The organism is Pseudoalteromonas sp. SG43-3 (assembly GCF_014164385.1).
In the GTDB taxonomy this organism is placed as follows: Bacteria; Pseudomonadota; Gammaproteobacteria; order Enterobacterales; family Alteromonadaceae; genus Pseudoalteromonas; species Pseudoalteromonas distincta.
This window is the reverse complement of record NZ_JACJFC010000012.1, coordinates 1-57,671: the sequence shown is the minus strand read 5'-3', so window position 1 is coordinate 57,671 and position 57,671 is coordinate 1. Positions and strand designations below refer to the sequence as shown.

Annotated in this window: 48 protein-coding genes and 1 riboswitch (1 of these 49 running past the window's edge); of the genes, 23 read left to right on the top strand and 25 right to left on the bottom strand. The window is 40.5% G+C overall.

The window, feature by feature from the left end; translation table 11 throughout:
• The 3 genes from H5157_RS12555 to H5157_RS12545 form a co-directional block, all read right to left on the bottom strand.
• Positions 1 to 2,120, bottom strand: partial view of a TonB-dependent receptor gene (locus tag H5157_RS12555; RefSeq protein WP_182724796.1) — the 5' portion only. 628 nt of this gene lie to the left of the window's left edge; 2,120 of the gene's 2,748 nt are visible here — the first part of the coding sequence; its start codon is at positions 2,118 to 2,120; its stop codon lies beyond the left edge, outside the window.
• Positions 2,121 to 2,307: 187 nt separating this feature from the next.
• Positions 2,308 to 3,282, bottom strand: coding sequence for an aldose epimerase family protein (locus H5157_RS12550; protein ID WP_182724795.1), 975 nt, complete (start codon positions 3,280 to 3,282; stop codon positions 2,308 to 2,310).
• 363 nt (positions 3,283 to 3,645) lie between these two features.
• Positions 3,646 to 4,044: a thioesterase family protein gene (locus tag H5157_RS12545; RefSeq protein ID WP_002958811.1), complete on the bottom strand. Its 399-nt coding sequence runs from the start codon at positions 4,042 to 4,044 to the stop codon at positions 3,646 to 3,648.
• Between the two features lie 33 nt (positions 4,045 to 4,077).
• Between H5157_RS12545 and H5157_RS12540 the strand changes: the two genes are divergently transcribed.
• On the top strand, positions 4,078 to 4,782 hold the full coding sequence (locus tag H5157_RS12540; RefSeq protein ID WP_182720176.1) for a 2OG-Fe(II) oxygenase: 705 nt from the start codon (positions 4,078 to 4,080) through the stop codon (positions 4,780 to 4,782).
• 20 nt (positions 4,783 to 4,802) lie between these two features.
• Here H5157_RS12540 and H5157_RS12535 read toward each other — a convergent pair whose 3' ends face one another.
• The 6 genes from H5157_RS12535 to H5157_RS12510 form a co-directional block, all read right to left on the bottom strand.
• Positions 4,803 to 6,038 carry a cysteine desulfurase-like protein gene (locus H5157_RS12535; protein ID WP_182724794.1) on the bottom strand — a complete coding sequence of 412 codons (1,236 nt, stop codon included), beginning with the start codon at positions 6,036 to 6,038 and terminating at the stop codon, positions 4,803 to 4,805.
• 11 nt (positions 6,039 to 6,049) lie between these two features.
• On the bottom strand, positions 6,050 to 6,682 hold the full coding sequence (locus H5157_RS12530) for a 2OG-Fe dioxygenase family protein (RefSeq protein ID WP_002958808.1): 633 nt from the start codon (positions 6,680 to 6,682) through the stop codon (positions 6,050 to 6,052).
• A 200-nt stretch (positions 6,683 to 6,882) separates the two neighbouring features.
• Complete coding sequence (gene acnB / locus H5157_RS12525) at positions 6,883 to 9,480, bottom strand: bifunctional aconitate hydratase 2/2-methylisocitrate dehydratase (RefSeq protein ID WP_039488618.1); 2,598 nt, start codon at positions 9,478 to 9,480, stop codon at positions 6,883 to 6,885.
• A 292-nt stretch (positions 9,481 to 9,772) separates the two neighbouring features.
• Positions 9,773 to 10,834 (bottom strand): OmpA family protein, encoded by a 1,062-nt coding sequence (locus tag H5157_RS12520; protein ID WP_154903746.1) that lies wholly within the window; start codon positions 10,832 to 10,834, stop codon positions 9,773 to 9,775.
• 390 nt (positions 10,835 to 11,224) lie between these two features.
• The gene (locus H5157_RS12515) at positions 11,225 to 12,634 is read right to left on the bottom strand and encodes a YdiU family protein (RefSeq protein ID WP_182724793.1); all 1,410 of its coding nucleotides are present in this window, start codon (positions 12,632 to 12,634) and stop codon (positions 11,225 to 11,227) included.
• An 8-nt stretch (positions 12,635 to 12,642) separates the two neighbouring features.
• Positions 12,643 to 13,341, bottom strand: a complete 699-nt coding sequence (locus tag H5157_RS12510; RefSeq protein ID WP_182712468.1) for a DNA-3-methyladenine glycosylase I — start codon at positions 13,339 to 13,341, stop codon at positions 12,643 to 12,645.
• Between the two features lie 191 nt (positions 13,342 to 13,532).
• Positions 13,533 to 13,733, top strand: a riboswitch (Lysine riboswitch).
• A gap of 190 nt (positions 13,734 to 13,923) precedes the next feature.
• Between H5157_RS12510 and dapA the strand changes: the two genes are divergently transcribed.
• The 5 genes from dapA to H5157_RS12485 all read left to right on the top strand — a co-directional run bounded on the left by dapA (position 13,924) and on the right by H5157_RS12485 (position 19,312).
• Entirely contained in the window at positions 13,924 to 14,808 is an 885-nt protein-coding gene (dapA, locus tag H5157_RS12505) for a 4-hydroxy-tetrahydrodipicolinate synthase (protein ID WP_002958800.1), read from the top strand.
• Between the two features lie 15 nt (positions 14,809 to 14,823).
• Complete coding sequence (locus tag H5157_RS12500) at positions 14,824 to 15,564, top strand: 2,3,4,5-tetrahydropyridine-2,6-dicarboxylate N-succinyltransferase (RefSeq protein ID WP_002958799.1); 741 nt, start codon at positions 14,824 to 14,826, stop codon at positions 15,562 to 15,564.
• The gene (locus H5157_RS12495; protein WP_182724792.1) at positions 15,564 to 16,769 is read left to right on the top strand and encodes a PLP-dependent decarboxylase; all 1,206 of its coding nucleotides are present in this window, start codon (positions 15,564 to 15,566) and stop codon (positions 16,767 to 16,769) included. The genes H5157_RS12500 and H5157_RS12495 overlap by 1 nt, the downstream gene beginning before the upstream one ends.
• A gap of 5 nt (positions 16,770 to 16,774) precedes the next feature.
• Positions 16,775 to 17,896, top strand: a complete 1,122-nt coding sequence (locus H5157_RS12490) for a succinylglutamate desuccinylase/aspartoacylase family protein (RefSeq protein WP_165723667.1) — start codon at positions 16,775 to 16,777, stop codon at positions 17,894 to 17,896.
• Between the two features lie 378 nt (positions 17,897 to 18,274).
• Positions 18,275 to 19,312, top strand: a complete 1,038-nt coding sequence (locus H5157_RS12485; RefSeq protein ID WP_024597211.1) for a phospholipase A — start codon at positions 18,275 to 18,277, stop codon at positions 19,310 to 19,312.
• Positions 19,313 to 19,384: 72 nt separating this feature from the next.
• Here the strand turns inward: H5157_RS12485 and H5157_RS12480 are convergent, their stop codons facing one another.
• Positions 19,385 to 20,278, bottom strand: a complete 894-nt coding sequence (locus tag H5157_RS12480; protein ID WP_182724791.1) for a bifunctional GNAT family N-acetyltransferase/hotdog fold thioesterase — start codon at positions 20,276 to 20,278, stop codon at positions 19,385 to 19,387.
• A gap of 246 nt (positions 20,279 to 20,524) precedes the next feature.
• Here H5157_RS12480 and H5157_RS12475 point away from each other — a divergent pair, with 246 nt between their 5' ends.
• Positions 20,525 to 21,238 (top strand): spermidine synthase, encoded by a 714-nt coding sequence (locus H5157_RS12475; protein ID WP_024597210.1) that lies wholly within the window; start codon positions 20,525 to 20,527, stop codon positions 21,236 to 21,238.
• Here the strand turns inward: H5157_RS12475 and dtd are convergent.
• Together dtd and H5157_RS12465 are read right to left on the bottom strand one after the other, a co-directional pair.
• Positions 21,227 to 21,664: a D-aminoacyl-tRNA deacylase gene (gene dtd, locus H5157_RS12470; protein WP_182724790.1), complete on the bottom strand. Its 438-nt coding sequence runs from the start codon at positions 21,662 to 21,664 to the stop codon at positions 21,227 to 21,229. The two genes, H5157_RS12475 and dtd, sit on opposite strands and share 12 nt — an antisense overlap.
• Entirely contained in the window at positions 21,665 to 22,570 is a 906-nt protein-coding gene (locus tag H5157_RS12465) for a virulence factor BrkB family protein (RefSeq protein ID WP_002961130.1), read from the bottom strand.
• Between the two features lie 87 nt (positions 22,571 to 22,657).
• On the opposite strand from H5157_RS12465, the gene H5157_RS12460 reads away from it, so the two are divergent.
• From H5157_RS12460 to H5157_RS12450, 3 genes are all read left to right on the top strand, one after another.
• Positions 22,658 to 23,314 (top strand): DUF2959 domain-containing protein, encoded by a 657-nt coding sequence (locus tag H5157_RS12460; RefSeq protein ID WP_002961128.1) that lies wholly within the window; start codon positions 22,658 to 22,660, stop codon positions 23,312 to 23,314.
• Between the two features lie 74 nt (positions 23,315 to 23,388).
• The gene (locus H5157_RS12455) at positions 23,389 to 24,468 is read left to right on the top strand and encodes an MBL fold metallo-hydrolase (RefSeq protein ID WP_182724789.1); all 1,080 of its coding nucleotides are present in this window, start codon (positions 23,389 to 23,391) and stop codon (positions 24,466 to 24,468) included.
• A 67-nt stretch (positions 24,469 to 24,535) separates the two neighbouring features.
• Positions 24,536 to 25,264 (top strand): CBM9 family sugar-binding protein, encoded by a 729-nt coding sequence (locus H5157_RS12450; protein ID WP_182696282.1) that lies wholly within the window; start codon positions 24,536 to 24,538, stop codon positions 25,262 to 25,264.
• A gap of 353 nt (positions 25,265 to 25,617) precedes the next feature.
• On the opposite strand, the gene typA is transcribed toward H5157_RS12450, so the two are convergent.
• Positions 25,618 to 27,441 (bottom strand): translational GTPase TypA, encoded by a 1,824-nt coding sequence (gene typA / locus H5157_RS12445; protein WP_002961123.1) that lies wholly within the window; start codon positions 27,439 to 27,441, stop codon positions 25,618 to 25,620.
• A 507-nt stretch (positions 27,442 to 27,948) separates the two neighbouring features.
• On the opposite strand from typA, the gene glnA reads away from it, so the two are divergent.
• From glnA to H5157_RS12420, 5 genes are all read left to right on the top strand, one after another.
• Positions 27,949 to 29,355 (top strand): glutamate--ammonia ligase, encoded by a 1,407-nt coding sequence (gene glnA / locus H5157_RS12440; RefSeq protein ID WP_002961121.1) that lies wholly within the window; start codon positions 27,949 to 27,951, stop codon positions 29,353 to 29,355.
• A gap of 113 nt (positions 29,356 to 29,468) precedes the next feature.
• Positions 29,469 to 29,990, top strand: coding sequence for a DUF4124 domain-containing protein (locus tag H5157_RS12435; RefSeq protein ID WP_182671859.1), 522 nt, complete (start codon positions 29,469 to 29,471; stop codon positions 29,988 to 29,990).
• Positions 29,991 to 30,072: 82 nt separating this feature from the next.
• Positions 30,073 to 31,143: a nitrogen regulation protein NR(II) gene (gene glnL, locus H5157_RS12430; RefSeq protein WP_182724788.1), complete on the top strand. Its 1,071-nt coding sequence runs from the start codon at positions 30,073 to 30,075 to the stop codon at positions 31,141 to 31,143.
• A gap of 14 nt (positions 31,144 to 31,157) precedes the next feature.
• Complete coding sequence (ntrC, locus tag H5157_RS12425; protein WP_182696281.1) at positions 31,158 to 32,543, top strand: nitrogen regulation protein NR(I); 1,386 nt, start codon at positions 31,158 to 31,160, stop codon at positions 32,541 to 32,543.
• A gap of 29 nt (positions 32,544 to 32,572) precedes the next feature.
• Positions 32,573 to 33,031 (top strand): cyclic nucleotide-binding domain-containing protein, encoded by a 459-nt coding sequence (locus tag H5157_RS12420; RefSeq protein ID WP_010554789.1) that lies wholly within the window; start codon positions 32,573 to 32,575, stop codon positions 33,029 to 33,031.
• A 9-nt stretch (positions 33,032 to 33,040) separates the two neighbouring features.
• Here the strand turns inward: H5157_RS12420 and H5157_RS12415 are convergent, their stop codons facing one another.
• Positions 33,041 to 33,703: a hypothetical protein gene (locus tag H5157_RS12415; protein ID WP_182724787.1), complete on the bottom strand. Its 663-nt coding sequence runs from the start codon at positions 33,701 to 33,703 to the stop codon at positions 33,041 to 33,043.
• Positions 33,704 to 33,759: 56 nt separating this feature from the next.
• Positions 33,760 to 34,047 (bottom strand): hypothetical protein, encoded by a 288-nt coding sequence (locus H5157_RS12410; protein ID WP_165728334.1) that lies wholly within the window; start codon positions 34,045 to 34,047, stop codon positions 33,760 to 33,762.
• Positions 34,048 to 34,303: 256 nt separating this feature from the next.
• Between H5157_RS12410 and H5157_RS12405 the strand changes: the two genes are divergently transcribed.
• The 4 genes from H5157_RS12405 to H5157_RS12390 all read left to right on the top strand — a co-directional run bounded on the left by H5157_RS12405 (position 34,304) and on the right by H5157_RS12390 (position 38,826).
• On the top strand, positions 34,304 to 34,687 hold the full coding sequence (locus tag H5157_RS12405; RefSeq protein ID WP_182724786.1) for an RNA-binding S4 domain-containing protein: 384 nt from the start codon (positions 34,304 to 34,306) through the stop codon (positions 34,685 to 34,687).
• Positions 34,688 to 34,789: 102 nt separating this feature from the next.
• A complete protein-coding gene (locus tag H5157_RS12400) occupies positions 34,790 to 35,218 on the top strand; it encodes a hypothetical protein (RefSeq protein WP_182724785.1) in 429 nt (142 codons plus the stop codon).
• A gap of 205 nt (positions 35,219 to 35,423) precedes the next feature.
• Positions 35,424 to 38,168, top strand: coding sequence for an aconitate hydratase AcnA (gene acnA / locus H5157_RS12395; RefSeq protein WP_182724784.1), 2,745 nt, complete (start codon positions 35,424 to 35,426; stop codon positions 38,166 to 38,168).
• Between the two features lie 403 nt (positions 38,169 to 38,571).
• Entirely contained in the window at positions 38,572 to 38,826 is a 255-nt protein-coding gene (locus H5157_RS12390) for a hypothetical protein (protein ID WP_182724783.1), read from the top strand.
• Here H5157_RS12390 and H5157_RS12385 read toward each other — a convergent pair whose 3' ends face one another.
• The 4 genes from H5157_RS12385 to H5157_RS12370 all read right to left on the bottom strand — a co-directional run bounded on the left by H5157_RS12385 (position 38,827) and on the right by H5157_RS12370 (position 43,878).
• On the bottom strand, positions 38,827 to 39,375 hold the full coding sequence (locus H5157_RS12385; RefSeq protein WP_182724782.1) for a DUF4124 domain-containing protein: 549 nt from the start codon (positions 39,373 to 39,375) through the stop codon (positions 38,827 to 38,829).
• 145 nt (positions 39,376 to 39,520) lie between these two features.
• A complete protein-coding gene (locus H5157_RS12380; RefSeq protein ID WP_002961106.1) occupies positions 39,521 to 40,261 on the bottom strand; it encodes a phosphoadenylyl-sulfate reductase in 741 nt (246 codons plus the stop codon).
• A 43-nt stretch (positions 40,262 to 40,304) separates the two neighbouring features.
• On the bottom strand, positions 40,305 to 42,002 hold the full coding sequence (gene cysI / locus H5157_RS12375) for an assimilatory sulfite reductase (NADPH) hemoprotein subunit (protein WP_182696275.1): 1,698 nt from the start codon (positions 42,000 to 42,002) through the stop codon (positions 40,305 to 40,307).
• 61 nt (positions 42,003 to 42,063) lie between these two features.
• Positions 42,064 to 43,878: an assimilatory sulfite reductase (NADPH) flavoprotein subunit gene (locus H5157_RS12370; RefSeq protein WP_182724781.1), complete on the bottom strand. Its 1,815-nt coding sequence runs from the start codon at positions 43,876 to 43,878 to the stop codon at positions 42,064 to 42,066.
• A 303-nt stretch (positions 43,879 to 44,181) separates the two neighbouring features.
• Here H5157_RS12370 and H5157_RS12365 point away from each other — a divergent pair, with 303 nt between their 5' ends.
• Together H5157_RS12365 and H5157_RS12360 are read left to right on the top strand one after the other, a co-directional pair.
• The gene (locus H5157_RS12365) at positions 44,182 to 45,807 is read left to right on the top strand and encodes an endonuclease (RefSeq protein WP_182724780.1); all 1,626 of its coding nucleotides are present in this window, start codon (positions 44,182 to 44,184) and stop codon (positions 45,805 to 45,807) included.
• A gap of 421 nt (positions 45,808 to 46,228) precedes the next feature.
• The gene (locus H5157_RS12360) at positions 46,229 to 47,728 is read left to right on the top strand and encodes a DUF3360 family protein (protein WP_182724779.1); all 1,500 of its coding nucleotides are present in this window, start codon (positions 46,229 to 46,231) and stop codon (positions 47,726 to 47,728) included.
• Positions 47,729 to 47,821: 93 nt separating this feature from the next.
• On the opposite strand, the gene leuD is transcribed toward H5157_RS12360, so the two are convergent.
• From leuD to fabR, 5 genes are all read right to left on the bottom strand, one after another.
• Complete coding sequence (leuD, locus tag H5157_RS12355; protein WP_002961095.1) at positions 47,822 to 48,421, bottom strand: 3-isopropylmalate dehydratase small subunit; 600 nt, start codon at positions 48,419 to 48,421, stop codon at positions 47,822 to 47,824.
• Positions 48,421 to 49,821 (bottom strand): 3-isopropylmalate dehydratase large subunit, encoded by a 1,401-nt coding sequence (gene leuC / locus H5157_RS12350; protein ID WP_182682468.1) that lies wholly within the window; start codon positions 49,819 to 49,821, stop codon positions 48,421 to 48,423. Before leuC ends, leuD begins: the two co-directional genes overlap by 1 nt.
• A 60-nt stretch (positions 49,822 to 49,881) precedes the next feature.
• Positions 49,882 to 50,958, bottom strand: coding sequence for a 3-isopropylmalate dehydrogenase (gene leuB, locus H5157_RS12345; RefSeq protein ID WP_182724778.1), 1,077 nt, complete (start codon positions 50,956 to 50,958; stop codon positions 49,882 to 49,884).
• Positions 50,955 to 52,508 (bottom strand): 2-isopropylmalate synthase, encoded by a 1,554-nt coding sequence (gene leuA / locus H5157_RS12340; RefSeq protein ID WP_008171909.1) that lies wholly within the window; start codon positions 52,506 to 52,508, stop codon positions 50,955 to 50,957. Before leuA ends, leuB begins: the two co-directional genes overlap by 4 nt.
• 405 nt (positions 52,509 to 52,913) lie before the next feature.
• Positions 52,914 to 53,537, bottom strand: a complete 624-nt coding sequence (gene fabR, locus H5157_RS12335; protein WP_002961087.1) for an HTH-type transcriptional repressor FabR — start codon at positions 53,535 to 53,537, stop codon at positions 52,914 to 52,916.
• Positions 53,538 to 53,663: 126 nt separating this feature from the next.
• Here fabR and H5157_RS12330 point away from each other — a divergent pair, with 126 nt between their 5' ends.
• Both H5157_RS12330 and sthA read left to right on the top strand, forming a co-directional pair.
• Positions 53,664 to 54,797 carry a fatty acid desaturase gene (locus H5157_RS12330; protein ID WP_182724777.1) on the top strand — a complete coding sequence of 378 codons (1,134 nt, stop codon included), beginning with the start codon at positions 53,664 to 53,666 and terminating at the stop codon, positions 54,795 to 54,797.
• Positions 54,798 to 54,810: 13 nt separating this feature from the next.
• Entirely contained in the window at positions 54,811 to 56,241 is a 1,431-nt protein-coding gene (gene sthA / locus H5157_RS12325; RefSeq protein WP_007378904.1) for a Si-specific NAD(P)(+) transhydrogenase, read from the top strand.
• Between the two features lie 95 nt (positions 56,242 to 56,336).
• Here sthA and hemE read toward each other — a convergent pair whose 3' ends face one another.
• On the bottom strand, positions 56,337 to 57,401 hold the full coding sequence (hemE, locus tag H5157_RS12320) for a uroporphyrinogen decarboxylase (protein ID WP_154903731.1): 1,065 nt from the start codon (positions 57,399 to 57,401) through the stop codon (positions 56,337 to 56,339).
• Between the last annotated feature and the right edge of the window lie 270 nt (positions 57,402 to 57,671).

Genomic DNA, 57,671 nt, shown 5'->3' with positions numbered 1-57,671 from the left:
AAGCTAAATAAGTTAGCATCGTTGTAGTACCACTCGTAAGAGATATCCCAGTTTTCTGATTGGAATGGTTTAAGTGCTGGATTGCCACCACTTGCCGTTAAGTTTTGACGACGTGGTTCGTTAAAGTTTGTCGCAGGAGATAACTGAGACATAGTTGGACGAGTAATACTATCGTACGCGGCAAAACGTAAAATCATATTATCTTGTAGCTCAAGCTTAACGTTGAAAGACGGTAGTAAGTTTGAGTAGCTAGTACCTTGTTCAATATTAGTCGCAGGGCCAAATACGTTAGCAAACAATGTCGCATCTGAAGTTGGAACTACATCGCTAATAAAGCTTTGTATTGCAGCAACTTCAATATCAGTTTCTGAGTAACGAGCACCCATATTAACGGTTACTGGCATATCAGCTAAATCAAAACCAAGCGTAAAGTCCATGTATAAACTAGTGATGTCTTCGTTAATTGTGTAACGGTTATTTTGTAGCGTTGGCTCTACTGGGAAACCTTGATCGGCTAAGTAATCAAGCATTTTATCGCCATCGTAGCTATAAAATGTATCGATCAAACCAGGGAAGTAATTACTCGCTGTGTATGCTTCAAAATCAATTTCATCAAGCGGTGCTTGTGTACCGTAACCACAAAATTGACATTGGCTACCAAATACTTGGAAGCTTGATTTTTCACGCTCTTGGCGATAAGCACCAAAGTTAATACGCTCTACTGGGCCTTTATCTGGCACGTATTCAAAATCGGCTTTTACTTCAGTGATTTCATCTTCATCAGTAAATTGATTACCAATTTCGTTGTAGTGAAGACGCGCTAGGCTTGGATCTGGCAATGAACCATTTTCAAAGCCATCATGCTGTACGGTAGGAATGCTGCCTGTACCGTCAAAAGTATAGCTGTTAATAATACCCACTACGTTAAAACGATCATTACCTGCACGGTCGTTTTCAGCTGTTGAGCGAGATACATCAAATTTTGCTTTTAGTGACTCGTTTACTTGCCAGTCAACATTAATACCAAATGCTTTATTAGTTACGTCACGTGAGTTACGTGTATGTGATACAAAGTCGCTTGCAGGGTCGCCACTTGGTGCGCCTAAGCCAACTTCTTGAGAGAAAGTTAAAAGCGTACCCGTTTCAGCATCAATTGTTGCGCTGCCTACACGGTCTGGTTCGAACCAAGATGCTAAATCACGCACTGACGAATCAACTTCAAATTTTGAAATTATTCCATCAACCGTAATCGTAACATCGTCAGATGGTGCATATTGAAGTACTAAACTTGCGTTTGTACGTTCACGGTCTTGCTCATCAACTACTTGGTCCCAGTTACGTGGAATGTAGGCATTTTCAAACAATACACCATCAGTTGGGTTAGATATTGTTTGGCCACCGCGCCAACCTGCCGTTAAAATTTGGTTATTTTGAAGTTTACGTTGTTGATTAGTGATGGCAAAAAGCACACCTAGCTTGTCATCGTTAAACGTATTACTTATTAAGAATGATGTTGATGGAGATACTTCTTCAGAAAGGCTTTCGTACATACCTTTAACTGAACCTAAAATATGTAAACCACCAAAATCAAAAGGGCGTGCTGTAGTTACGTTAACCGTACCACCAATGCCGCCTTCTTGAAGCGTTGCAGTATTACTTTTATAAATATCAGCACCGGTGATTTGATCTGCTGCTAATACATCAAAATTAAATTCACGACCTGCACTGTCTGTCGCAATTTGACGACCATTAACAAGTACAGTATTAAATTGTGGACCAAAACCACGAATAGTTACCGCTTGGCCTTCACCACCACTACGGTCAATTGCTACACCTGTAATACGTTGCAGAGACTCTGCTACGTTTAAATCAGGAAATTTACCAAGATCTTCTGCTTTAATCCCGTCTGTAACAACATTAGATGCTTTTTTATCTAACATTGATGAACGTAAGCTGCTGCGGATACCCGTTACTGCGATAACTTCAACATCTTCATTTACTACTGTAGGCGTATTGCCTTCAGCGCCTTGAGCTGCAACGCTTCCGCTTGCCAATATACCAGTGATAGCAATACTGAGCGCGGTTTTCTTGTTGAACGATAACTTATTGTTAATTACCATTTTTTAAAAACTCCTGATTGTGTGTAGTCGTTGTGTCGTTGTGGTAGTGCGTATAGTTTCAAATACTATTTATATTATAAATACTTTAAACCGGCAAAAAGTGCAACCTTTTCCTTAATTATGGATAGCATTCAATTACCGTATATTTTCTTTTGGTTTTCTTTTAATTAACATTAAAGAACTGTATTCACTCAGAAAAAGAGTAAATAATAACCTGTTCGTATTTCTCTGCTGGCAATAAATTAGCCTTTGGAAAATTTTCACGATTTGGCGCATCTGGCCAATTTTGCGCTTCAAAACACAAAGCTTGCCGTGCTTTAAAAGGCGAACCAACAAAGTTTGCGGTATAAAGCTGCATGCCTGGCTGCGTACTTTTAAGGGTTAAACTAACGTTCGTGTGTGGCGAAGTTAATGTAGCCATCGTCTTTAAACTGCTGTCATCATTAAAAATATAGCAGTGATCAAAGCCATTTCCAGCTTCTAGCTGAGGATGAACGGCGCTTAAGGCCTCACCAACTTGAGCTGGCTTAGTAAAGTCAAAGCAGGTACCGCAAACTAAAGCGGCTTCATTAAGTGGAATACTAGTTGTATCAATAGGAAGGTAACGATCGGTATTAATTTGAACAAGATGCTCATTAATTGATGAGCTGCCATCAAGATTAAAGTAGCAATGGTTAGTAAAGTTAACGAGCGTTTCTTTATTGGTTAGCGCTTTAAAGTGCAGAGTAAGCTCGCCGTTTTTAGCGCTAATAGTTTGCCAAACCTGCAACTCACCGGGGAAACCTTGTTCGCCGTCGGGCGAGCAATAATAAAGCTCAACTTCACTTTCAGTTTGTTTGGTTACTTGCCAAAGTACTTTATTAAAACCTTTAACACCGCCATGTAGGCTATTAGGACCGTTATTTGCCTCTAATTGATACTGCGTACCAGATAAGCTAAAACGCCCCTTTGCAATACGATTAGCGTATCGACCTACTGTAGCGCCTAAGTAAAATGGGTTTTCAAGATAGTATTGAGGGTCATCGACGCTAAGCGTCATTTCTTGTTTTTTAAATTTAATGCTTTTTATTATTGCGCCAAACGGTAAAATTTCAGCTGTTAAATTCTCACCATCACTGAGCTGAATAACTTGTAAAGGCTGGTTACTGGCAATAGATGTCACACGCATACTCCAATCAAATTACCGAATTAACATTTCCTGTTATAACGGCGCAACAATATATAATATAAATAGTATATAATTGGAGCCTGCAACTCAATCTAAATACGTTAAAATTTCTCGACAAAAATTTATACCTCTTCACTTAATTAAGTGATCTATTTTGAGGAAAGAAAATCGTGTTGATAACAAGGCAAAAATTTCGTTATTTAGTTGTTCTATATCAGAAATTTTTAACGCAGTTATCGTCAGATTTAATCCCTCAAATTGATTAAGTATTATTGAGGATAGGTATTCCAGCTGCCATTATTTATTTACACTAATCCAGCTCAGCATGAGCTTATATAAAATATAAGCTTTGTAAGGTTAACTCCCTTGGTAAATATGCTCGTTAAGCGCCGCTTTTTCGTCAATGCTAAGCGCTTGCTTTGATTTAGCAATAAAATCGTACCTCACCATCACAGCTTTTCCTATTGCGCAGCATTTATCGTGTTGCCATGCTTCTTGCCTAAGTGTAAAAGAGCTAGTGCCTATATGCTCTACAGAGGTTTTTACGGTCACTTCGTGGCCATAAAATAATTCGCCCACAAACGACACTTCAACTTTGGCGATAATCAATTTCCAATCATGTGGATTTAAGTCCGGTGTAAAAAACTTAAAAATAGGTCCACGCGCGACTTCAAACCATACAGGGAGTACGGTATTGTTGATGTGTCCGAGTGCATCTGTTTCGCTAAAGCGCGGCATCACTTTTTCAATAAACATAAAAATCCAATAATAATTATATAAAGGTAAACCATGACGGACTTTATACGCGTTATTAATAACGCATTAAGCGATGAGTTTTGCGATGAATTTATTTCCACATTCGCGCAAAGCCCGCATGTAAGACAAGGGGTAACATCGGGCGGTGTCGACTTAAAGAAAAAAGACAGCCACGACCTACACTTAAATAATCACCCCGAATATGCACAACAATTAAAACATATACAACAAACGACTGCACAGCATGTTTTTAAGTATGTTGAAGAGCATATTTTTATGATGATTGGGGCATTTGGCTTAAAGGTTTATCATCCAAAAACAGGCGAAGTAGTCGATTTAACCCAAGAGAATTTTGAAGAAGTGGGTAAACCGCAATTACCCGTTTTAGTTCAGCAAATTTTTAGACTCGGTAACATTCAAGCGCAAAAATACGAAGTAAACAAAGGTGGCTACCCTTACTGGCACAGTGAAGTTTATCCGCAGCTACAGCACAATGAAGCTTTGCATCGCGTGTTGTTATTTATGTTTTACTTAAACGATGTAGAAGAAGGTGGTGAAACAGAGTTTTATTATCAAAACCGTAAAATCGCTCCTCAAAAAGGCACTATGGTAATAGCACCTGGCTACTTTACACATACTCATAGAGGCAATAAGCCAGTATCAAACGATAAGTATATTTTAACCTCGTGGGTATTGTTTAACCGTGCAGAACAAATATATGGTGCGCCTAAGAGTTAGCGCACCAAAATCAGTATTATTTAACCAAGCAGTTCATCAAATAAATTAAACAACTGATCTAGCTCTTCAATGGTGTTGTAGTGCATACAACCAATGCGCACTACGCCGCCTTTATCAAGCACATCTAATTGCTTGCACAACCCTTGCGCGTAAAAATTACCATCCCACACGCAAATATGCTGCTTACCTAGAAATTCTGAAACGGCGCGTGGCTCAAGCCCTTCAAAAATTAAAGCAAAAGTAGGTGTACGCTCATTAAGGCGATCAAAATCATCAATACCAAATGACTTAATACGTGGATAATTAACCAAGCGCGTTAAAAAGTGTTCGCTAAGCGCCATTTCGTGCTGCTTAGTTTTAGCAAAAGCAACGCTTAACTTTTCGCGGCGTGAATGGCTATCGTCAAGCTCGCTAATCGCCGCAATGTAATCAACAGCTGCGATAAAACCAGCCATTGCTTCAAAGCTTTGCGTGCCGGTTTCCCAGCGACCTGGTGCTACGTCTTTAGCTGGCTCAACCTTGTAAGGCGTAAACCCGTCTAAATGTTCTTTTTTACCGTAAACCATACCTAAATGCGGGCCAAAAAACTTATACGCAGAGCACGCTAAGAAGTCGCAATCAAGTGCTTGCACGTCAACAAGTTCGTGCGGTGCATAATGTACGGCATCAACATAAACAAGTGCACCTACAGCGTGAGCAAGCTCAACAATACGTTTAATATTATTAATTGAACCTGTGGTATTTGAAGCGTAAGTGACCGCTACAAGCTTAGTGTTGCTGTTTAATAAGCTTTCAAATTGCGCCATATCTAAGCTGCAATCAGCTTCGTTAATTAAAGCCGTATTAACTTTAACGTCTTTATCTTCTGCAGCTTGTTGCCACGACGATACATTCGAGAAGTGATCGGCATTGGTTACAATTATTTCATCGCCAGCCTGCCAGTCGCGTGAAATTGCACGGCTAAAACTAAACGTAAGGCTGGTCATGTTTGGACCAAACACAATTTGTTGTGAGCTAGGTGCATTAAGTAAGTCAGCGGCGGCTTGGCGCGCATTCGCCATCAACTCAACCGTTTTATCACTTGAAAAAAACGCGCCACCTAAGTTCGAATTATAATGACCTAAATAAGCTGTCATCGCAGTAAGCACCGATGTTGGTACCTGCGAGCCACCTGGTCCGTCTAAAAATATTGGCGATTTACCATCAACGTTCTGCATTAATGCTGGAAACTGCTCACGTAATTGCGTTATGTTCATGCTTAACTTCCTTAAGACGTTAATACAAAACAATCCAGGTAACCTGGTTTGCTAGCATCAATTTTGTTCATAGGTGTTGCGTTATGCCACACTTGACGGTCGTTTATTAATGCAAACATGCCGTCTTTTATTTCCATTTTAAAACAAGGCTCAGCTTGCTTGTTTTCGTATACAAGCAGTTCGCCACCTTCTAAGTTCTCGTGAGAAACACCGCATATACATACATGGTCAAAACCATCTTGATGCACGCCTTCTGGCGCTGCAGGTGTATCGCTATCAATGGCAAGCATGCGGAACTGATGAATTTCAATATCACGCTGCTCATCAATACCGGTAAGTTGGCGAAACTCATTTACAATGCTTTTCATGCCCTCTGACTCAAGTAAACTTTGCTCTAAATTTTCGTAAGTACGCTCTACATTGCCTTGAAAAGTATTAATTGAATCATCTTGAACAAATGCTTTGGCTTGCTGTAGCTTTATTTCACCATTTTGCATTTTTACTACTGAATAACGACGTTTACGAAAGGCACCATCTGCATAAAGGTTTGCAGGAAGGTTATCAAAAGAAGGTTTAACCAAATCAATATTTGCTTGGTTAACAAAACGTAGTTGCAATAAATTCTGGTTGTTTAATGCTGTCATAAAATCTCGCCTAAAATAATGAGAATATTGATAAGGATTTTAATGCATTTTGATAGGAATTTTTGCGCGATTAATTACTTTAAAAGCAATTTAAGACTAGAGTTAATACAATAATATAAAAAAAGAAGCATGAACTATCTAATATTTGTTTTAGCCAATAAAAAACCCGCCGAAGCGGGTTTTTAAACAAACTCTAAAAGTTATACAGCTTGTTGAATAATCACGTTGTCTGCTTTTTTAGTGTAAGCAGGCATACGGTGGAAGTTTAAGTAACGGTAAGTATCTGCAGCCGTTGCATTAATCTTCGCTGCGTATTCTTGGTACTCAGCTGGAGTAGGTAGTTTACCTAAAATAGCCGCTACTGCAGCAAGTTCTGCTGAAGCTAAGAATACGTTCGCGCCATTACCTAAACGGTTAGGGAAGTTACGTGTAGAGGTAGACACAACCGTTGCTTTGTCTGCAACGCGTGCTTGGTTACCCATACATAGTGAACAACCTGGAGTTTCGATACGTGCACCTACACGACCAAAGATACCGTAGTAACCTTCGTCTGTAAGCTGATCTTTATCCATCTTAGTTGGCGGGGCAACCCAAAGCTGAGTTGGGATACGACCTTTAAAGCCATCTAGTAACTTACCTGCTGCGCGGAAGTGACCGATGTTAGTCATACAAGAACCGATGAATACTTCGTCGATTTTCTCGCCAGTAACATCAGATAATAAACGTGCATCATCTGGGTCATTTGGAGCACAAAGGATTGGCTCTTTAATGTCTGCTAAATCGATTTCAAGTACATGTTTGTACTCTGCATCAGCGTCAGCTTCCATTAGTTCTGGGTTAGCTAACCAATCTTGCATTGCAGTAATACGACGCTCAATAGTACGTACATCGCCGTAACCTTCAGAGATCATCCATTTAAGCATAACAATGTTTGATTCTAGGTATTCTGCGATAGACTCTTTAGAAAGTTTAACCGCACAACCTGCTGCAGAACGCTCTGCAGATGCATCTGATAGTTCAAACGCTTGCTCAACAGTTAGGTGTTCAACGCCTTCAATTTCTAGTACACGACCAGAGAATTCGTTAATTTTACCTTTTTTCTCAACTGTTAATAAACCTTCTTTAATACCGAAGTAAGGGATTGCATGTACAAGGTCACGTAAAGTGATACCTGGTTGCATTTCACCTTTAAAGCGAACCAAAATTGACTCAGGCATATCAAGAGGCATAACACCTGTAGCTGCTGCGAATGCTACTGCACCCGAACCTGCTGGGAATGAAATACCTAATGGGAAACGTGTATGTGAATCACCACCAGTACCTACAGTATCTGGTAATAACATACGGTTTAACCATGAGTGAATTACACCATCACCTGGGCGAAGTGACACACCGCCACGGTTCATGATGAAATCAGGAAGCGTATGGTGAGTGTTTACATCGATTGGTTTAGGGTAAGCCGACGTATGACAGAAAGACTGCATTGTTAAATCTGCAGAAAAACCTAAACATGCTAAGTCTTTAAGTTCGTCACGTGTCATAGGACCTGTTGTATCTTGCGAGCCAACAGTTGTCATTTTAGGTTCACAGTATTGGCCTGGGCGAATACCTGGAACGTTACACGCTTTACCAACCATTTTTTGCGCTAGTGTGAAGCCTTTTTCAGACACTTCTGTCACTGTTGGTACTTTAAATACATCAGTTGGACCTAGGCCAAGTGATGTACGTGCTTTATCAGTTAAACCACGACCAATGATAAGTGGTATACGACCACCAGCACGAACTTCATCTAAAATTACATCAGATTTAAGTTCAAAAGTTGAGATTACTTTGTCAGTACCGTGGCTCTTAACAACACCTTCGTACGGGTAAATATCGATTTGCTCACCCATGTTAAGCTCATCAACATTTAATTCGATTGGTAATGCACCTGAATCTTCCATTGTATTGAAGAAGATTGGAGCAATTTTATTACCTAGACATACACCGCCAACACGCTTGTTTGGTACGAATGGGATATCATCGCCCATGAACCAAAGTACAGAGTTAGTTGCAGACTTACGAGAAGAACCAGTACCAACAACATCACCTACATATGCAAGTGGTAAGCCTTTAGTTTTTAATTCTTCAAGCTGAGAGATTGGACCTACTTCGCCTGGCTTGTCTGGTGTAATTCCATCACGTTCAATTTTTAGCATTGCTAAAGCATGAAGTGGGATATCTGGACGAGACCATGCATCTGGTGCTGGTGATAAGTCATCAGTATTTGTCTCGCCAGTTACTTTAAATACAGTAACTGAGATCTTTTCAGCAACAGCTGGCTTATTAGTAAACCATTCTGCATTTGCCCAAGACTCAATAATTTGCTTAGCGAATGTATTACCCGCTTTTGCTTTTTCTTCAACATCGTAGAACGCATCAAACATAAGTAATGTATTTGAAAGGCCTTTAACTACGATTGGTGCAAGTGTTTCGTCATCAAGTAGGTCAATCATTGGCGCGATATTGTAACCGCCCAGCATTGTACCTAATAATTCTGCCGCTTTTTCTTTAGAAACAAGTGGAGAATTAGCTTCACCTTTAGCTACAGCTGCTAAAAATCCCGCTTTGATATAAGCAGCATCATCAACACCAGCTGGTATACGCTGAATGAACAAATCTAAAATGAATTCTTCTTCACCTGCAGGTGGGTTTTTTATTAATTCAATAAGATCAGCAGTTTGCTGAGCATCTAATGGCGCTGGTACGATACCTAACGCGGCACGTTCTTCTACGTGTTTACGATATTCTTGTAGCACAATATTGCCCTCTTGGTGACGTGAAAGTATCCGGTAGCGCTTTGGGCGCAAATAAGTTACCCAATACTTATAGTATTCTAACGCGTAATTATAAAGCTTTTATGGATAGATGAAAATCCATCCAGTTGCGCAACTGATTATACCGATTATAAATACTATGAATAGTGGTTGTAGTAAAAACTATTTTCATGAATACTTATTAAGTAAGAATCATTACCATTAACTAATATTAATTTATTACAGGCATAAAAAAACCCAGCACTTGGCTGGGTTTTTATTACAAACTATTTAATTAACGTAAAACTTTAACGTTTTTGATAGTTTTGATATGCGCTTCTACACGACGGTTTTCTGCGTTTGCAGCTTTAGTGTTTGCATCATTTTTAAGACGCTCTTCACCTAAACCAACTGTAGTAATACGGTCTTCAGCAATACCATCAGCAACAAGTTGCTTAGCTACAGCATCAGCACGTTTTTTAGATAACCATTTGTTGTAAGTTGCTTTACCTACAGCAGAAGTGTGACCTTCTAATAGTACTGTTGTATCTGGGTACTCTTTTAAGAATGCAGATACTTTTTCAATATCATTTAAGTATTGAGTAGATACTGCAGAAGCATTGTTAGGGAAAGTCACTAATAAGCTTACTGTTACTTCTTTATCTTCATATAAAGTACAACCAGTACCATCCACAGCATCAGTCATAGGTGTGTTAGCACACTTATCATCTGCATCAGGAATGTTATCGTTATCGCTGTCTACAGGAGCTACAGCTACTTCAACTACTTTAGGCTCTGGAGCTGGTTTTACTGGCTCTACAGGAGCAGAGTTTTGGCCAAATAAGTAGTTAATACCAATTTTAGCACCAACATCTGTGTAACCACGGTCAAGACCTTGGTATACAGCTGTTTCAGCATTTACAAATAAGCCATCTGTAATGAAATGTTGGTAACCAACACCTGCATTTAAGAATGTGTTGTCATCAACTACGTCAATTTCTTTAATACCGAAAAGACCATAGAAAGGACCGCCGTCTAAATGGTAAAGAGCATCAATACCGTAACGCTCGCCATCAATATTGTTACGGTTGCCAGCAACTTTATCAAAAGCATTAAAATCCATGTCTGCATATTCAAGACGTGCGCTCCAGTAATCACTGAAACGGTAACCAGCTTCAACACCCCAGCCAGTTGATTCGTTTACGTCAAGACCAGCTTGGTCACGCATGTTTTTCCAAGATGCGTCATAGTAGTCGCCAAATGCGCCAATGTAGAAACCTTCTTCTTTATCAGCAGCGAATGTAGATGCGCTAGTTGCAGCCAACGCGATTGCAATTGTAAGTGATTTTAATTTCATTGTTTTCTTCCCATTTGAACAATTTTAAATTGTAGCTAATCGATACTAGCTCAATCAGTTTTATATAGACTAACTGAGCCTTTGTTAATCAATACTTAACGAAAAATAAAGTTTATTACTTTTTTCTATGCCTTGTCGCAACACACATCCACTTACTATAGGCGAAATTAAAACTTTATTGAAAAATAAATGTAGTAGTTTTTTGTAAATTAGTACTTAGCAAGGAATGTAAGAGCAATTAAATTAAATGCACTTATAAATGCAAAGAAATATTGCTTGGTTTTAATTGTGCGCATAATACCACCAGAATTAGCATTCCCCTAGGTATATGCGCATGTTTGATTAAAAAATGACTCTTTTTAATCATGTGGTTATATTTAAAGTTAAGTATTAAGTACCACAAAAAGTCTGGTAGTCATTATCATTCGTCGGTGGAGAGCAAAACTCTGATAACTCTTCACAGTTAGAATATGGATTGCTGGCTATTTTTATAAAGCGCTGTAGCAACTCGCTGGATCCTGTAGCGTTATATTGTGCAATTATTTCTTCGATCACATGATTACGCGGTATTACACGAGGATTTACCGCTCTCATTACTTCATAACTATTATCGTCAGTTAAACTTACCCACTTAGCTCTCCATTCAATTAGCGACTCAGGTACGCTTTTTTCTCCTTTTAAGGATTCAGTAAGCGCATCAAAGGTATTGGTGTAGTCGAGCTGATTATCTTTTAATAGCGTTAACAGCTCTGCTATTAACTCGCCACTACTATCGCTAGATTCAGTTAAACCCAGTTTTTGTGCCCACATAGCCGTAAACTCAGCATTAAACTGCTCAGCAAAACTATTAATAAATGGCGTCATTAATAAAACTGCTTGCTCGTCATCATCGCTAATAAGCGGTATTAAACTCTCAGCTAAGCGTGCGCAGTTCCAGTTAGCTATATTAGGTTGATTACCGAATGCATAGCGGCCTTGTTTGTCTATAGAGCTAAATACGGTATCAAAATCAAAGCTATTCATCATGGCACACGGGCCGTAATCAATAGTCTCTCCGCTAACTAGCGTATTATCTGTATTCATTACTCCGTGAATAAAGCCAACACGCATCCAGCTCACAACTAGCTTAACTTGGTTTTTAATCACAGCGCCTAAAAATGCTAAGTATCGCTGCGAACCTGTATCGGTTATTTCTGGGTAGTGTCGCTCTATAGCTAAATCGGCTAAATTTTTAAGCCCTTCAACATCGCCTTGCGTCGCTAAATATTGAAACGAGCCAACACGAATATGACTCGTTGCTACACGCGTAACGATAGCCCCTGCTTGTGGCGGATTACGATAAACCGTTTCACCACTACCAACAACCGCTAAGCAGCGTGTGGTTTTAACTCCCAGTGCATGCATTGCTTCGCTCATTACGTATTCACGAATAGCAGGACCAAGAGCACAACGTCCATCCCCACCTCTTGAGTAAGGAGTAGCACCAGAGCCTTTTAATTGAATATCCCATAACTGGTTTTCATCATCACTAATAGCGCCCAGTAAGTGCGCTCGTCCATCGCCTAAGCGTGGTGAAAAATGTCCAAATTGGTGCCCAGAGTAACCAAGTGCTACTGCAGGAATCGCCTGTTTTTCGTTACCGCTAAAAGTGCTGGCACGTAAATCAGCCGCAACGTTAATATTAAACTCTTTTGCTAAACTCTCGTTCCACAGCAATAACTGAGGAGAGGCGACACTTGCAGGGAAATCTTCTATCGCGAAGTTTTCTGCAACATCTGTGTATCTTGGCACTAATTTCATTGTAATTCCTATTGTTGCTGACTTATACCAACACGGTTGTCACCTACGCCATAAGCAACAATTAAGCTTAACTCTTGCATACTTAAGCCACTTTGCTCTTGCATTTCGTTAAAAAAAGCTTGGGCTGCATTTAGTGACTTTTTAGTTTGTAAGCCGCCGTCTATAATTTTATGGGCACGCAAATAATTCTCTACATCGCGTGATAGTAAAAATGTATCTTTACCAAGTGCTCGCAGCGCATAAGGCCCTGTATTTCCGCCTAAACGCGAACCATGCTTTTTTAAATATGCCCACAAACCAATAATATCGTCTGTCGGCCAATTAGCGATAAACTGGCTAAAACTGCCATGTTCCCCTGCTATTTCGTGGATCATGTAAGCATTTTCGGTAATTGTTTTTACTTTTTTATAGTTACGAACAATGCGCTCATCCGTTGCTTTTTGCTCCAGCATATCGGGTGGCATCATTAATAACTTATCAACGCTAAAATCCCAAAAAACCTCTCTAAAGCCCGGCCACTTATTATTTATGACTGACCAATAAAAGCCGCTTTGAAATACTTTTCGAGTAAATTCTTCAAGCCAATCGTCGTCACTTAACGTGCTTAGTTGTTTTTTAGATAGCGGTTTTGCAAGTAATAACTTAAGCATTTTTTCAGAGCCTTTTCGCTCTACCGCTCGCTTATAAATATCGCTAAATTTTTCCATACTAATTAAATACCTCACTACTTATATTGCTAGTGTACGAGAAAAGCACCTAATACGTAACCACCCCTCTTTTCGATGAATTAATCTGTATTTAGTCGCTTGACACCTAGACGGCTAAAATGCTTTAATCGCCGTAATTACCCTATTTAAATTGCACAGGTTTGTAAGTTTTACTCTACAAACAGGTGCAAAGGGCTAGAAGAGGTGCGTTATTCAGGTAGCGTATGTTAGGAGCGCAAACTCCAGCAAGCATACGTGAGGGGAATTAACGCCGAGAAGTAACCACTTTTGCGAGGTGTTTATTTCGGGCGACTAGGTTGAACCCTAGCGACTGTCACCAATAGCTGCTTATAAAAAGCAGCTTGTTAGTTTGGTGGAGAGCTTCTGGTCTTAAATATTAAGGCCGTGCGCCCTATTATTTTAAGCCCATTCGCTCTTCGAATTATTAGTTCGAACGACGTTAATGCGGCTCCTTCCATAAAGCTTTTTGACTCTTCGAATAATACCAATTGCATTAAATTAGTTATCGCTTAAATGATCACGTTTTTAATAAAGTTGGTACAAATTATAAGTTCGTGAGAGATGATCAACAACTTCAATTTAAACGACTACTCACTGTGGACCGCGCTCGTAACGCCATTTGATCAACACGGCGATGTTGACTACAACACGTTAACTAAGTTGGTTAGCGATCAAGAAGCGGCACATAACGGTATTTTGCTACTTGGCAGTACGGGCGAAGGTTTAGCACTAACGCTAAAAGAGCAACAAGCCATTGTTGAGCACGTATGCCAGCTAAAACCAACAGTACCACTCATGGTAGCTGTGGGCGGTAGTAACTTAAAGCAACAAATTGAGTGGGTTAACTACTGTAATACACTCCCAATTCATAGCTTTTTACTTGGCTCACCGCTTTACGCAAAGCCTGGCGCTATAGGTCAAACTCATTGGTTTGAAAGCCTACTAAATGCAAGCGCTCATCCATGTATGCTTTATAACGTACCCGGTCGAAGCGCTGTTAGCATCCCAGCGGCAACAATTCAAAACTTACAAAACAATAAAAATTTATGGGCGTTAAAAGAAGCGAGCGGCAGTATTGCTCAGTTTGAAGCTTACCGCCAAGCGGCGCCTAATTTAGCTATTTTTAGTGGCGACGATGCGCTAATGCCTTATTTTGCTCAAGCTGGCGCAAAAGGTTTGGTGTCGGTAGCTGCAAACGCATGGCCTGAACAAACTCACGAGTTTGTTAAGCGCAGTTTAAGTGGTCAACACCCTAATTTATTTGCCCAGTGGTCAAGCGCTATTAATAGCCTATTTGCTGTCGCAAACCCTATTCCCGTAAAGGTACTGATGCATTTGCAAGGCCGCTTAAGCAGCCCGCAACTTCGTCCACCTTTAACACATCTTGAGTTAACTCAAACCGATTGCATTACAACTGCAAACAACACCATTTTATCTTGGCATTAAATACAGGTTTTTATAATGAGCTGGTTAGAACTATTAAATAATTTAGAATCGGGCGCAGTACGCGCTGCATCACAAAACGAAAGCGGCCAATGGCAAGCTAACGTAGAAGTAAAGCAAGGCATTTTAGAAGCCTTCAAAAATGGCACTAATACTGAATTTGCAGGCGGCTTTGTTGATAAACATAACCTAGCTCCGCAAGAATTTAGTACTGATGATGGCGTCCGTATGGTACCAGGTGGCTCAAGTGTTCGCCGTGGTGCTTATGTTGCTAAAGGCACGATTATTATGCCACCAGCGTATGTAAACATTGGCGCATATATCGACGAAGGCACAATGGTAGATAGCCACGCATTGGTGGGTTCTTGTGCACAAGTAGGTAAAAACGTACATTTAAGTGCTGCAGTTCAGCTTGGTGGTGTACTTGAGCCAATTGGTGCAAGCCCAGTAGTGGTTGAAGATGACGCATTTATTGGTGCAGGCTGTATTATTGTTGAAGGCGTAGTCATTAAAAAAGGCGCAGTACTTGCCCCTGGCGTGCGTTTATCAGCAACTATTCCAGTATACGACTGCGTAAACGAGCGCCAACTAGATAAAGGCGAGCCAATCCCAGAGTACGCGATTGTAATACCGGGCTCTCGCCCTGCATCAAACGAATGGGCGCGCGAGCAAGGCCTAAGCATGTCGTGTGCGTTAATAGTTAAGTACCGCGACGAGAAAAGCGATGCATCGTTATTGCTTGAAGAGGTTTTACGATAATGAGCTTTTTGAGCACGCCTATCAAAACCGCTGTAAATACTATTACACAACAACTTGATACACCTTTTTTTGTTTACGACCTAGATCAACTAAACACGCATCTTGCGCGTTTAGTTGCGCAAACCGATGTAAAGCTGTGGTACGCGGTAAAAGCAAACCCACTGTCTAAAATTATTCAAAGCTTAGACAGTGCTGGCTTTAATTTTGACGTAGCAAGTAAAGGTGAGCTTGAGCAAGTACTAGCACAAGGTATTAGCTCGCAGCGCGTGCTCAACACAGGGCCTGCAAAAAGCCCTAAACAAATAAAACACTTTATTGAGCGCGGCGTGCGTATATTCGTAGCAGAAAGCCTCAATCAAGTACGTTGGTTAAACCAACAAGCGCAACTACAAAACACGCAGTTACAAGTATTACTGCGTGTACAATTACGCTGGCCTGAAGGTGAAAAAAACCCACTGGGCGGCGACAGCCTTACGCCGTTTGGTTTGGGTCGTAATGAGTGGCAAGCACTCAATGTAGCTGACTACCCTGCGCTTAAATTTGACGGCCTGCATATTTTTCAGTGGGGCAACATGCTTAGCACTCAAAAACTAAGCGACTTGTGGTCACAAATGATTGCACCTCTTAGCCAACTTGCCAGCGATTTAAATATTAGCCTTAAAATTCTCGATTTAGGCGGCGGTTTAGGTATTCCTTATACACAAAACGAAGCAACACTTGATTGGGATGACTTAATTGCTGCGCTCGCTAAAATTAAAAATGATGCGGGTGTAGAAGAGCTATGGATGGAACTTGGTCGCTATGCCGTTGGCGAATGCGGTCATTACGCAAACCCAGTAGTAGAGCGCAAACAAAACTACAATCAAGAACAAGTAATTTTAAGCGGCGGTATAAATCACTTATTACGCCCTGCTGTTACCAGCCAGGACTTTCCTGCTGCATTACTGCGTGAATCCAGTGCTAAAACTCAAGCAGTCACTTTATATGGCCCACTTTGTACAGCGCTTGATTGCTTGGGTGAACATAACTTACCAAGCGATTTAAATGAGCACGACTGGCTAGTGTTTAGCCAATGCGGTGCTTACGGCTTTACCGAAAGTATGCCGTATTTTTTATGCCATGAGCTAGCTGCTGAGTACACCTTGCAAAACGGTACACTTACCTGTGTTCGCCAAGCCGAAAATGCCAGCCATTATTTAAGGTAACAAGTATGAGTAATACAACACACATTAGCCAAGAGAACATTGTAGTAGGGGAAGTTGCAAACGGCTTACCACTTACAATTCCTGTGTATCGTTTAAAAGGTGATGGCACAGGGCCAAGTGTTTACATTCAGGCCAATATGCATGGCGCTGAAGTGCAAGGTAACGCAGTTATTTTTCAGCTGCTTGAGCAATTAAAACACCTTAACCTTAGTGGCGATATTACCCTTGTACCTTATGCAAATCCGATTGGCTGTAATCAAAAATCTGGCGAGTTTACCCTTGGCAGGTTCGATCCGATTACGGGCACTAATTGGAATCGCATGTATCACTACAATAAAAATTTAGTGGCACAGTTTGCACAAAATCATACTCAGTATGACGACGCTACATTAAAAAGTAACTTCAAACAGGCACTTATTGACGAAGTAGACAGCAAACTTAACGGCCCTGCTTATTTACTCAATACGGGTAAACGCATTGCGCTTAACTTACAAAAGCTCGCTCATCAGGCTGATATAGTACTCGATTTACACACAGGCCCTATTTCAAGCAAGCATCTGTACTGCCCAACCTATGCAACCGACAGCGCACGTTACTTTAATATTGAACATGTATTGCTTATTCCTAGTGATTTTGACGGCGCTATGGATGAAGCTAACTTTTGCCCATGGTGGCATTTAAGTGATGCACTTAGCGGACAAGGTCGCGAATTATCAATACCTGTAGAAGCATTTACTGTAGAGCTAGGCAGCCAAGAAAAAATAGACTTAAAAGAAGCATTAAACGATGCAAACAGCATTTTAAGTTACTTAAATCACAAAGGCGTATTACAAAACGCACCGCATACGCCAGCTAATATGACTCGTTATGCATGTAATTTAGATGACTACTTTGCTTATTACGCCCCTATTGGCGGCATGGTTGAATACTTAGCCCCACTTGGCGGGCACATTAAAGCTGGTGAGCCTATTGCCAATATTTTACGCATGGAGCGCTACTTAAGTGAGCAACCATTGCAAACACTTACTCTTGATTGCGATGCAATTGCTATTTTGCACTTTGCCTCAGCGAGTGTTAATCAAGGTACCGAGCTTTATAAGTTTTTTACTAACATATTTGAGCTTTAGCTCACCCTTCTCATTGCGTGAGAGTAATACCAATTGCATTAAATTAGTGATCTATTATAGCGATAAGGAAATAGCTTAATAACAAGGCTAAAATTATGGTACATAGTTGTTCTATATAAATAATTTTTAACGTAGTTAGTGAGTTATTTAATACGCTAGAATGATCATGTTTTTAATAAAATTGGTATAAATTAACTAAAATAGTTAATTTGCATTAGAAAAGCGGCTTAGGCCGCTTTTCTTTTGATCTATATTTACTCTGTATACGTATAAACCTTGTTATAAATACAAATTCAGTAAAAGTTCACCGTTACATATGTAAAAAGACGTTATAATTAAATTAACGCATACAACAACCCAAACTCACAAGGAATTACAATGAGCTGGCGCCACTGGATAACTCTTTCTGCTTTAATTAGTACCGCTACCTTCGCACAAGAAGAAGAAGTTGCTACAAACGAGCAAGACAACGACATCGAGCTTGTAAAACAGTGTATTTTAAATGAGGTAATTGGCGGAGATGGTAAACAGACATTAGACGACCTTCGTAAAAAGTGTTCAGCTCTTGAAGAAAATAAACAACTTACCGCGCTTGATAAACGCCAAGCCCGTGAAGAAGTAGGTAAAAAAAATAGAAATGTAATTACGCCACATAAGCGTAACTATATTTTACCGCTTTCGTACGTATCACACCCAAACGATCGCCCTTTTGATGGTTTTGATGCACTAACAGATGATAGCGACGGCGAACCGCTCGACAATCTAGAAGCCAAATATCAGCTATCGATAAAAGTGCCTCTTTACGATGATTTTTCGGATAAAGACCAAGCCATATTTTTTGGCTTTACACTGCAATCATATTGGCAGATTTATAACTCAGAAATTTCGTCTCCATTTCGTGAAACAAACTACGAACCAGAGATATTTTGGATAAATTACCTCGACCCAGAAAACGTATTATGGGGCGACGAAATGGCAATCGCATTAGGTATTTCGCACCAATCAAACGGTCGAAGCCAACCAAACTCGCGTTCGTGGAACCGTATTTACGCAGACTTTATTTGGGAAAATAGAGGCTTTGTTTTTAGCTTTAAACCTTGGTACCGAATAGCTGAGGACGAAAAAGAAGATATTTTAGAAGCCAATGGCGACGACAACCCAGACATATACAAATACATGGGTTACTTTGAATTTAGCGGCGCGTATCGTTTTCATGACCATGAATTTAGCTTTATGACGCGTAACAATTTAAATTCAGATAATCGTGGTGCAATTCAGCTCGACTGGTCATTTCCGTTATGGGGTCGCGTTCGTGGTTATGCACAATACTTTAACGGTTATGGCGAAAGCTTAATTGATTACAATGCGGATGTAGAACGTATTGGTGTCGGTATATTATTAACCGATTTGCTGTAATACTTCCTTAAGTTTTACGCACAAAAAAGCCAAGTATTGCTTGGCTTTTTTGTGTTTTGAACAGCTAAACAGTTATTTTTTTACTACAAACTGCCCTTCAAATTCTGCAACCACGTTATCACCATCGTAAATAGTTACTGGCACTACGTAACATGCTTTACCATCGGTTTCTAAATCGCTTAACTTGCCCTTACAGGTTTGTATATCAACACAACCACGTGGGTCGGTAGTAAGTGGTTTTAAGTACTTAATGTTAGCATCGGCTAATACAATATTACCTTCAAGCCCAGCTTCTTTAAGTGCTAAGTACGTAGCGCCCCAACCTGTTAGCGTGGCCAAGCTATAAATAGAACCTGCAAACATAGTGTTATGTAGGTTTAAGTTAGCGTCTAGGTCGGCGCTGGTTGTAAATTGCCAATCGGTATAGCTTTCTACCTTAATACCCATCGCGTCACTAATTGGAATAGACTCACGCCACGTATTTTGTAGTACTTGCGTCCAATTAGGGTGACGAAACCAACCTGGCTCAGACGGTTTTTGCTTTACCATTTTAAAGTGTTGAACATCGCCATACGCTAAGTGCGCTTTTTCTTTTAATTCGTAACCGTGGCGTTTATAAAATTCAAGCGCTCGTTCGCGTGCAAACAATACAAGCTCGCCTGCGTTTTGAACCCATGCAATTTTTTCAAGCTCGTGCAGTAAGCGACTACCAATATGCTGGTTACGATTACCCTCTGCAACCGCCATATAGCGCACTTGTGCTTGCTCATGATTGTTAAAGTGCAAACGTGCTACACCTAGCACTTCGCCTTCTTTATTTTTTATAAAGCGGTGCTCAGAGTCTTGTTCCATATCGTCTTGTTCAGAGCCACGTGGCTCCCCCCAAGGCGCGCGTAATACCTGCCAACGCAATTGGTAATACGCTTGCCAATCTTCGCTACTTTGTGGGGTGCTTACCTGAAACATACATACTCCTGTTGTTATATAAGCCGTAAATAAAAGTCAAAAAAGGCTACGGCGCTATACTAATAGTATTGATTATCTACCAAACTAAAAAGCTTAAATAATTAAGTCCGTTGGTATTATTTATGGCAAATACCATACTCCATCTTAAAAAAACTGCAAATACGACTTTGGTGATGGCTGTAAAATAACGTAAAAAATAATGGCAAAGGCCATTGCGCTTTAACGTTGCTAGTTTATGCTGAGAATATGATGGAAAAAATCAATTATATAAATTCACTGACGGGTTTGCTGGGCGATCAATTTATTGAAAATAGCCACAGCATTGGTCAGTTAATCTATTGGCATAAATGCAGTGGCGATCACATTCAAGTACGTGAGCACGAGCCGTTACGCTGGTTACTGATTAACGACACTCTTCAATCTGTTATTGATTTAAATAACCCGGATTTATTACTTTTTCCACATTTATTATGCCTAGGTAAGCATTGGCAGGCTCTTAAGCCGCCACAAAAAGTGTTAGAACTCGGCCTCGGCGGCGGAGCAATTCGTAATTATTTACAATACAAATACCCTAAAGCACAAATAACATCGGTTGAAAAAAACGCCGATATTATTGATTGCTATACCCAATTTTTTTCGTCAAATAAAAATGAGCAACTGCTTTGCGCCGATGCGCAACAGATTTTAAAAAGTGCGCAAAATATTGATTGGATTATTTTAGATTTGTTTAGCCAGATAGATGCACCTCGATTTTTATTTGAAGAGGCATTTTATAAAAAAATTTACTCGGCTTTAAATAACAACGGTGTGCTATTTATTAACTTTTTATCGCAGCATGAGTCGCAATTAAAGCAACTTCAGCAGCTATTACTCGATGTATTTGGTTGTAATGTTAGCCCGCAAAAAATTACGGGCTATGTAAATCATATTGTCGTGGTAACCAAAAACTTAAACAGATAAGTTAAACGTAACGGGCCCATCGTTACACAAGCTTACTTGCATATCGGCACCAAACTCACCGGTGGCTATTGTAAGCCCCAACTCTTTAGCTTGAGCAACAAAGTACTCGTAAAGCTCATTAGCTTGGCTTGGCGTTGCCGCAGATGAAAAGCTAGGGCGCATACCCTTTTTAGTATCAGCCGCTAGCGTAAATTGCGAAACCACCAGTAACTCACCTTTAATATCTTTAAGGCTTAAGTTCATTTTGTCGTTTTCGTCAGTAAAAATACGATAATTACTTACCTTGTGTAAAAGCTTATCGGCCGTTAGCGTATCGTCGTGTTTTTCAACGCCCAGCAACAACAATATACCTTGGCTAATTTCACCTACTACTTGGTTGTTAATTTCTACTTTGGCATGCTTTACGCGTTGTATTAAACCTTGCATTTAAACTGTGTCCTTTACTGCTGGTTCATCATCTTCTAGTTCAAGTTCTGGTGTTTCTGGAATATCATTAGGGCTAATACACGCAGTAAATTCAGCGCCAAGCAAAACAACGACCCACGATAAATACACCCATACAAACAAAATAGGAATGGTTGCTACTGCGCCGTAAATAACTTCGTACGAAGGAAAATGGCTAATATAAAGTGCAAACCCTTTTTTAGTCAGCTCAAATAAAAGTGCTGCAAAAAAAGCGCCAGGTATTGCCGCTCTGAACGATACACGCGTATTAGGCACTAAGGTGTAGAGCATAATAAAGCCCACCATCGAAATCCCATACGGCAATAACTTTAACAAAAACCCGCTAAACCCAGGAATACCCTGATCAGCAAACGATACCAAAGATACAATATAAGAGGTAACACCAATACTCGCTCCGAGTAATACAGGCCCTAAGCTCAAAACCATCCAGTACACAGCAAATGAGATCATCATTGGGCGTTTTTTCTTAATTCGCCAAATTCGATTTAGTGTGGCATCTACATTACGTATTAACAGCAAGGCTATTGCAGCTAAAAAGCCAATACCTACCGCCGTCATTTGATTAGCGTTACCGGCAAAGGAGCTAATATGCTCTCTAATAACATCGGTAGAGGTAGGGACAAAGTTGGTAAACAAAAAGCTCTCAATTTCCATGCGAGTAGATTCAAAGCCCGGAAAAGCTGAAAATATAGCAACACCCACCGCAATTAATGGCACTAAAGAAAGAAGGGTTACGTAAGCAAGGTAACCTGCATTAACCGTTATCTGATCGTCTATACAACGATTAAAATACTGCATCCACCAACCAGGCTGCTGGCGTATAAAGGACTTAACTTGCTGTTTGTAATGTGAGAGCTTATCATTCATACAATTGACTTGTGCTTATATAGTTTTGATTATAATAACAATCAGCGCCATAATTTACAGCACTAACGCTCGTAAACAGGAATTCAAATGAAAAAACAAACATTACTCAGTGTTTCAATGCTTGTAGTAACACTTACTTTAACTGGCTGCCAATCAGCTTATTATTCTGCGATGGAAAAAGTGGGTGTTCACAAACGCGATATTCTTATTGACCGCGTAGAAGAAACCAAAGACTCGCAACAAGAGTCACAAGAAGAATTTAAATCGGCACTAGAGCGCTTAACGACTCTAATCGATTTTAATGGTGGCGAACTACAAGACACTTATAATCAGTTAAATGACGATTACGAGTCGAGCTTAAATGCCGCTAACGAAGTGTCAACTAACATCAATAAAGTAGAAGACGTGGCAGAAGCGCTATTTGATGAGTGGAGCGATGAGTTAGAGCAATACAAAAGCGCGTCACTTAAGCGTGAAAGCAGCAAAAAGCTAACCGCGACTAAGCGTCAATTTGATCAGCTATTACGCTCAATGCGCAGCGCAGAGAGTAAAATGGAGCCAGTATTAACCTCGCTTCATGATAACGTTTTATACTTAAAGCATAACTTAAATGCACAAGCGGTATCGGCTATTAAAGGTGAATTCACTAACCTTAAGCGCGATATTCAATTGTTGATGAACGACATGAACAAATCGATTGCCGATTCAAATAAATTTATTGAACAAATGAACAGCGCTGGCTAATCATTTGTTACTTTAAAAAGCCTGCTTAGCTGCAGGCTTTTTTATGTTAAAGGGAATACTAAAAGGGATTTACAATGAAACGCTTTTTAATCGCAACAATGCTCTTATGTATATTAACGGCCTGCGGTGCACCTAATAATATTAATCGTATTACCAGCTCTGACTCAGTTGTTGCTATTAATGATAAGAACGGCCGTTATAAAAATTTATACACAGGTGAAAAAACATATCCCACTACCTGTACTGAAAACTGCTACCCAGCTCACCCAGACTTACTATGCAAAACCGGCAGCGAAAACTGCCAGTACCAAGGCCAGCAAACTAAACCACAACTTAGCACTGGCTATACTGTGCGCTGGCTTGGCCACGCTAGTTTTGTAATTAACACACCAAATGGTCAAAGTGTGCTGTTTGATCCGGTAAAAAATCAGTTTGATTCTCCAGTCGCACTTGGCTTTAAACTCAGCGGTGGCACTTATCGTAAAGCAGGCGCTTGGCCTAGTGAGCAAGAACTGGAAAATATTGATGCGGTAATGTATTCGCATATTCATTATGATCATTTTAATAAAGCCGACATACAAAGCATTGGCAATAAACCTCGCTATTTAACACCACTCGGTATGGCCGACAACTTCCCTACCGGCGGTTTTAATATTAGCGAAATGCCGTGGTACTCAACAACCAACATTGACGACTTAGTTATTAACGCCGTGCCAGCTCATCATTTTAGCGCTCGCGTATTAGTGCCCTTTATTTACGAAGATAACAATAAAGACTTATGGAATGGCTGGCTGCTCGAACAAAACGGTAGCACCTTATTTTTTGCAGGCGATACAGGCTACTCAAAACATTTTAAAGACATACAGCAAAAATACGGCGATATCGATATTTGCTTAATGCCAATCGCTTCTTACTACAGTAAAGAAAGTGGTAAATTTTATCGTTACGTTCACACCACACCAGAAGACGCGCTCAACGCAGCACAAGAGCTTAACTGCAAAGTAATGATACCGTGGGGATACGGTAACTCAAGTTGGAAAATGGGCGACCACAGCAGTCATTCAGCCTTACTTCGCTTATTGCATATGTACAATAAAATGGATTCAAAAGTGCCGCTGTATATTTTAAACGAAGGCGAAAGTATTTCACTGTAACTATTCACTTAGCTGTTTTAAGATTGTTATTACATTAAGACGAATCGACAATAAAATTGAGAGATTAATGAAAAAATTAGCACTCGCCTTAAGCTTTTTATTAAGCACGCCAGCAATGGCTATTGATGTTGAACATACCTCAACTCCAATTACTATTGATGGCGTATCAGAAAGCGCATGGGATAAAGCCGCTTGGCACGACATGCCTTATTTAATGGATGGCACACTGCCAACAAACGATGCCGACTTTAAAGGGCGTTATCGTTTATTGTGGGATCAAAACTATTTATACCTACAAGCCGATATTGTGGATGATGTTTTAATAGATACACACGCAGATCCAACCTATAAATATTGGGATGACGATGCGCTTGAAGTATTTATTGATAGCGATGCATCGGGTGGTAATCATCAATTTAATCACACCGCATTGGCGTACCATATTGGCCTTGATAACCAAGCTGCCGATTACGGACCTGATAAAAAAGCCCATTTGTATACCGACCACCTAGTTAGTAACTGGAAGCGCAACACCACCGCGCCCTTTAACATCACCTGGGAAGTAGCGATAAAGCTCTACCCTAATAATTATAAAGAAGGGGCTAAAAACACCCCACTTACACTTAGCGAAAAGCAAGTAATCGGGTTTATGTTAGCGTATTGCGATAACGATGGCAGTGACGTGCGCGAGCACTTTATGGGCTCACACGAAGTACAACCAGTAAATGGCGACAGAAATCGTGGTTTTATAGATGCCGACGTATTTGGCAAAATAACCCTACTTCCTAAAAAGTAAGTTACTACCAATAAAATAATTGAACATGTATGTTGGGTTGAGCGAAGTGAGACCCAACGACCCCCCCACCAAAAAACACAGATACTTTGCATTATCGGCTGTTTCAGCTCTCTCTCTTTCTTCTCCTTGTGCAAAAGATCTTTAAGTAAATTATTCACAAAGAGGTTAAGAGGCGCTGCGCTTTTAGAGGTAAATATATTATGGAAATTTCATCTCAAAACAGTAGTCATATAATTTTTAACTAAATACTTTCAACTGACGACTATAGCTAACAGCTCTTATTTTCATCCACAAAAAAGCCGCTGTATTTTGCAATACAGCGGCTTTTAAAATCATTATTCTAAATTAATAGATTATGACTTAGGTGCACGACCCGCACGTTTACGTTCGTTTTCTGTAAGGTGTTTCTTACGGATACGAATGTTTAGTGGAGTAACTTCAACTAGCTCGTCATCATCGATGAACTCAAGCGCTTGCTCAAGTGAGTAGTTAAGGTGCGGAGAAAGCGTTTGCGCTTCATCAGTACCAGATGCACGTACGTTAGTTAACTGCTTACCTTTAAGGGCGTTAACTGTAAGGTCGTTATCACGGTTATGAATACCGATAACCATACCTTCGTATACTTCAACACCGTGACCGATAAATAAACGGCCGCGCTCTTGTAAGTTAAATAATGCGTTAGTAAGTGCTTTACCAGTTGCGTTTGCAATCATTACGCCGTTCTTACGAACGCCGATAGCGCCACCTTTATGAGGACCATAATGATCGAACGTATGGTACATAAGACCAGAACCCGAAGTAAGCGTCATGAAATCAGTTTGGAAACCAATTAAACCACGGCTTGGGATCATGAAGTCTAAACGCATACGGCCTTTGCCATCTGGAGTCATGTTAGTAAGTTCACCTTTACGTAGGCCAACTTGTTCCATAACAGAACCTTGATGCTCTTCTTGACAGTCAATAGTCACTGTTTCAAACGGTTCTTCTAGAACGCCATCTACAGTACGTAAGATAACTTCTGGACGAGAAACTGAAAGCTCGTAACCTTCACGACGCATGTTTTCGATTAAGATACCTAGGTGTAATTCACCACGACCAGAAACACGGAAGCTATCTGGGCTTGCAGTATCTTCAACGCGAAGTGCTACGTTGTGTACTAATTCTTTGTCTAAACGCTCACGGATATTACGTGACGTTACAAACTTACCTTCTTTACCACAGAAAGGTGAGTTATTTACAGAGAATGTCATTGTTACAGTTGGCTCATCAACACTTAGTGGTGGTAATGCTTCAACGTTTCCTGGGAAACAAACTGTATCAGAAATCTTAAGCTCACCAATACCTGTTACAGTTACGATGTTACCAGCGTAAGCTCTATCAGTTTCGATACGCTCAAGACCTAGGTAGCTTTGTACTGCACCAATTTTACCATTACGTGTAGTGCCATCAGCACTGATAATAGTAACTTGTTGGTTAGGAGCAACAGAACCACGTTTAATACGACCAATACCAACTACACCAACATAAGAGTTGTAATCTAGTTGAGAAATTTGCATTTGGAAGTCACCTTCAGGATCTGCATCCGGTGGTGATACTTCTTCAACGATCATCTTGAACATAGGTTCCATGTTGTCTGATGGTTCGTCTAAATCTAGTGTTGCCCAACCGTTGATTGCTGAAGCGTAGATTACTTTAAAGTCTAACTGTTCGTCAGTCGCGCCAAGGTTGTCGAATAAATCAAAGATTTGATCCATAACCCAATCTGGACGAGCGCCTGGCTTATCAATTTTATTGATAACGACGATTGGCTTTAAGCCTTGCGCGAATGCTTTTTGCGTAACGAAACGCGTTTGCGGCATTGGACCTTCTTGAGCATCAACAAGTAATAATACTGAGTCAGCCATCGAAAGTACGCGTTCAACTTCACCACCGAAATCGGCGTGTCCCGGGGTATCTACGATATTGATATGGTAGTCATTCCAAGAAATGGCTGTGTTTTTAGCCAAAATGGTAATACCACGTTCTTTCTCAATGTCGTTTGAGTCCATCACGCGCTCTTCGTTACCGCCGCGTGTTTCTAATGTACCTGATTGCTCAAGTAGTTTGTCAACCAGTGTTGTTTTACCATGGTCAACGTGCGCGATAATCGCTATATTTCTTAACTGTTCGATGCTCATATATTTACTCAGAGAAATTAAATTCTCATTGATCCTGCAAGATCTACGCACTCATCCACGCTTTCGCGAGATGTCCCAGCATAGGATTTAAAAGGGCGCATATTATCCCTCATTAATGACATGGATGAAAGTTTATCCAATATAAATTTCAAAACTTTCTCAATACTTTTACTAAGTATCTGTTTTATATATGACAATTATATGAATTAAATTTCAAATTTTTTTTGAAAAACAGCCTTTTTGGCTATTTTGCTGATCTTTTTGGTACTCTTTTGCATTTAGGTTATGCTATTTCCGAGCGATTAAATTAGCAGCAAATTGTGCCCTGTAAATTTTGCACCAAAAAGGAAAATTTACGCACCAACATGGTGCGTTTGTACATTCCATTTTGATGCAACGATATTTTTTTAATTTATAAACAGCTAGTTATAAAAATGGCACAAAATCAGCTTAGTAAATCCCAAAGCAATTATGCAGCAATAACAAAACCCAATAGTTGGAGGACACATGTCACAATCGGTTTTAGATTTTATTAAAGAAAATGACGTCAAGTTCATTGATTTACGCTTTACTGACACTAAGGGTAAAGAACAACATGTATCTATTCCTCATCACCAAGTTGATGAAGACTTTTTTGAAGACGGTAAAATGTTTGACGGTTCTTCAATTGCAGGCTGGAAAGGCATAAACGAATCAGACATGGTATTAATGCCAGTTGCTGAATCAATCAAACTAGACCCTTTCACTGAAGAATCAACATTAATCGTACGTTGTGACGTAGTAGAGCCTTCTACGCTTCAAGGTTATGAGCGCGACCCGCGTTCTGTTGCTAAGCGTGCTGAAGATTACATGCGCTCTACAGGTATTGCAGATACAGTTTTATTTGGCCCTGAGCCAGAGTTTTTCGTATTTGACGACGTTAAATACAAATCAGATATGTCTGGTTCTATGTACAAAATTGATTCTAAGCAAGCTGCTTGGAACTCAGATAAAGAATATGCAGATGGCAACACAGGTCACCGTCCAGGTATTAAAGGCGGTTACTTCCCAGTTGCTCCTGTTGATGACTTCCAAGATTGGCGTTCAGCTACGTGTCTAGTTCTAGAAGAAATGGGTCAAGTAGTAGAAGCACATCACCACGAAGTTGCAACAGCAGGTCAAAACGAGATTGCTACTCGCTTTAATACAATGGTATTAAAAGCGGATGAAATCCAAGAAATGAAATATGTTATCCATAACATGGCTCACTTATACGGTAAAACAGCAACGTTTATGCCTAAGCCAGTTGTTGGTGATAACGGTTCTGGTATGCATTGTCACCAGTCACTTGCTAAAGATGGTGTAAACCTTTTTGCTGGTGATAAGTACGGCGGCCTTTCTGAAGATGCGCTTTACTACATTGGCGGTATCATCAAGCATGCTAAAGCAATTAACGCTTTTGCAAACGCCTCTACTAACTCGTACAAACGTTTAGTACCAGGTTTTGAAGCACCAGTTATGCTTGCATACTCTGCACGTAACCGTTCTGCATCAATCCGTATCCCAGTGGTTCCATCTGAAAAAGGTCGTCGTATTGAAGTACGCTTCCCAGATCCAACAGCTAACCCATACCTTGCTTTCTCAGCAATGCTTATGGCTGGCCTTGATGGTATCAAAAACAAGATCCACCCTGGCGATGCTATGGATAAAGATTTATATGACTTACCAGCTGAAGAAGCAGCAGAAATCCCAACTGTTGCAGCATCACTTGACGAAGCACTATCTGCACTTAGCGCAGACCGTGAATTCTTAACTCAAGGTGGTGTATTCACTGACGACTTAATCGATGCTTACATCGAACTTAAATCTAAAGAAGTTGAAAAGCTTAACATGACAACTCACCCAGTTGAGTTTGAAATGTACTACAGCTGTTAATTTAGCTGTATAAAATATGTGTGTTCTCAAGCCCGCTTTGCGGGCTTTTTTAATGGTAAAATTAATCAATCTCCACTAAAGTTAAGTTACCGACAAAAATGCAGGGCTGCAGAGTGAACAACAAGATTTTATTACTATTAATTGCTTTAGGATTAAGCAATTATGGTTACGCTGGTGAAACAAAGATATACGCTTGGAAAGATAAAAATGGCGTATTAGTGTTCTCTGACACCCCTCATAAAGGTGCTAAAGAGGTAAAGCTTACCAGCCAAGATCTTAATATGCCTGCAACAAATACTGACATTTTTGACGAGCAACCCCAGCCCCAACAAGCGGCCTTTAGTATTGCCATTTCCTCACCTGATCATAACCAGACTATTCGTGAAAATACCGGCACTGTTTATGTTACTAGCCGAATAAAACCACGCTTTGAAACTGGTTTTACTATACAACTTTTTATTGATGGCAAAGCACATGGCCCAGCCAGTGACAGTTCAACCTTTGCAATAAGAGATGTAGAACGTGGTGAGCACACACTACAATTAAAGCTTTTTAATAGTAAAAACCAAGTTATTGCTATAAGTGAGCCCTGCATATTTTTTATGCACCGAAAAGGGCTAAACCTAAGTAACTAAATTGGGGCATTACTAAACGTGCAGCAGTGTATTTTACTATATAACTTGCTTGTAAATATCCACGCACTAAAATGGTGCAACTATGATTAATAATAAAAACTTTAGCCCTGATCTACTCGATGCTATTTGGCAAAATCAAACAACCGCTATCATGTTGCTTGATAAAAACTTCACCGTTGTCTATGCCAATACCAGTACTAGCGAACTGCTTGGCCTTGGTAACAAGCGCCTATTAGATCAGCCTTTCGATAGTCTTTTTAATTACCATTCAATCGATTTGCAGCGTATAGAACAATACTCATTAGTTGAAGGTGTAGATTGCCAGCAGCACAGAGCTGACGTGGTTTTTAGCGATTCTCGCCATGCAAAAGTAGCCGTAAGTACACGACAAATTAAGTTTGATGGCTCACTTTATATTTTATTTGAGTGGCGCCAAACCGATGACGAAATTAAGCACGACCAAGCATCTAATCAAATGCATCAATACCAAGCAGCCCGAAATCTAATAAGAGGCTTAGCTCACGAAATTAAAAATCCTTTAGGTGGAATTCGCGGAGCGGCGCAGTTATTGCAGTATGAGGTTGATCAACAAGAAAGAGACCAATGTGCTGAACTTATCATTGAGCAAGCTGACCGATTACGCGAATTAGTAGATAGGCTTTTAGGGCCAAATCAGCTTCCGCAAAAATCGTATGGCAATATACATCAATCACTTGAATCAGTTGCACGACTAAGTACGTTAGATAATTGTTCTAACATTAGCTTGGTTAAGGATTACGACCCAAGCATTCCTGATGTATACATTGATCAAGGTAAAATTCAGCAAGTAGTATTAAACATTGTTCGAAATGCTCAGCAGGCGCTTGTAGATGGCGGTGAAATAACAATAAAAACCCGCATTAATCATCAGCATCGTCGCCCAGGTAAAGCACCTAAAAAAGCCTTGTTGATCCAAATATCTGATAACGGACCAGGTATTGATCCCAGTGTACGTGAAACACTGTTCTACCCTATGATAACCAATAAAGAAGATGGCTCAGGGTTAGGACTCTCAATAGCGCAAACGCTGATAGATCAACATGATGGCTATATAGAATGTGATAGCTGGCCTGGACATACTGAATTTAATATCTATCTGCCCTTTGCAGATTAATGTTTGGAGTTTGCATGAAAACAGTTTGGCTTGTAGATGATGATGCTTCTATTCGATTTGTACTTGAAAAAGCACTAACCCGTGCAGGGTTTAACGCAGAAAGCTTTGCTAATGCGCAAGATGTATTAAGCGCATTAAAGTTTAGTCAACCTACTGTTTTAGTTTCGGACGTACGAATGCCTGGTATGGATGGCATGGCGTTGCTTGAGCTTATAGCAGAGCAAAACCCTGGGCTGCCAGTTATTATAATGACTGCCCACTCAGATTTGGACTCTGCAGTTAATGCATTCCAAAAAGGTGCTTTTGAATACCTAGCTAAGCCGTTTGATTTAAACGAAGCAGTGGCGCTAGTCGAGAGCGCATGCAGAGCAAACTCCACTAAAAAAACTAAGCGAAAGCAAGCTCCACCAAAAAGTGCCCACATTATTGGTGAAGCACCCGCTATGCAAGAAGTGTTTAGAGCGATAGGTAAACTATCGGCCTCAAGCATGAGCGTATTAATAAATGGTGAATCTGGCACAGGTAAAGAACTTGTCGCCAGCGCCCTGCACAACCATAGCCCACGTAAAGAAAATCAATTTATTGCACTTAACATGGCGGCCATTCCAAAAGAGCTTGTTGAGTCAGAGTTATTTGGCCACGAAAAAGGCGCGTTTACGGGCGCCGATAGCGTACGTAAAGGCCGCTTTGAGCAAGCCAATGGCGGTACACTATTTTTAGATGAAATTGGTGATATGCCACTTGATGTGCAAACACGTTTATTACGCGTTCTTGCCGATGGTGAGTTTTATCGCGTTGGTGGCCATCAAAGTATAAAAGTGGACGTACGCATTATTGCAGCTACGCACCAAAACCTTGAAGATTTAGTTAAACAAGGCAAGTTTAGGGATGATTTATTTCATCGTCTTAATGTTGTGCGCCTACGTTTACCTGCTCTTCGAGAGCGTACTGAAGATATAGAAAGCTTATCGCAACACTTTTTACATAAAAGCGCTAAAGAGCTACAAGTAGAAAGTAAAGTACTGAGCCCTAAAGCGACTGAGCAATTACGTTTATTTAATTGGCCAGGTAATGTACGCCAATTAGAAAATACGTGTCGCTGGCTGACAGTTATGGCACCGGGTGAGCTTGTAAGCGAGCAAGATTTACCGCCGGAAATTCTGGATGCTTCACCGACCCAAGAAGAAGGTGATTGGCTAGATGCGTTTCAGCAATGGCTTAATCAAGAGCTTAAACAAGGCAAAGAAAATATTTGGCCTGACATTCAAGCCCAGCTAGAAACTCGTTTAATTAAAACCGCCCTGGCTAATTGTTCTGGTCATAAGCAAGATGCTGCTATAAAAATTGGTTGGGGACGCAACACGTTGACCCGAAAATTAAAAGAGCGCAATATTAGCTGATTAAACGCTTTTAACATATTTGGTTATTGATGAAGCTAATCGAACATATTCCTTTGTTTAAACAAATGGAAATTATAAACAGGCTGCACTTTTTTAAGGAATTTACGCTCAGCGAGCGCCAAGTCTTATTGGAGTCGTTCGGCCTGTTATATTTAGTAAGTCAGCATCAGTTTTTATTTAAACAATACGATAACGACAAGCGCTTATATATTGTACTTAGTGGCGCGCTATTAGTATTTAAACATAATCATTTGCTAGAACTTGGTACTATAGAGCCCGGTGAATTTATAGGTGAAGGCGCTTTTATAAATAACCGAGAACGCAGCACTAGCGCACGCGCTAAAACCGACAGCATAGTTCTTGCTATTACCCCTGAAGCACTTACCCGCTTGCCTAATGTAATACGTGAAAAAATTAAAGACCGAATTATAGAAGGTATGAGCTTGCGTATTGCAAAGCTCAGCGAGCATATAGAAACTCACGGTTAATTTTATCACTCAATCCATATAAACAATTTGTAATGAGCAGTTAAGCCAAGCTGGTTTATTTAAATGTGCATTGTAAATAAAAGTATCTGACGGTTTTTGACCAAAGGGTGTGCTTATTTTAGGCGTAGTATGCGTGTACGATTGCGATGTATTTTGATAATAAATAACTAAGTACGGTTCAATAAGCTCCCAATCCAACATCACTTTAGCACCACTTGGTAATGTAAATTGCGCCTTTTTTCCGTCAAATGAAACGCGCATATTGTTATATTTATCGTTTAAGCAACCCGTTGTAAGCATAATATTTGGCATACTTAGCTCGGTGCATTGTAAAGCTGAACGTAAATAAAAACCTATATTTCCATTAGTGTAGTGATGATTCTCTGCTTTGCTGTAAATAATGTCAGGTTCAAATCCCATGCTTTGCATTATTAGTGTTAAGTGCTCTAACTGCCCGCTATCAAAGTCGTTATAAGAGACAATTAACGTCGCATTTTTATATGCTTTTGGTACTGCAATATTTTGGTATTTATAAGGTAGAGTTTGAGCAGCCAGTTTAGCTTCTAGCTGCTGCTTTTGATTTGCGCTCAATGCTTGTGTATAAACATACACAGTGGGTTGCTGACATGCACCTAATAAAAAGGCCAAGCACACTAAGAGTATATTTTTCATCATCAACCCCAATTAGATTACAAGTGTAGTCTAATTGAAATTCGATAAATAGCAAATCAGCTAATTTGGCTATTTAACCACGCATCAACACTTTTACGGGTGTATAAAACTTCTTTAAATAAACGATGGCGTTGAAATTCAAGTACCGATTTTTTTTTCATATCGCCACTCACTAAGCGACTATGGTGATCGTTAAATTTTGAAATCACAGAAAAACCACGTTCAGCATTTTCCTTTTGCTCTTTTACTTGATTAGTAAGGTGTGACCTAACATCATCTGCGGTCAACATATCTGAATTATCTAAGCCCATTAGCTCTTTTTTCATTGCTAATCTTACGCCCATTTTCTACTCCGTTTTATATGTATTCATTACACATTGATTAATCCGCCAGAGTTTTAGCAATTAGCGAGCCATACGTAAAAAAGATTGCAACGAAGCTTAACTTTTAATTGCTTCAGTTTTTTTAAAGACAGATAAAATACCTAAAAACTTTCATAACTAATTGTGTATTACAGCTATCTAAAGTTACTTGCTTTGGTGCAAAAGTCGCTGTAAGCCTTTATACTAAAGCCTGTGCGTTACCCCACCGAGAGCAAATATGAACGAAGAATATATAGAAATAGAGTTAGAAGAAGAGCCGATTGAGCTTTGTAAATTATTAAAAGTATTAAACTTAGTTGAAGGTGGCGGCCAAGCTAAAAACCTAATCACTGAAGGCTATGTGGGTGTTAACCATGAAATTTGTACAATAAAGCGGAAAAAATTATACAGTGGCGATGTACTAGAATTCGATGGTGAGTTTTTTCAACTTGCGTTAAGTGAAGATGCAGTTCCTGCAGAAAAACCTGCGGCACAACCTCAAGCAGAATCAAAGCAAGCTGCACCACAACCAACAAATCAGCCAGCTAAAGCTAAGCGCAAGCGCACTAAAAAGCCTAAAGTTGACGATAAAACAGGTCGTCGTCCTATTTCATTTGGTTAAGTATTTAAAAAACCCTCTTTTTATATAAAAAGGCCACCTTGTATAGTTGGCCTTTTTGCTCTTTAATTACCTAGCTAATAATAATAAAAACAAGGTAATAATATGTCACAAAACACACCAGCCACCTGGTTTAAACCCGCGGTATGGGCGGCACTCGTATGGAACTTACTTGGCGTTATTGCATTTGCTATGCACATGATGATGACACCCGAAATGATAGGTAAACTTCCGTTAGATCAACAAGCTGCCTACTCTGACATCCCTCTTTGGTCAACCATTGCATTTGCTGTAGCTGTATTTGGAAGTACTTTGGGTTGTCTGTTTTTACTTGCTAAAAACGCGCTGGCAACACCTACTTTTGCGCTATCGCTCGGCGCTATTTTAATTCAGCAATATTATAATTTTGTGGTCATAAATAGTATTGAGCTGCTTGGCGCAAGTGCTGTATTTATGCCTGTTTTTGTAATCATAATTGCCATTGCTCTACTTTATTTAAGTATTAAAGCTAAGCAACAAGGTTGGTTACAGTAATTAATAAAGGTCAAAATAACTTTTGACCTTACCTCGTCTTTCAAATCATCTCTTGAAATTAAATTTTTCAGCATCATCTCTACTATAATAATTGTATAAAATTCGTTCTCTAAAGACGGCTTTTTACATTGGTATGCACTTTGCAACTCAAGTACTACAGAGGTCACTCTTCAAAATATTTTTATAATTCATAAAGGGGCAAATAATGAATAATAGTTTCGATACCCAACATCAGCTCACAATAAACGGTGAGCAATATCATATTCATTCTCTAAAAGGACTTGGCGACAAAGCGAAACGATTGCCCTTCTCCTTAAAAGTATTACTTGAAAACCTTCTTCGTAACGAAGACGGCGCAAATATTAAAGAACAAGACATTCAAGCCCTCCTTAATTGGGATCCTCAAGCAAAACCTGCATCTGAAGTTGCCTTTACTCCAGCTCGCGTAGTTATGCAAGATTTCACCGGTGTACCCGCTATTGTTGATTTAGCCGCGATGCGTGATGCAATGGAAAAACTAGGTGGCGATCCTGCAAAAATAAACCCGTTATCGCCAGCTGAACTTGTTATTGACCATTCGGTACAAGTAGATGGTTATGGTAATGATGGTGCATTTGATTTAAATGCCAAGCTTGAATATGACCGAAATAAAGAACGTTACGAATTTTTACGCTGGGGACAAACCGCTTTTGATAATTTAAAAGTAGTGCCACCTGCAACCGGTATTGTTCACCAAGTGAATTTAGAGTATTTAGCCCGTGTTGTTTTTGATGAAGAGCGCGATGGCAAAAAATTCGCTTACCCAGACACTCTCGTCGGTACCGACTCTCATACAACCATGATTAATGGCTTAGGTGTACTTGGTTGGGGCGTAGGCGGTATTGAAGCCGAAGCGGCTATGCTTGGTCAGCCAATTAGTTTATTGATTCCACAAGTAGTTGGTATGAAGCTTAGCGGCAGATTACCTGAAGGCACAACCGCAACCGATTTAGTATTAACGGTAACCGAAATACTGCGTAACCATGGTGTAGTGGGTAAATTTGTAGAGTTTTATGGTGACGGCCTTGCCGACCTACCACTTGCCGATAGAGCAACCATAGCGAATATGGCACCAGAATACGGCGCTACGTGTGGTATTTTCCCGATTGATGATGAAACCATCAACTATCTTCGCTTAACAAACCGCGACGAAAAACACCTAAAGGTAATTGAAGATTATGCTAAACACCAAGGTTTATGGCGTAACGATGGCGACGAAGCAAGCTACACCGATACACTCGAACTTAAATTAGACGATGTTGTACCAAGCCTTGCAGGCCCTAAACGTCCACAAGACAGAATTGCCCTAAATAAAGCGGGTGAAGTAATTGGCGAGCATTTAAAAGGCTTTCAAGATGAGCGTATGGCTCGTCGCGATAAAAGCGATGAAGAGCAAGCTCGTATTGAAAGTGAAGGCCCAACAACAAATCCAGATGAGCCAGTAGACGAAGCACAGTTTATGGGCGCCGCTAAAGTTAAATTTAAAGGCCAAGAGTTTGAGCTAAACGATGGCGCTTGTGTTATTGCCGCAATTACCAGCTGTACCAATACCTCTAATCCAAGTGTTATTTTAGCCGCAGGCTTAGTCGCTAAAAAAGCGAAGCAATTAGGCATTAATGTAAAACCTTGGGTTAAAACATCCCTTGCACCAGGCTCTAAAGTAGTTACCGACTACCTAGAAAAAGCAGGCTTGATGGATGACCTAGAAAGCCTAGGCTTTAACTTAGTTGGCTACGGTTGTACTACGTGTATTGGTAACTCAGGGCCACTAGCAACTGAAATATCAGATGCGATTCAAAAGCATAAATTAGTGGTTAGCTCTATTTTATCGGGTAACCGTAACTTTGAAGGGCGTATTCACCAAGATGTTAAAATGAACTTTTTAGCATCTCCTCCGCTTGTTGTTGCTTATGCCATTGCAGGCAGAACCGACATTGACGTATATAACGAACCCCTTGCACAAGATGCTAATGGTAACGATATTTACCTTAAAAACATCTGGCCAAGCGTTAAAGAAGTGAGCGACCTAGTTAAAGAAACAGTTACTAAAGAAATGTTTGAAAAAAGCTACGCTAACGTTTACAAAGGCGATAGCCGCTGGCAGCAAATTCAAATACCTGATGGCAAACTTTATGATTGGGATGACGCATCTACCTACATTAAAAAAGCACCATTTTTTGATGGTATGAAAGTTGAACCACCGGGTATTCCAACGATTGAGGGCGCACGTTGTTTAGCTAAGCTTGGGGATTCAGTAACCACTGACCATATTTCTCCAGCAGGTGCTATTAAAGCAGAAGCGCCAGCAGGTTTGTACTTGCAAGAGAAAGGTGTAGAAAAGTCGCAATTTAACTCGTATGGCTCACGCCGTGGTAATCACGAAGTAATGATGCGCGGCACGTTTGCTAATGTGCGTCTTAAAAACTTACTTGCCCCGGGAACTGAGGGCGGTGTAACACGTACACAACCAGGAAACGATTTAGCAAGCATTTACGATGCAGCTATGGAGTACCAAAAAAACAATACGCCTCTCATTATTTTAGCGGGTAAAGAATACGGTACGGGTTCATCTCGTGACTGGGCGGCCAAAGGCTCACTCTTATTAGGTGTTAAAGCCGTTGTAGCACAAAGCTACGAACGAATTCATCGTTCTAACTTAATCGGTATGGGTGTATTACCGCTGCAATTTAAAGAAGGTGAAAGCTACGAGTCACATGGGTTAACAGGGCAAGAACAATTTGATATTGATGGCCTGTACGATAAAACCGATGAAGTAACCGTTATTGCTACAAATGCCGAAGGTAAAAAAGTCACCTTAAGTGCAGATGTACGTATTGATACCCCTAAAGAGTGGGATTACTACAAACACGGCGGTATTTTACAATACGTACTGCGTAATATGCTCGACTAACAAAGACAGTAGTTAATACATTTAAAAGCCCAGTTTAGTAATAAGCTGGGCTTTTTTATGTGTGCTGTTTGTTGTCTTAAATCAATGCTAAGCATTTAAAGCTTGCCTACACTAGGGCCTGTTGACCTTTCAGGATTAAAATTTGTTCAACCTAGGGGCTATTTAATCGCGGCGTGAGGTTTGTAACCTAGTGGGCTAAGTAAAAACCGAGCAACAAAGAGTAAATAGCCCCTAGGCAGAACCCTTCGGGCAGCGCATGTTTGGCATTTATTCCACGTTATCGCCTATTCATGGGGAATAACCACACTACATAGGCTCTGCCTTGCCTAAATACCAAACACACTGCTGCAAATTTAACCTCGAAAGATAAACAGGCCCTAGGGCTACTCTTAGTGAGGTAACTATGTCGCAAACAATGATAATTAGGCTACTTAAAACATCAATAGTGCTTGGGTTGTGCCTTATTGTTACTGGCCACACTTTAATTGTGTCGAGTTATTTCACTGTTAATCATGGTATTAAAGGAATAATTTTAGCCGCGGCATGTATTGCTGTAGGCGTGCTGCTGTCGCTTCCCACTAAAATATATTTAACAGTATTATTGATGGAAGCCGAAAAACGTTATTTAAAAAACCATAAAAGCACTCACTCTAAATAATTAAAGTGCACTTAAATTATTAATTTCTTTATTACGTTTTTCTAGTTTGTCTTTTACATTTTCGGCGTCATTAAATAGCTTTTTAACCGAATCTGGGTTCACAATACTGATCCCCTCTGGTGCAGCCGACATTGTGTTTGGAGTTGAAGAGGTATTTAAAATAGACGTGTCTTCTGCAGCAATAACAGTAATATCTTTAGGATCGAGTTTTACTTCAATACTTTTTGCATGTGGGTTAGGTGTATCAGAAAAGTGCCATTGGCCTGTTTCGTCTTGCCACTTAAAAATTTTACCACTTGAGGTAGCATTTGCAGCAATTGGTTCATCAGAAATACTGCTCGCAATTTTATCGCCAGCTTGCTTAACACCCAGCACTGCTTGGTCCAAAGTATTGCTAGATAGCGCGACCATTCTTTCTTTAATTTGCCCAGATTCACTGCTAATTGATGATGCAGAAAGCCATGTTTGACCATCGGGCTTTTTTAAATAAAACAAAGAGATGACTGCAATAGCCATGATTGATATAGCTAAGTAGGTAAAGTATTTCATAGCGTTCCTGCTTTAGTTAATCCTTTAATGTCTTGAGTCTAATAAAAAATACTTAATTAGGCAATTTTTTGTACCCGAATAAAAGAAAATAAAAACGCAGCCGAAGCTGCGTTTTTATTTGCGATTTAACTACATCGTAGTGACGTTAAATGCCGTCACCATCCATGTGTAGTCCACATTCTCGGTTTAAACCAAAAAAGCGAGTTTCTTCCTCTGTCATTCCTGGTTCTAACTTACGTGTTGTATGTACGTCCCCCATCGACACATAACCTTGTTCCCATAATGGGTGGTAAGGTAAATCATGCTTAGTCAGGTACTGATACACGTCGCGGTTAGACCATTCAATAATCGGGTACACTTTAACGGTACCACGGCTTATTTCTACAAACTGTTTATCAGCACGTGTAGATGATTGATCGCGACGCAAACCACTAAACCACGTGCCCGCTTCTATCTCTTTAAGTGCGCGGGTCATCGGCTCAACTTTATTAAGCTGGTTATATTGCTTAATGCCGTCCTCGCCTTGCTCCCACAACTTACCAAACTTAGCTTCTTGCCATGCAGGGCTTAGCTGCGCTCTATACACCTTTAAGTTAAGTGATAAACGCTCACTCATTTGTTCAATAAACTGATACGTTTCAGGAAATAAATAGCCTGTATCGGTTAATACAACGGGAATATCTGGACGTTGTGAGGTCATTAAATGCAGCATTACTGCCGCTTGAATACCAAAGCTAGATGATAAAAAAGCCGTATTAGGCAAGTTATCAAGCGCCCATGCAACACGCTGTTCTGCGCTCATATTCGCTAGCAAACCATTAGCATCAGCTAACATAGCCGCTTGGCTTTGTTTATCTAGCTGTAAAATGTTTTTAAATTCACTCATGGTAAATTCCAAACCTCACCAGCGCTTTGGCGCTGGTATTTAATTAAGCGTGAAAATCGGTTACTGATACTTTTACTTCAGCAACTATGCCTTTGCGTATAACAAAGTCACCAAAACACTCACCTTCGTTACGCTCTTTTGCCCATTGCCCAATGAGCTTATCGAATGCTTCTAGGTAAACGTCTTCGCCTACGTTCTCAAGGTACAATTTAGGAATACGTGTACCTTCTAAATTACCACCTAGGTAAACGTTGTACTTACCTGGGCCTTTACCCACTAAACCAGCTTCTGCAAGCATTGCGCGGCCACAACCGTTAGGGCAACCTACAACGCGCATAATAATGCTGTCATCTGGTATACCGTGCTTGGCAAGTAATGCTTCAGTTTTTTCTACTAGGCTTGGTAAGTAACGCTCTGCTTCGGCCATTGCAAGTGGGCACGTTGGCAGTGAAACACACGCCATAGAATTTTTACGCTGCTGCGAATCTTTGTCGTCAATCAGGCCATGACTACGAGCAATTTCTTCAATCACGGCTTTTTGATCTGCAGGTACGCCAGCAATAATTAAGTTTTGGTTTGCCGTCATACGCATGTCACCTTGGTGAACTTCTGCAATTTTACGACAACCTGTTTTAAGCGGTTTGCCTGGGTAGTCTAAAATACGACCACTTTGAATGAATAGCGTTAAGTGGTGCTTACCATCAATGCCTTCAACCCAACCAATGCGATCGCCTCGGTGAGTAAACTCAAACGGACGACTTGGTGCAAACGTAACGCCTGAGCGTTTTTCTACTTCTGCTTTAAATACATCAACACCTACACGGTCTAGTGTGTATTTAGTTTTTGCATTTTTACGGTTTGAACGATTACCCCAATCGCGCTGCACAGATACAACATGCTCTGCAATTTTTAAGGTATCTTCTAGCGTAATAAAGCCAAAGTCATCAGCCTTACGCGGATAAGTTGCTGTATCGCCGTGCGTCATGGCAAGGCCACCGCCCACTAATACGTTAAAACCAACAAGCTTGCCGTTATCAGCAATTGCCACAAAGTTTAAGTCATTCGCATGCACATCAACTTCGTTGTTAGGTGGAATAGTTACCGTTGTTTTAAATTTACGCGGTAAGTAATTAGACCCTAAAATTGGCTCTTCTGTGGTTTCTGCTTTTTCGCCATTTAACCAAATTTCGGCATACGCTTTCGTTTTTGGTAATAAATGCTCAGAAATTTTTGCAGCCCAGTCGTAAGCTTCTTGATGTAACTCAGACTCAACTGGGTTAGTAGTACAAAGCACATTACGGTTAACGTCACCCGCTGTAGCAATAGAGTCTATACCTACGCTGTTAAGCATTTGGTGCATGCCTTTAATATTAGGCTTTAGCACACCATGAAACTGAAACGTTTGACGCGTTGTTAAACGAATACTGCCGTAGCTTGTTTTTTCATCAGCAAACTTATCGATTGCTAGCCACTGCTCTGGCTTAATAATACCGCCAGGCATACGTGCACGTAACATTACATTATGTAGCGGCTCTAGCTTTTGCTTAGCACGCTCACCACGTATATCGCGGTCATCTTGTTGGTACATGCCATGAAAACGAATTAGCTGAAAGTTGTCGGCAGTAAAACCACCGGTAATCTCGTCTTTTAAATCTTTTTCTATGGTGCCACGTAAAAAGTTACTTTCTCTTTTCAAACGTTCGTTATCAGAAAGTTTTACGTTTTTATCTTGTTCGCTCATTTTAAATCCTAAATTTGTTACAGTGACGGCTGTTAGCTGTTAAATAAAATAAGAAACGTGATTAATACACGTCTTTCTGATAGCGGTTTGCGCTACGCAAATCTTTTAAGTATTGCTCTGCGTCTTCGTTACTCTTACCTGTGTTTTCTTTAACGATATCAACCAAGGCGTTGTGTACATCTTTTGCCATGCGATTTGCATCGCCACAAATATAAAAGTGAGCGCCGGCTTCTAACCACTCAAACACGTCTTTACTGTTACTGCGTAATTTGTCTTGTACGTATACTTTTTCTGCTTGGTCACGGCTAAATGCAACATCTACTTTGTTAAGTAAACCCGATTTTAAATAACCCTGTATTTCTACTTGGTATAAAAAGTCTTGAGTGAAATGTGGGTTACCAAAGAACAACCAGTTTTTGCCTTGTGCTTCACGCGAATCACGCTCTTGTAAAAATGCACGGAACGGCGCGATACCCGTACCTGGGCCTACCATAATCACAGGTGTATCATCGTTAGTTGGTAGGCGGAAATTGTCGTTGTGTTCGCTAAATACTTTAACTTTACAACCTTCTTCTGCACGACGAGTTAAGTAACCAGTACAACCACCTAAATGCTCGCTATCAAAGGCATCAAACTGCACTAGACCTAGTGTTAAATGTACTTCGTCTTCAACCTCAGCTTGGCTAGATGCAATTGAGTACAAACGAGCTTGTAGTTTACGTAGGCAATCTACTAATGTTTGCGCATCAATTTTTGCTGGGTTTTGGCGAATTACATCAAATATTTGGCGAGGTTCAATATACGCACGCATTGCCGCTTTATCTTCCACAAGCTTTAATAATTCAGGCGTACCTGTTGATGTTGCGTATTTTTCTACAAAACCTGGGTATGACTGAGTCAGCTCTAGTTTTTCAATAAGTGCATCGCGTACGCTTAGCTCTTCATCACCTACTTTTACAATGCTTGTTGCATCTATTTGAGTAAGTGTAAGTACTTCATCAACTAATACATCGTCATTTAAAAAGTACACACCTAATGAATCACCTGGCGTGTAAGTAATGTCAGAACCTTCAAGCGAAATTTCAACGTGGCGTACATCTTTAGTCGAGTCGCGACCGGTAATTTTTTGAACAGTTAATAGCTCTGCTTCAAATGGATTTTGTTTTGTATATTGGCTTGCTGCAGAGGTTGGAGCGCCAAATGGCATTGATACAACTTGACCACCAGCGGCCTCTTGTTGCGCTTTTAAATCAGGTTCGAATGCGTCAATTGCGCCCGCAATCCATGTTGCAGCTTCATCTTCATAATCTACATCTAAATCAGCACGTTGATATATGGTCTGTGCACCTAGTTTATTTAAACGCTCTTCAAAGTCTTTTGCTGTTTGGCAGAAAAACTCATAGCTAGAATCACCTAAACCAATAACGGCTATTTTTACATCGTCTAGTTTTGGTGCTTTTTTAGTTGCTAAAAATTCATAGAGTGTTTCTGCGTCTTCTGGTGGCTCACCTTCACCGTAAGTAGATACAACGATGGTTAAAAACTTTTCTTTTTTCAGGGCTGTTGGTTTGTAATCTGACATGCTAACCAATTTAACCGCTAAGCCGCGCGACTCAGCCTGCTCTTTCATTTTGCTTGCTACGCCTTTTGCGTTACCCGTTTGCGAACCATATAAAATAGTTAGCGCTGCAGCATCTCCTGCAGCCGGTACGCCAGCAGTAGGAGCACCTAATGCAGCTGAGTTAGCATTTGCGGCTAAGTAACCACTTACCCATGCTTGTTGAATTGGATTAAGCTCAGCCACTAAACCTTGCAGCTTTTGTACTTGATCTTGCGATAGCGGGCTTGCCGCAGCATTTAGTTGACCTAACAACATGAATCGATTCCCCATAACCCTGAAAATTAAACACAACACACTTTGTGTATTGTTAAAAATGAGTTTTACCTCATCCAGAGTGTATCTGTTGAGGTTTTCTAAGTATGCAGGATAACGGGCTAAGCATAGATAAAAAAAGAATAGAATCTGCTTTGATATTCCATTTAGTTATTAATTTATAAAAATACCTTCAAAAACAGATTAAAGACTTATTATTGCTTTTTACTGCACTTTAAATTAACAATTTTGTAACCTAACTAATGTAGGGTATATTCTTCATTCAAAATAAAAATAGGAACAACTATGTTACACGGGAAATATAAAAATAAACTACTTAGTACCGCTTTGTTACTTGGCTCATTACCTGTAATGGCCAATGTAGCTAATGGCGGATTTGAACAATGGTCAGGTAATACACCTAGCTCTTGGAGCACTATTGATAGCGGAATCAGCTTAACGCGCTCAACTAGTACAGTTAAAAGCGGTAGTAGCTCTGCTGCTGTCAATGTAACTACAGGATCGCAAAGTAACACTGATTTACTACAACAAGTTGCTGTAGAAGCGGGTAAAACCTATAACTTTTCGGCTGATGTTTACCACACCGAAGGTAAAATTAAAGCTCGCTTGTATGTAGATGGTTATCAAAGCTATTCAAATCAAGCACAAACTAACCAATGGCAAACAGTTAGCCATAGCTATACAGCAAGCAGTGATAAAACAATTAGCGTAGGGCTTAGGTTTTATGATGTAAGTGGATTTGATGGCAGCGAAACCGTATACGTAGATAACTTTTTACCAAATACTGATGGCAACGCATCAACAAGTTGCACCGACAATAGCCTTACTTTAACGCTTAACACCGATAATTACGGTAGCGAAACTAGCTGGGCCGTTAATAATAATCAAGGTAGCGCTGTTGCTAACGGCAGTGGTTACGCATCAAACACTCAGTATGATGAGCAAATATGCCTAACTGATGGTACTTACACACTTGTTATTAGCGACAGTTACGGCGATGGTATGTGTTGTTCAACAGGTAGTGGCAGTTATGCGCTTAAGCAAGGCTCTACCACACTTGCTAGCGGTGCAAGTTTTAATAATACAGACAGCACAGCATTTACTTTAGGCGGTGGCTCTGGTGATGGCGGCGGGACTAATCCAACACCCACAGGCTACTATGTTACTGCTCAAGGGTTATCAGGTTATACACTAAAAACTGAGCTTTATAATATTATTAAAGATCATAATGCACAGGGTTACTCGGCTATTTGGAATTTTTACGACTCATCTGCACGTGATAAATACTTTGAAAACGATAACAGCATTTTAGATATGTATAGCGAAAAACCAAACGGTTCAGATAGCTACAATTATACTGCTGTGAGCGATCAATGTGGTAACTATAGTGGAGAAGGCGGCTGTTACAACCGTGAGCATTCATTCCCTAAAAGCTGGTTTGGCGGCACTATTGAGCCAATGAACTCAGATGTGCATCATATTTACGCAACCGACGGTTATGTAAACTCAAAACGTAGTAATTTCCCATTTGGTGAAGTAGCAAGCGCTTCATTTACATCAACCAACGGAAGTAAATTAGGTTCTGCCGCAAGTTCATTAAATTACTCTGGTACTGTGTTTGAGCCAATTGACGAATTTAAAGGTGACTTTGCTCGCGCTTATTTTTACATGGCAACGCGCTACGAAAATGTAATAGGCACTTGGCAAACCAAAACGACCTCAAGTAATGCTGTGCTTAATGGTTCAAGCAACCAAGTATTCGAGAACTGGGTTGTAGCCATGCTGCTTAACTGGCATAACAGCGATCCTGTAAGCCAAATGGAACTTGACCGTAACCAAGCAGCCTTTGAATTTCAAGGTAATCGTAACCCGTATATCGACCATCCTGAATTTGTAGAAATGATTTGGTAAAAGTTAGCAGTTAAAACATAAGCCTTTGCAATTGCAGAGGCTTTTAACCTTTAGTGTGTAATATTTTTGAAGGGATTACCTCACCACTTAACGTATTTTCAATAAAAACACTCTTTTAACAACCACTAAGACTAAAGGATAATAACCTGCCATTAACACTATTCCCCGCTATAAAAAGTGATCAAACTCCTTAAAATAAAAAATAAGACATTGATTTGTAATAACTTTAAATCATTTCGTGTAGTTTTATAATTTTTAACATAAAGCTGATTGTCAGATTAACTGTATTAAAAACAACCATGCACGACCTTTTGCCTATACATCCCAGCCTAAGAGCTGATTTACCCTGCATGTTCAATATTCATTTGCTTTAACAAAAGCCGTATTTATTTGATTAAGCAACAATGTTGCAGGAGAACGCATGCAAACTACACCACCCGGTGATGCACCATCAAACACGCACAAGGATGCTCAAAGCTACGAGCAGCTTCACAAGCCGAGTTCAGAGTTTAATACTCGCGACGAGTATCTCGAACATGAATTACAAATTATGCAGCCTAAGCGCTGGCGTCCTAATTTACCATTTAGAGATTACCGATTTGAATTTGAAGACACCATTCCTGCAATGGCGGGAACTATTGGTAAAGTCGTTATGGTGGGTGCTATTGCGGCAACATTTGCAGCACCTCTTGGTTTAAGTGATGCGTTTGTTTTAGAAAATGTACGTTATGAATTACTCATTGTTTCTATTTTTATCATTTTATTTTCAGGCTTTATTTTACCCACGGCCAACTTAGCCGGTACTCACGGCCCGCTTATTCCGTTAATTCCTATTGTAGTTGCTGCTGGCGGTCACCCTATGGCGTTTGGCTTACTCATTGGTGCCTTTGGTTTTATTTTGGCCATAACCAAGGGAGGAAGTATGCTCGCGCGCCTAACCAGTAAAGGTGTATGTGGCGGGCTACTCATTTATTTAGGTTTTATTGGTACTATTTCGCAGGTTAAAAAGCTGTTTGCCTGGGCTGAGGCCATTGATATGGCGCATATTGCGTTTATTGTTATTTTAGCCACCATTTTATTGTATGCACTGTTAGAGCACTTTAAAAAGCGTTGGTTAGCCGTGCCGTTAAGCTGCCTTATTGGTGGTGTGGTTGCCTTTGCTCTAGGTGCACCGTTTGAGTTTCATACTGCTCCGGGTTTACCAAATATGAACCCCGCTTACTGGTGGGGTGAAAACACGGGCTGGATGCTTGGCCTGCCAACGCTTGAAAGCTTTGTGGTTGTACTCCCATTTGCAGTGCTCGCCGTTGCTATGTGGTCACCTGATTTTTTAGGTCATCAAGTATTTCAAAAAATAAGCTATCCGCAACGTACTGAAAAAGTACAAATGAATATCGACGACACCATGCTGAGCGCATCGGTTAGACAAACATTTGGCTCACTTGCTGGTGGTGCTAACTTTACCTCATCGTGGGGAACCTACATTGTACCTGCTGCTATTGCTAAACGCCCTATTCCGGCTGGCGCCATTTTAACAGCCGTATTTTGTATTATTGCTGGTTTATGGGGTTACCCAATGGATTTAGCCATTTGGCAACCTGTGCTTTGTGTAGCGCTTATTGTAGGTGTGTTTATTCCGCTACTTGAAGCTGGCATGGAAATGACGCGCGAAGGCAAAACAACGCAATCAGCCGCTATTGTGGTATTTGCCTCAACCTTAGTTAATCCGGCTTTTGGTTGGTCGCTTACTATGCTACTTGATAACCTAGGGCTTATTGGCTGTAAAGAACGTAGCGCAGAGCTAACTAAAATGAGCCGCTGGGTGATTCCACTTATTATGTTTTTGCTACTTACTACTGTAATGGCAATTGTAGGCATGTTACCTGGTATACCTGCGTTAATGGCTGACTTTAGACATTAAGCCTTAGGTACTGAACCTAATATTTACCCACAAAAAAGCACGGCAATTGCCGTGCTTTTCAATACGTGATTTTACTATATACAAGTTAAACAATTACTGCCAAGGGCGCTCAGCTGCTAGTTGTTTTTCAAACGCATCAATCTGTGGGTTTAGTGTTTCGGTTACACCAATAAAATCTAAGCCACTTAATAGACGCTCTTTTACGTCTTTACGAATATCAAAACTAATTGGTGCAAACTTACTGCTTGTTAGTGTTTGATTTTCAAGGTCGATTTCAATGTTAATATCGTCGTGCTGCTCGCTAAGTACAAACAATTGCTCAAGCGTGTCGGCAGGTAACGCAATGGCTAACATTTGGTTGTTACCACAGTTATTAAAGAAAATATCTGCAAAGCTTTCAGCTAAAATAACTTCAAAACCATATTGCTTAAGCGCCCATGGCGCGTGCTCACGAGATGAGCCACAACCAAAGTTATCGCGCGTTAATAAAATTTGCGCACCTTGGTAACACGGGCGGTTTAAAATAAAGTCAGGGTTTGGCTCACCGTTATCTAGGTAGCGCCAATCGTAAAACAAAGCAGCATCAAAACCTTCGCGGCTAGTTGATGTTAAAAACTGCTTAGGAATGATTTGGTCAGTATCTACATTGTTTTTATCAAGTGGAGCCATTAAGCCACTAAAAAATACGCTCATTATGCTTCTCCTCTAATATCAACAAAGTGGCCATGTATTGCAGCGGCTGCCGCCATTGCAGGGCTAACTAAATGTGTACGTCCGCCACGACCTTGACGACCTTCAAAATTACGGTTAGAAGTAGATGCACAGCGCTTGCCTGCTTCTAGGCGGTCATCGTTCATTGCTAAGCACATTGAGCAACCCGGTTCGCGCCATTCAAAGCCAGCGGCTTTAAAAATATCGGCTAAGCCTTCGTCTTCAGCTTGTTTTTTAACTAAGCCAGAGCCCGGTACAATTAACGCCTCTATGCCGGCTACAACTTGCTTGCCTTCAACAATTTTTGCAGCTGCGCGTAAGTCTTCAATACGGCTATTAGTACATGAGCCAATAAATACCGTGTCTACTTTTGCGCTTGATAATTTATCGCCCGCTTTTAAGCCCATGTATTTAAGTGCGCTGCGAATGGCATCGGCTTTAATTAAATCTGGCTCTTTATCTGGATCGGGTATGCACTCATCAACACCAATTACTTGCTCTGGGCTTGTGCCCCAGGTAATTTGTGGCTGAATGTCGTCAGCATTTAGCTCAACAACTAAATCAAAGTGTGCGCCTTCGTCTGTTTTTAAGGTTTCCCAATATTCAACGGCTGCATCAAAATCTGCGCCTTTAGGTGCAAACGGACGACCTTTTAAATAATCATAAGTAATTTGGTCAGATGCAATTAAACCCGCTTTTGCACCCATTTCTATGCTCATATTACATAGCGTCATACGGGCTTCCATTGAAAGCGCTTCAATGCCTGCACCACAAAACTCTGCTACATAGCCTGTGCCACCAGCAGTACCTAACTTGCCAATTACCGCCATAATTAAATCTTTAGCCGTAACTGTTGGACGCAATACACCGTTAATTTGAATTTTTAACGATTTCGCCTTTTTTTGCTGTAGCGTTTGCGTTGCTAATACGTGCTCAACCTCAGACGTACCAATACCATGCGCTAATGCGCCAAACGCACCATGCGTAGAAGTATGGCTATCGCCACATACAATGGTTGTGCCTGGCAAAGTAATACCTTGCTCTGGGCCCATTACGTGCACAATGCCTTGGTTAATTGAGTTTAAATCGTAAAGTACAATACCAAACTCTTTACAGTTTTTATCAAGCGCCATTAATTGATTTTTAGATACTTCGCTTGCGGCATCAAGTGATCGGCTCTTAGTCGATACGTTATGATCCATCGTTGCAAAGGTTTTTTCTGGGCAACGTACAGTACGGTTTTTTTCACGTAGACCTGCAAAAGCCTGCGGAGAAGTAACTTCATGCACTAAATGGCGGTCAATATAAAGTAAGTCGGTTTGCTCATTTATGCTGGCAACGGTATGTGCTTGCCAAATTTTGTCGTATAACGTTTGGGCCACTTGCTAATTCCCTAATCTGTTTGAGTTGCAGCATAACGGTGCTGCAACTTTAATATGTTATTAAATGCGTGAAACGATAGCGGCTGCCACATCGCTTGTGCTGTAACCGGCATTTGGATATATATCTGGCGTGCCTACACCTGCTTCAACGGCTTCTGCTACGGCTTTTTCAATGGTGCGCGCAGCTTCGTCTTGCCCTAGCGAGTAACGTAACATTAATGCGGCACTTAAAATTTGTGCTATTGGGTTTGCAACGCCTTTACCTGCAATATCTGGTGCTGAACCGCCTGCTGGCTCATACAACCCAAAACCCGATTGATTCAAGCTTGCCGAAGGTAATAAGCCCATTGAGCCTGTGATCATCGCGCACTCATCTGACAAAATATCGCCAAATAAGTTATCGCAAAGTAGTACGTCAAATTGGCTAGGCTGTTTAACTAACTGCATAGCGGCGTTATCTACGTAAATGTAATCTAGGCTTACTTCTGGGTAGTCTTTGCTTACTTCGGTGACTACTTCGCGCCATAATACGCTTGATGCAAGTACGTTTGCTTTATCAACAGAGGTAACATGGTTACTACGTAATTTTGCAGCTTCAAAAGCAAAACGAGCAATACGTTCAATTTCTTTACGCGAGTATGTTTGCGTATCAAAAGCAGCTTCTTCAGCGCCTTCGCCGCTACGGCCTTTTTCGCCAAAATAAATGCCGCCGGTTAGCTCGCGCACACATAAAATATCAAAACCTTTTTCGCTAATATCAGCGCGAAGTGGTGACGCTGCACTTAATGCAGGTAATAACTGTGCAGGGCGCAGGTTACAAAACAAACCAAAGTGCTTACGAAGCGGCAATAACGATGCGCGCTCAGGCTGCTCGTTTGGTGGTAGGTTTTCCCATCTAGGACCGCCTACCGAACCAAATAAAATAGCGTCAGCGTTTTCACACGCTGCAAGTGTGCTCTCTGGTAATGCTTTACCAAATTCGTCAATGGCTGCGCCACCAATTGCATAATGCTCACGGTTCAGGGTAAAACCAAACTTATTGCTCACAGCATCAAGTACTTGTTCTGCTGCTGCCATCACTTCTGGACCAATACCGTCGCCAGCTAATACGGCAACGCTGTAGTTTGTTTTACTCATCCTGCTTTCCTTTGTTGTTTTAAATCAGACACTTTTTGTGCACGATAAATTAAGTTATAAACACGGATCATGGCGCGCACCGACGCTTCAACCACATCCGCTGCAATGCCCGCACCGTGGTAAGGTCGGCCATCGTATTTAGCTATAATATTTACTTGGCCTAATGAGCTTGCACCTTGACCTGTCGCTTCTAAATTATATTCAATCATTTCAACGCTCATACCGGTTAAGCGCTCAATAGCTGCAAACGAAGCTTCAACTGGGCCATTACCTGTCGCGGCTTCTTGTTTAGCTTCGCCATCAATTCGCATTCCAATGGTAGAGCTTGCTACCGATTGTGAGTTAGAGGCTGAGTTAACAAATTCTAATTGGTATTTTTCGTCTTTGTCGTTAATTTGATTAAAGTAAATCATCGCCTCAAGGTCGTAATCGTATACTGTGCCTTTTTGGTCAGCCAATTCGATAAAGCTTTTATATAAGCCATCCATATCGTAATCAGATTTTTGATAGCCTAACTCTTCTAAGCGATGCTCAATAACATGACGGCCCGAACGCGAAGTCATATTTAATTGGTTGCTTGGCACACCAACGCTTTCTGGCGACATAATCTCATAAGTATTTTGCGCTTTTAATACACCGTCTTGGTGAATGCCAGAACTATGCGCAAAGGCGTTTTCGCCAACAATCGCTTTATTTGGTTGTACTGGCATATTACAAATTTTAGCCACTTGACGAGATGCACGGTAAATTTCTTCACTTTTAATATCGGTATATACTTTTAAGTGGTCGTGGCGCATTTTCATGATCATTGCCACTTCTTCAAGCGAGCAGTTACCAGCCCGCTCACCAATGCCATTAATAGTACACTCAATTTGGCGTGCACCGGCTTGCACTGCAGCCACCGAGTTTGCTACTGCTAAACCTAAATCGTTGTGGCAATGCACACTTAAACGCGCTTTATCAATATTTGGCACGTTATTCATTAAATGACGGATCATTGCGGCGTACTCATCTGGCGTTACAAAACCAACGGTATCTGGCAAGTTAATAGTAGAGGCACCGGCGTTAATTGCCTGCTCAACAATTTTACATAAATCCCAATGCGGCGTACGACCGGCATCTTCACACGAAAATTCAACATCATCAGTATAGTTACGTGCTAATTTAATTGATTTAACCGCCATGGCCGTTGCATCGTCTAGGCTCATACGTAATTTATGTTCAAGGTGCAAAGGGCTTGTAGCAATAAAAGTATGAATACGGCTTTGCTGAGCTGTGCGAAGTGCTTCGCCACAGGCTTCAATGTCTTTGGCAACAGAGCGTGCTAAACCACAAATAATGGGGCCTTTTACCTCGGTTGCAATACGTTGCACCGAGCGAAAATCAGCAGGGCTCGAAACCGGAAAACCCACTTCCATCACATCCACATTCAAGCGGCTAATTGTATGCGCTAATTGAATTTTATCATCTTCAGTAAGGCTTGCTTTAAGTGCCTGCTCACCATCACGTAAGGTGGTATCAAAAATCCATACTTTATCTTGCTCTTGCATAACTGCCCCTCATTCCTATGTTACCCAAATTTCAATTAATCCCAGCCGCGAGATAAAAAAAACCCCGCAATTGCGGGGTTTTTAGTGTTCAACTCGATGCAAACACACTAATCCCCGCTCACTGACCATAGCAGTAAGAGGTTAAGTTTTAGTGTAATTAAACGAATAATATGCATCTTGTTTTCTTGTGTGTGTGTTCAGTGAAGCCTATTTTTAACATTACAAAGCGACGGAAGCAAGCATAAAAATTCCACAAAACAGATTTAAAAACGATTCAATTGGGTTTTTTAATTCAACCAAGGCACCTATTAAGAATTAAAATAACAAATACATGACTAGTGACGCTTAAATTAATAAGCACTGCAATATACCGTGCTTATATTAACTTTTTACAATTTTTTTAAGCTATGCTTCTTTACTCGTTTCTCTTACGTAATGTCCGGCTCCACGAGTAATATAACGCAGCTGCCAAATAACGCGCTCAATCAATTCGTCGCGTTGCAATCCTTCTATATCGAGCGCTTCTGCACCCGCATTAAATACGAGCGTTACCATAGATTCCGCCTGAATATAGGCATGCATAGCGTTGCACTTAGTTTCGCTTTCTAGATAGTGAGCCAACTCTAAAATAAAATGCTTTACCTCGCGGGCTACAGCGGCTCTAAATGCTTTAGAAGTCCCAGATCGCTCTCGCAGCAACAACCTAAATTGGTTACTTGAGTTATCAATAAACTCCATAAAAGTAACCACTGAGGTATTTATAACACTGCCGCCATCGTTTGCTATTCGTCTGCGAGCTTGACGCATTAGTTGGCGAAGGGTTAAACCGGCTTCGTCTACCATGGTTAAACCTAGCTCATCCATGTCTTTAAAATGACGATAAAAAGACGTTGGGGCAATACCGGCTTCTCGTGCTACTTCGCGTAAACTTAAATTCGAAAAACTATGATCAGCACTCAGCTGATTAAATGCCGCTTGAATTAACGCCTGTCGTGTTTTTTGTTTCTGTTGCGCTCTAACACCCGACATCAACAGCTCCCTGAATTATTTTATATGAATATTTAGTGATATTAGCTCAATTGTACAGTCTAATACTTGACGACAAGAGTTTGAAATACTATTTTAGCTTACAGTTGTACGCTGAGATTGAGAATTATGAATAAACCACCGATTATTTGGACAAACGTCCTATTTTTTAGCCTAACCTTTTTGGCGGCTGCCACACTTGTACCTTGGTACGCCATTAGCTACGGATTTACCAGCGCGCATTGGATTGCTTTTGTAGCCTGCATGTTTTATGCGGGCTTATCAATTACTGCCGGCTACCATCGATTATGGGCACATAAAACCTATAACGCACACCCTGCAGTTGAATTTATTTTTGCGCTTGGCGGTGCTTTTGCGCTGCAAAACAGTGCATTGCATTGGAGTAGCGATCACCGTATACATCACGGTCAAGTTGACGACCCAATAAAAGACCCTTACGCGGCGACCAATGGTTTTTGGTATAGCCATATCGGATGGATGTTACGTGACTACCAAGGCGATAGCTACGGTGATTATAGTAATTGTCGTGATTTACAGCGCAATAAAATAGTTATGTGGCAACACAAACATTACTTAAAGCTTGTGATTGCTATGAACGTAGGCTTGCCTCTAGCACTTGGTTTATTGGTTGGTGATGTGTGGGGGATGTTAATTCTTGCTGGTTTACTACGCTTAGTAATGAGTCAACACTTTACCTTTTTTATAAACTCAGTTGCACATATTTGGGGCTCTCGCCCATACACCGAAAAAAATACGGCACGTGATAACGGCTTTTTAGCGTTATTTACATACGGTGAGGGGTACCATAACTTCCACCATATTTTTGCAAGCGACTACCGTAACGGTATTAAATGGTTTCATTACGACCCAACAAAATGGATGATCCGCTCTTTAGCAGCTGTAGGTTTAGCCAATAAATTAAAGCGTACTCCTGTTGAACGTATCGAAAAAGCGAAGGCCGAAACGCTCATGAGCAAAACGCAAACGCGCCTTGCAAAATTGCCTTTAGCACAAGATAAGATTACATTATTACAACAAGAGTACGATTTACTGCTGAAAAAACTGCAAAATTATTGTTCACTACAAAAACAAGTGTTAGAAGTTAAAAAAAATAACATGGCAAAGCAGTGTGAACGCTCAGCATTAATGGCACAATACCATGAGTTGGAAGCCGCCTGGGAAAATCAAAAACAGGCATGGCTAGCACTTAATGCGAGGTTATTAAAAGCCTCTTTTAATTAATTTAGGAGTGGCTGTGGCCAAACAACCAGAACAAAAAAAAGTACCCGTGACATACCAATATGATGCAATAATTATTGGCACGGGTCCTGGCGGTGAAGGTACCGCCATGAACCTTTCAAAAAACGATAAAAAAGTAGCTGTTATTGAACGCCAAGAATCAGTTGGTGGCGGTTGTGTACATTGGGGAACAATTCCTTCAAAAGCGCTTCGCCACTCTGTTAGCCGCTATATTGAATACAAAGCAAATCCGTTATTTAATGTTGGTGAGCGCCCTAGCCGCTTAACATTTCCTGATATTTTACGTCACGCAAGTTCTGTTATTTCTAAGCAATCTAATTTACGTAGTAGCTTTTACGATCGTAACCGCATTCATATGTTTCAAGGTGATGCGAGCTTTGTAGATAAGCACACAATTGAAGTAAAACGAAATGATGGTTCAACTGAGCGACTGACTGCTAAAACGATTGTTATTGCAACGGGTTCACGCCCTTATCGCCCACCAGAGGTAGATTTTACGCATTCTCGTATTTACGAAAGTGACACAATACTTGGCCTTGAGCATGACCCTCATCGTGTACTGATTTATGGTGCAGGTGTAATTGGTTGTGAGTACGCGTCAATATTTAAAGGTTTAGGCGCTAAAGTTGATTTGGTTAATACACGCGATCGACTACTTGCTTTTATGGATGCAGAAATATCTGACGCACTTAGCTATCACTTTTGGAATAGCGGTATTGTTATTCGCCATAACGAAGAGTTTGACCGAATTGAGACGCGTGACGACTGCGTTATAATGCATCTAAAATCAGGTAAACGCGTAAAAGCTGACTGTATTTTATTTGCTAATGGTCGTACTGGTAACACTGATACACTAAATCTTGAAGCCATTGGCTTAAAAGCCGATAGCCGTGGCCAATTAAAAGTTAACGAAACATACCAAACAGAAATTGATAACGTTTACGCTGTAGGTGATGTAATAGGCTACCCAAGCCTTGCAAGTGCTGCGTTTGACCAAGGTCGTATAGCTGCTGATGCAATTGCATGTGGTAACTGCGATGACAGGCTGATTGTTGATATTCCGGCTGGTATTTATACCATCCCAGAAATGAGCTCAGTAGGTAAAACCGAGCAAGAGCTTACAGCCGCTAAAGTACCGTATGAAGTAGGCCGTGCTCAGTTTAAGCATTTGGCTCGCGCGCAAATTGCTGGTACTGAAGTAGGTAGTTTAAAAATATTATTCCACACCGAAACCAAAGAAGTACTTGGCGTACATTGTTTTGGCGAACGTGCCTCTGAAATTGTTCACATTGGCCAAGCTATTATGGAACAAAAAAATGGTGGCAATAATATCGACTACTTTGTAAATACCACATTTAACTACCCAACCATGGCTGAAGCCTACCGTGTTGCGGCATTAAATGGCTTAAATCGCTTATTTAAATAAGTAGTTTTAAAAGCCTTTATAAATAGGTAACAAAAAACCCGCAACTTAGCGGGTTTTTTACTTTTAAACAGTTTTAAAGCTTGTTTAAGTGACTATTACTTATGGTACTTAGCACTTAGCTCATGTACTGCATTAATGAATACGCCAGCATTTTCAGGGTCTACATCTGGTGTAATACCGTGGCCTAAGTTAAACACGTGGCCATTGCCTGTACCAAAGTCTTCTAAAATAGTGCCTACTTCTTGGCGAATACGCTCTGGTGTACCGTGTAACATAGATGGGTCCATATTACCTTGTAGAGCTACTTTATCACCCACACGGCGCTTAGCGTCGCTAATATTAATAGTCCAATCAAGACCGATTGCATCACAGCCTGTTGCTGCAATAGCTTCAATCCATTGACCACCATTTTTAGTGAACAAAGTAACCGGTACTTTACGACCGTCGTACTCACGAATTAAGCCATCTACAATTTTATGCATGTATTGTAATGAAAATTCGTTGTAATCGCGCGGGCTTAATACACCGCCCCATGAGTCAAATACCATTAGCGATTGCGCGCCAGCTTTAATTTGAGCATTTAAGTAATCAATAACTGAATCAGCTAACTTATCGAGTAATAAATGAAGTGTTTGCGGCTCTGCAAACGCCATTTTTTTGATTTTACCAAATACTTTGCTGCTACCGCCTTCAACCATATAAGTTGCTAGCGTCCAAGGTGAACCAGAAAAACCAATAAGCGGTACTTCGCCTTTAAGCTCACGACGAATAGTGCTTACTGCGTTCATTACGTAGCCAAGCTCGTCTGTAGGGTCTAACTTTGGAATTTTTTTAACATCAGAAAGAGATGAAATAGGACGTTCGAACTTAGGGCCTTCGCCAGTTTCAAAGTAAAGACCTAAACCCATCGCATCTGGAATCGTTAAAATATCACTAAATAATATAGCGGCATCTAACGGGTAGCGACGTAGTGGCTGCAGTGTTACTTCACATGCAAGCTCAGCATTACGGCACAGGCTCATAAAATCGCCCGCTTGTGCACGTGTAGCGCGATACTCTGGTAAATAGCGTCCTGCTTGGCGCATCATCCATACCGGAGTTACATCAACAGGTTGTTTTGCAAGTGCACGTAAATAACGGTCGTTTTTTAATTCGCTCATGGCGTAAATGATCCTAAGACTTGTATAAATTGTGCAAGATTGTACCACCATATTCTCCGACCCTCTATTGCTTAGGGACGAAAACAGCTTTACCTAGAGGTAGATCAATAGAATAGAGTTTTTTAATCCATTTTGACTATAAAATAAACAAAAATAAATAACATTTAAAACTTTTTATTAATATGTTTGCAACATTACAAAAACCTTGTTATTGTTTGTCCCGCGTTAACAAAAACAATAATAAAAATCTTAAAACAATAAAAATAAATG

Bases quoted from the DNA above. Each gene is read 5' to 3' on its own strand.
- H5157_RS12545 (WP_002958811.1), bottom strand. From the start codon at position 4,044: ATGTTTATTGAAAAAGTGATGCCGCGCTTTAGCGAAACAGATGCACTC.
- H5157_RS12540 (WP_182720176.1), top strand. From the start codon at position 4,078: ATGACGGACTTTATACGCGTTATTAATAACGCATTAAGCGATGAGTTT.
- H5157_RS12535 (WP_182724794.1), bottom strand. From the start codon at position 6,038: ATGAACATAACGCAATTACGTGAGCAGTTTCCAGCATTAATGCAGAAC.
- H5157_RS12530 (WP_002958808.1), bottom strand. From the start codon at position 6,682: ATGACAGCATTAAACAACCAGAATTTATTGCAACTACGTTTTGTTAAC.
- H5157_RS12520 (WP_154903746.1), bottom strand. From the start codon at position 10,834: ATGAAATTAAAATCACTTACAATTGCAATCGCGTTGGCTGCAACTAGC.
- H5157_RS12515 (WP_182724793.1), bottom strand. From the start codon at position 12,634: ATGAAATTAGTGCCAAGATACACAGATGTTGCAGAAAACTTCGCGATA.
- H5157_RS12510 (WP_182712468.1), bottom strand. From the start codon at position 13,341: ATGGAAAAATTTAGCGATATTTATAAGCGAGCGGTAGAGCGAAAAGGC.
- dapA (WP_002958800.1), top strand. From the start codon at position 13,924: ATGATCAACAACTTCAATTTAAACGACTACTCACTGTGGACCGCGCTC.
- H5157_RS12500 (WP_002958799.1), top strand. From the start codon at position 14,824: ATGAGCTGGTTAGAACTATTAAATAATTTAGAATCGGGCGCAGTACGC.
- H5157_RS12495 (WP_182724792.1), top strand. From the start codon at position 15,564: ATGAGCTTTTTGAGCACGCCTATCAAAACCGCTGTAAATACTATTACA.
- H5157_RS12490 (WP_165723667.1), top strand. From the start codon at position 16,775: ATGAGTAATACAACACACATTAGCCAAGAGAACATTGTAGTAGGGGAA.
- H5157_RS12485 (WP_024597211.1), top strand. From the start codon at position 18,275: ATGAGCTGGCGCCACTGGATAACTCTTTCTGCTTTAATTAGTACCGCT.
- H5157_RS12480 (WP_182724791.1), bottom strand. From the start codon at position 20,278: ATGTTTCAGGTAAGCACCCCACAAAGTAGCGAAGATTGGCAAGCGTAT.
- H5157_RS12475 (WP_024597210.1), top strand. From the start codon at position 20,525: ATGATGGAAAAAATCAATTATATAAATTCACTGACGGGTTTGCTGGGC.
- dtd (WP_182724790.1), bottom strand. From the start codon at position 21,664: ATGCAAGGTTTAATACAACGCGTAAAGCATGCCAAAGTAGAAATTAAC.
- H5157_RS12465 (WP_002961130.1), bottom strand. From the start codon at position 22,570: ATGAATGATAAGCTCTCACATTACAAACAGCAAGTTAAGTCCTTTATA.
- H5157_RS12460 (WP_002961128.1), top strand. From the start codon at position 22,658: ATGAAAAAACAAACATTACTCAGTGTTTCAATGCTTGTAGTAACACTT.
- H5157_RS12455 (WP_182724789.1), top strand. From the start codon at position 23,389: ATGAAACGCTTTTTAATCGCAACAATGCTCTTATGTATATTAACGGCC.
- H5157_RS12450 (WP_182696282.1), top strand. From the start codon at position 24,536: ATGAAAAAATTAGCACTCGCCTTAAGCTTTTTATTAAGCACGCCAGCA.
- typA (WP_002961123.1), bottom strand. From the start codon at position 27,441: ATGAGCATCGAACAGTTAAGAAATATAGCGATTATCGCGCACGTTGAC.
- glnA (WP_002961121.1), top strand. From the start codon at position 27,949: ATGTCACAATCGGTTTTAGATTTTATTAAAGAAAATGACGTCAAGTTC.
- glnL (WP_182724788.1), top strand. From the start codon at position 30,073: ATGATTAATAATAAAAACTTTAGCCCTGATCTACTCGATGCTATTTGG.
- ntrC (WP_182696281.1), top strand. From the start codon at position 31,158: ATGAAAACAGTTTGGCTTGTAGATGATGATGCTTCTATTCGATTTGTA.
- H5157_RS12420 (WP_010554789.1), top strand. From the start codon at position 32,573: ATGAAGCTAATCGAACATATTCCTTTGTTTAAACAAATGGAAATTATA.
- H5157_RS12415 (WP_182724787.1), bottom strand. From the start codon at position 33,703: ATGAAAAATATACTCTTAGTGTGCTTGGCCTTTTTATTAGGTGCATGT.
- H5157_RS12410 (WP_165728334.1), bottom strand. From the start codon at position 34,047: ATGGGCGTAAGATTAGCAATGAAAAAAGAGCTAATGGGCTTAGATAAT.
- H5157_RS12405 (WP_182724786.1), top strand. From the start codon at position 34,304: ATGAACGAAGAATATATAGAAATAGAGTTAGAAGAAGAGCCGATTGAG.
- H5157_RS12400 (WP_182724785.1), top strand. From the start codon at position 34,790: ATGTCACAAAACACACCAGCCACCTGGTTTAAACCCGCGGTATGGGCG.
- acnA (WP_182724784.1), top strand. From the start codon at position 35,424: ATGAATAATAGTTTCGATACCCAACATCAGCTCACAATAAACGGTGAG.
- H5157_RS12390 (WP_182724783.1), top strand. From the start codon at position 38,572: ATGTCGCAAACAATGATAATTAGGCTACTTAAAACATCAATAGTGCTT.
- H5157_RS12385 (WP_182724782.1), bottom strand. From the start codon at position 39,375: ATGAAATACTTTACCTACTTAGCTATATCAATCATGGCTATTGCAGTC.
- H5157_RS12380 (WP_002961106.1), bottom strand. From the start codon at position 40,261: ATGAGTGAATTTAAAAACATTTTACAGCTAGATAAACAAAGCCAAGCG.
- cysI (WP_182696275.1), bottom strand. From the start codon at position 42,002: ATGAGCGAACAAGATAAAAACGTAAAACTTTCTGATAACGAACGTTTG.
- H5157_RS12370 (WP_182724781.1), bottom strand. From the start codon at position 43,878: ATGTTGTTAGGTCAACTAAATGCTGCGGCAAGCCCGCTATCGCAAGAT.
- H5157_RS12365 (WP_182724780.1), top strand. From the start codon at position 44,182: ATGTTACACGGGAAATATAAAAATAAACTACTTAGTACCGCTTTGTTA.
- H5157_RS12360 (WP_182724779.1), top strand. From the start codon at position 46,229: ATGCAAACTACACCACCCGGTGATGCACCATCAAACACGCACAAGGAT.
- leuD (WP_002961095.1), bottom strand. From the start codon at position 48,421: ATGAGCGTATTTTTTAGTGGCTTAATGGCTCCACTTGATAAAAACAAT.
- leuB (WP_182724778.1), bottom strand. From the start codon at position 50,958: ATGAGTAAAACAAACTACAGCGTTGCCGTATTAGCTGGCGACGGTATT.
- leuA (WP_008171909.1), bottom strand. From the start codon at position 52,508: ATGCAAGAGCAAGATAAAGTATGGATTTTTGATACCACCTTACGTGAT.
- fabR (WP_002961087.1), bottom strand. From the start codon at position 53,537: ATGTCGGGTGTTAGAGCGCAACAGAAACAAAAAACACGACAGGCGTTA.
- H5157_RS12330 (WP_182724777.1), top strand. From the start codon at position 53,664: ATGAATAAACCACCGATTATTTGGACAAACGTCCTATTTTTTAGCCTA.
- hemE (WP_154903731.1), bottom strand. From the start codon at position 57,401: ATGAGCGAATTAAAAAACGACCGTTATTTACGTGCACTTGCAAAACAA.